At 63.8% G+C, this 57026-nt stretch carries 55 protein-coding genes and 3 riboswitches (2 of these 58 only partly in view); of the genes, 19 read left to right on the top strand and 36 right to left on the bottom strand.

What is annotated here, in order from left to right:
* The 9 genes from fdhD to PQ627_RS17215 all read right to left on the bottom strand — a co-directional run.
* Nucleotides 1–732, bottom strand: the 5' portion of a protein-coding gene (gene fdhD, locus PQ627_RS17255; protein ID WP_274262674.1) for a formate dehydrogenase accessory sulfurtransferase FdhD. It extends 132 nt beyond the left edge of the window; the window shows 732 of its 864 coding nt (coding positions 1–732); the start codon lies at nt 730–732; the stop codon falls past the left edge of the window.
* A gap of 1 nt (nt 733) precedes the next feature.
* Nucleotides 734–3040: an FdhF/YdeP family oxidoreductase gene (locus PQ627_RS17250; protein ID WP_274262673.1), complete on the bottom strand. Its 2307-nt coding sequence runs from the start codon at nt 3038–3040 to the stop codon at nt 734–736.
* A gap of 65 nt (nt 3041–3105) precedes the next feature.
* Nucleotides 3106–4449 (bottom strand): molybdopterin molybdotransferase MoeA, encoded by a 1344-nt coding sequence (locus tag PQ627_RS17245; protein ID WP_274262672.1) that lies wholly within the window; start codon nt 4447–4449, stop codon nt 3106–3108.
* Nucleotides 4446–5339 (bottom strand): NTP transferase domain-containing protein, encoded by an 894-nt coding sequence (locus PQ627_RS17240; RefSeq protein ID WP_274262671.1) that lies wholly within the window; start codon nt 5337–5339, stop codon nt 4446–4448. The genes PQ627_RS17245 and PQ627_RS17240 overlap by 4 nt, the downstream gene beginning before the upstream one ends.
* Before the next feature lie 42 nt (nt 5340–5381).
* Complete coding sequence (locus PQ627_RS17235) at nt 5382–5882, bottom strand: HNH endonuclease (RefSeq protein ID WP_144662688.1); 501 nt, start codon at nt 5880–5882, stop codon at nt 5382–5384.
* Nucleotides 5883–6099: 217 nt separating this feature from the next.
* Entirely contained in the window at nt 6100–6864 is a 765-nt protein-coding gene (locus PQ627_RS17230; protein WP_274262670.1) for an NlpC/P60 family protein, read from the bottom strand.
* Between the two features lie 93 nt (nt 6865–6957).
* Nucleotides 6958–7689, bottom strand: a complete 732-nt coding sequence (locus tag PQ627_RS17225; protein ID WP_260842510.1) for a C40 family peptidase — start codon at nt 7687–7689, stop codon at nt 6958–6960.
* Between the two features lie 4 nt (nt 7690–7693).
* Nucleotides 7694–7855, bottom strand: a riboswitch (cyclic di-AMP (ydaO/yuaA leader).
* Between the two features lie 145 nt (nt 7856–8000).
* Nucleotides 8001–8837, bottom strand: a complete 837-nt coding sequence (locus PQ627_RS17220) for a M23 family metallopeptidase (protein ID WP_274262669.1) — start codon at nt 8835–8837, stop codon at nt 8001–8003.
* 4 nt (nt 8838–8841) lie between these two features.
* Nucleotides 8842–9055, bottom strand: a riboswitch (cyclic di-AMP (ydaO/yuaA leader).
* Nucleotides 9056–9276: 221 nt separating this feature from the next.
* Nucleotides 9277–9972: a metal-dependent transcriptional regulator gene (locus tag PQ627_RS17215; protein ID WP_274262668.1), complete on the bottom strand. Its 696-nt coding sequence runs from the start codon at nt 9970–9972 to the stop codon at nt 9277–9279.
* A 314-nt stretch (nt 9973–10286) separates the two neighbouring features.
* Between PQ627_RS17215 and serC the strand changes: the two genes are divergently transcribed.
* Nucleotides 10287–11417, top strand: a complete 1131-nt coding sequence (serC, locus tag PQ627_RS17210) for a phosphoserine transaminase (RefSeq protein ID WP_274262667.1) — start codon at nt 10287–10289, stop codon at nt 11415–11417.
* 140 nt (nt 11418–11557) lie between these two features.
* On the opposite strand, the gene PQ627_RS17205 is transcribed toward serC, so the two are convergent.
* Nucleotides 11558–12181 carry a DUF3027 domain-containing protein gene (locus tag PQ627_RS17205; protein WP_274262666.1) on the bottom strand — a complete coding sequence of 208 codons (624 nt, stop codon included), beginning with the start codon at nt 12179–12181 and terminating at the stop codon, nt 11558–11560.
* A gap of 7 nt (nt 12182–12188) precedes the next feature.
* The gene (locus PQ627_RS17200; RefSeq protein ID WP_090820714.1) at nt 12189–12572 is read right to left on the bottom strand and encodes a cold-shock protein; all 384 of its coding nucleotides are present in this window, start codon (nt 12570–12572) and stop codon (nt 12189–12191) included.
* Nucleotides 12573–12796: 224 nt separating this feature from the next.
* Between PQ627_RS17200 and PQ627_RS17195 the strand changes: the two genes are divergently transcribed.
* From PQ627_RS17195 to PQ627_RS17175, 5 genes are all read left to right on the top strand, one after another.
* Nucleotides 12797–13012 carry a hypothetical protein gene (locus PQ627_RS17195; protein ID WP_144662695.1) on the top strand — a complete coding sequence of 72 codons (216 nt, stop codon included), beginning with the start codon at nt 12797–12799 and terminating at the stop codon, nt 13010–13012.
* 54 nt (nt 13013–13066) lie between these two features.
* Nucleotides 13067–15532: a helicase-associated domain-containing protein gene (locus tag PQ627_RS17190; RefSeq protein ID WP_274262665.1), complete on the top strand. Its 2466-nt coding sequence runs from the start codon at nt 13067–13069 to the stop codon at nt 15530–15532.
* A gap of 75 nt (nt 15533–15607) precedes the next feature.
* Complete coding sequence (locus PQ627_RS17185) at nt 15608–17266, top strand: DNA repair helicase XPB (protein WP_274262664.1); 1659 nt, start codon at nt 15608–15610, stop codon at nt 17264–17266.
* Between the two features lie 204 nt (nt 17267–17470).
* Nucleotides 17471–17938: a hypothetical protein gene (locus PQ627_RS17180; RefSeq protein WP_144662698.1), complete on the top strand. Its 468-nt coding sequence runs from the start codon at nt 17471–17473 to the stop codon at nt 17936–17938.
* A gap of 12 nt (nt 17939–17950) precedes the next feature.
* The gene (locus PQ627_RS17175) at nt 17951–20005 is read left to right on the top strand and encodes a multicopper oxidase family protein (RefSeq protein ID WP_274262663.1); all 2055 of its coding nucleotides are present in this window, start codon (nt 17951–17953) and stop codon (nt 20003–20005) included.
* An 8-nt stretch (nt 20006–20013) separates the two neighbouring features.
* Here the strand turns inward: PQ627_RS17175 and PQ627_RS17170 are convergent, their stop codons facing one another.
* Both PQ627_RS17170 and PQ627_RS17165 read right to left on the bottom strand, forming a co-directional pair.
* Nucleotides 20014–20235, bottom strand: coding sequence for a hypothetical protein (locus tag PQ627_RS17170; RefSeq protein WP_274262662.1), 222 nt, complete (start codon nt 20233–20235; stop codon nt 20014–20016).
* 68 nt (nt 20236–20303) lie between these two features.
* The gene (locus PQ627_RS17165; protein WP_274262661.1) at nt 20304–21227 is read right to left on the bottom strand and encodes a LysR family transcriptional regulator ArgP; all 924 of its coding nucleotides are present in this window, start codon (nt 21225–21227) and stop codon (nt 20304–20306) included.
* Nucleotides 21228–21295: 68 nt separating this feature from the next.
* Here PQ627_RS17165 and PQ627_RS17160 point away from each other — a divergent pair, with 68 nt between their 5' ends.
* From PQ627_RS17160 to PQ627_RS17145, 4 genes are all read left to right on the top strand, one after another.
* A complete protein-coding gene (locus tag PQ627_RS17160) occupies nt 21296–21928 on the top strand; it encodes a LysE/ArgO family amino acid transporter (RefSeq protein ID WP_274262660.1) in 633 nt (210 codons plus the stop codon).
* An 84-nt stretch (nt 21929–22012) separates the two neighbouring features.
* A complete protein-coding gene (locus tag PQ627_RS17155) occupies nt 22013–22723 on the top strand; it encodes a response regulator transcription factor (RefSeq protein WP_144662703.1) in 711 nt (236 codons plus the stop codon).
* A 2-nt stretch (nt 22724–22725) separates the two neighbouring features.
* Complete coding sequence (locus PQ627_RS17150; RefSeq protein ID WP_274262659.1) at nt 22726–24189, top strand: sensor histidine kinase; 1464 nt, start codon at nt 22726–22728, stop codon at nt 24187–24189.
* Nucleotides 24190–24345: 156 nt separating this feature from the next.
* Nucleotides 24346–24636 carry a WXG100 family type VII secretion target gene (locus tag PQ627_RS17145; RefSeq protein ID WP_144662705.1) on the top strand — a complete coding sequence of 97 codons (291 nt, stop codon included), beginning with the start codon at nt 24346–24348 and terminating at the stop codon, nt 24634–24636.
* A 95-nt stretch (nt 24637–24731) separates the two neighbouring features.
* On the opposite strand, the gene PQ627_RS17140 is transcribed toward PQ627_RS17145, so the two are convergent.
* From PQ627_RS17140 to PQ627_RS17120, 5 genes are all read right to left on the bottom strand, one after another.
* Nucleotides 24732–25769: a ribonuclease HI family protein gene (locus PQ627_RS17140; protein ID WP_274262658.1), complete on the bottom strand. Its 1038-nt coding sequence runs from the start codon at nt 25767–25769 to the stop codon at nt 24732–24734.
* Nucleotides 25770–25986: 217 nt separating this feature from the next.
* The gene (groL, locus tag PQ627_RS17135) at nt 25987–27612 is read right to left on the bottom strand and encodes a chaperonin GroEL (RefSeq protein ID WP_144662707.1); all 1626 of its coding nucleotides are present in this window, start codon (nt 27610–27612) and stop codon (nt 25987–25989) included.
* Nucleotides 27613–27934: 322 nt separating this feature from the next.
* Nucleotides 27935–28138 carry a cold-shock protein gene (locus PQ627_RS17130; RefSeq protein ID WP_144662708.1) on the bottom strand — a complete coding sequence of 68 codons (204 nt, stop codon included), beginning with the start codon at nt 28136–28138 and terminating at the stop codon, nt 27935–27937.
* Nucleotides 28139–28306: 168 nt separating this feature from the next.
* Nucleotides 28307–28933, bottom strand: coding sequence for a LytR C-terminal domain-containing protein (locus PQ627_RS17125; RefSeq protein WP_274262657.1), 627 nt, complete (start codon nt 28931–28933; stop codon nt 28307–28309).
* A 49-nt stretch (nt 28934–28982) separates the two neighbouring features.
* Complete coding sequence (locus PQ627_RS17120; RefSeq protein WP_144662710.1) at nt 28983–29318, bottom strand: DUF3263 domain-containing protein; 336 nt, start codon at nt 29316–29318, stop codon at nt 28983–28985.
* A gap of 109 nt (nt 29319–29427) precedes the next feature.
* Between PQ627_RS17120 and PQ627_RS17115 the strand changes: the two genes are divergently transcribed.
* Both PQ627_RS17115 and PQ627_RS17110 read left to right on the top strand, forming a co-directional pair.
* The gene (locus PQ627_RS17115; RefSeq protein WP_274262656.1) at nt 29428–30195 is read left to right on the top strand and encodes a uracil-DNA glycosylase; all 768 of its coding nucleotides are present in this window, start codon (nt 29428–29430) and stop codon (nt 30193–30195) included.
* A gap of 133 nt (nt 30196–30328) precedes the next feature.
* Nucleotides 30329–31168, top strand: coding sequence for a siderophore-interacting protein (locus PQ627_RS17110; protein WP_144662724.1), 840 nt, complete (start codon nt 30329–30331; stop codon nt 31166–31168).
* Nucleotides 31169–31184: 16 nt separating this feature from the next.
* Here PQ627_RS17110 and PQ627_RS17105 read toward each other — a convergent pair whose 3' ends face one another.
* From PQ627_RS17105 to PQ627_RS17060, 10 genes are all read right to left on the bottom strand, one after another.
* Nucleotides 31185–32672 carry a threonine/serine ThrE exporter family protein gene (locus PQ627_RS17105; RefSeq protein WP_144662726.1) on the bottom strand — a complete coding sequence of 496 codons (1488 nt, stop codon included), beginning with the start codon at nt 32670–32672 and terminating at the stop codon, nt 31185–31187.
* Between the two features lie 28 nt (nt 32673–32700).
* The gene (locus PQ627_RS17100) at nt 32701–34017 is read right to left on the bottom strand and encodes a peptidoglycan bridge formation glycyltransferase FemA/FemB family protein (RefSeq protein ID WP_274262684.1); all 1317 of its coding nucleotides are present in this window, start codon (nt 34015–34017) and stop codon (nt 32701–32703) included.
* 111 nt (nt 34018–34128) lie between these two features.
* Complete coding sequence (locus PQ627_RS17095; RefSeq protein ID WP_274262683.1) at nt 34129–35217, bottom strand: lipid II:glycine glycyltransferase FemX; 1089 nt, start codon at nt 35215–35217, stop codon at nt 34129–34131.
* 161 nt (nt 35218–35378) lie between these two features.
* A complete protein-coding gene (locus tag PQ627_RS17090; protein WP_274262655.1) occupies nt 35379–35930 on the bottom strand; it encodes an NUDIX hydrolase in 552 nt (183 codons plus the stop codon).
* Between the two features lie 48 nt (nt 35931–35978).
* Entirely contained in the window at nt 35979–36800 is an 822-nt protein-coding gene (locus PQ627_RS17085; protein WP_144662730.1) for a DNA/RNA non-specific endonuclease, read from the bottom strand.
* A gap of 38 nt (nt 36801–36838) precedes the next feature.
* Nucleotides 36839–38251, bottom strand: coding sequence for an L-serine ammonia-lyase (locus tag PQ627_RS17080; protein WP_274262654.1), 1413 nt, complete (start codon nt 38249–38251; stop codon nt 36839–36841).
* 198 nt (nt 38252–38449) lie between these two features.
* The gene (gcvH, locus tag PQ627_RS17075; protein WP_144662734.1) at nt 38450–38836 is read right to left on the bottom strand and encodes a glycine cleavage system protein GcvH; all 387 of its coding nucleotides are present in this window, start codon (nt 38834–38836) and stop codon (nt 38450–38452) included.
* Nucleotides 38837–38869: 33 nt separating this feature from the next.
* Nucleotides 38870–40003, bottom strand: coding sequence for a glycine cleavage system aminomethyltransferase GcvT (gcvT, locus tag PQ627_RS17070; RefSeq protein WP_274262653.1), 1134 nt, complete (start codon nt 40001–40003; stop codon nt 38870–38872).
* A 9-nt stretch (nt 40004–40012) separates the two neighbouring features.
* Nucleotides 40013–42859 (bottom strand): aminomethyl-transferring glycine dehydrogenase, encoded by a 2847-nt coding sequence (gene gcvP, locus PQ627_RS17065; RefSeq protein WP_274262652.1) that lies wholly within the window; start codon nt 42857–42859, stop codon nt 40013–40015.
* A gap of 169 nt (nt 42860–43028) precedes the next feature.
* A riboswitch (glycine riboswitch) is annotated at nt 43029–43126 on the bottom strand.
* Nucleotides 43127–43220: 94 nt separating this feature from the next.
* Nucleotides 43221–43760 carry a TetR/AcrR family transcriptional regulator gene (locus PQ627_RS17060; protein WP_274262651.1) on the bottom strand — a complete coding sequence of 180 codons (540 nt, stop codon included), beginning with the start codon at nt 43758–43760 and terminating at the stop codon, nt 43221–43223.
* A gap of 72 nt (nt 43761–43832) precedes the next feature.
* Between PQ627_RS17060 and PQ627_RS17055 the strand changes: the two genes are divergently transcribed.
* Complete coding sequence (locus PQ627_RS17055) at nt 43833–45383, top strand: MFS transporter (RefSeq protein ID WP_274262650.1); 1551 nt, start codon at nt 43833–43835, stop codon at nt 45381–45383.
* A gap of 3 nt (nt 45384–45386) precedes the next feature.
* Here PQ627_RS17055 and PQ627_RS17050 read toward each other — a convergent pair whose 3' ends face one another.
* Entirely contained in the window at nt 45387–46046 is a 660-nt protein-coding gene (locus PQ627_RS17050; protein ID WP_274262649.1) for a cyclodeaminase/cyclohydrolase family protein, read from the bottom strand.
* Nucleotides 46047–46165: 119 nt separating this feature from the next.
* On the opposite strand from PQ627_RS17050, the gene PQ627_RS17045 reads away from it, so the two are divergent.
* A complete protein-coding gene (locus tag PQ627_RS17045; protein ID WP_274262648.1) occupies nt 46166–47410 on the top strand; it encodes an amidohydrolase in 1245 nt (414 codons plus the stop codon).
* Between the two features lie 81 nt (nt 47411–47491).
* Here the strand turns inward: PQ627_RS17045 and PQ627_RS17040 are convergent, their stop codons facing one another.
* Together PQ627_RS17040 and PQ627_RS17035 are read right to left on the bottom strand one after the other, a co-directional pair.
* Complete coding sequence (locus PQ627_RS17040; RefSeq protein WP_274262647.1) at nt 47492–47704, bottom strand: hypothetical protein; 213 nt, start codon at nt 47702–47704, stop codon at nt 47492–47494.
* 41 nt (nt 47705–47745) lie between these two features.
* Nucleotides 47746–48747, bottom strand: coding sequence for an NAD(P)/FAD-dependent oxidoreductase (locus PQ627_RS17035; protein ID WP_274262646.1), 1002 nt, complete (start codon nt 48745–48747; stop codon nt 47746–47748).
* A 101-nt stretch (nt 48748–48848) separates the two neighbouring features.
* Here PQ627_RS17035 and PQ627_RS17030 point away from each other — a divergent pair, with 101 nt between their 5' ends.
* A complete protein-coding gene (locus tag PQ627_RS17030) occupies nt 48849–49442 on the top strand; it encodes a helix-turn-helix domain-containing protein (protein WP_274262645.1) in 594 nt (197 codons plus the stop codon).
* On the opposite strand, the gene PQ627_RS17025 is transcribed toward PQ627_RS17030, so the two are convergent.
* The gene (locus tag PQ627_RS17025; protein ID WP_144662755.1) at nt 49439–49741 is read right to left on the bottom strand and encodes a helix-turn-helix domain-containing protein; all 303 of its coding nucleotides are present in this window, start codon (nt 49739–49741) and stop codon (nt 49439–49441) included. The genes PQ627_RS17030 and PQ627_RS17025 overlap by 4 nt on opposite strands.
* 68 nt (nt 49742–49809) lie before the next feature.
* Here PQ627_RS17025 and map point away from each other — a divergent pair, with 68 nt between their 5' ends.
* From map to PQ627_RS17005, 4 genes are all read left to right on the top strand, one after another.
* Entirely contained in the window at nt 49810–50589 is a 780-nt protein-coding gene (map, locus tag PQ627_RS17020; protein WP_274262644.1) for a type I methionyl aminopeptidase, read from the top strand.
* A gap of 192 nt (nt 50590–50781) precedes the next feature.
* Nucleotides 50782–51810 carry a nitrilase-related carbon-nitrogen hydrolase gene (locus tag PQ627_RS17015; RefSeq protein ID WP_274262643.1) on the top strand — a complete coding sequence of 343 codons (1029 nt, stop codon included), beginning with the start codon at nt 50782–50784 and terminating at the stop codon, nt 51808–51810.
* Nucleotides 51807–52832, top strand: a complete 1026-nt coding sequence (locus PQ627_RS17010) for an agmatine deiminase family protein (RefSeq protein WP_274262642.1) — start codon at nt 51807–51809, stop codon at nt 52830–52832. The genes PQ627_RS17015 and PQ627_RS17010 overlap by 4 nt, the downstream gene beginning before the upstream one ends.
* Nucleotides 52833–52844: 12 nt before the next feature.
* A complete protein-coding gene (locus tag PQ627_RS17005) occupies nt 52845–54395 on the top strand; it encodes an APC family permease (protein ID WP_274262641.1) in 1551 nt (516 codons plus the stop codon).
* A 106-nt stretch (nt 54396–54501) separates the two neighbouring features.
* Here the strand turns inward: PQ627_RS17005 and PQ627_RS17000 are convergent, their stop codons facing one another.
* From PQ627_RS17000 to lhgO, 4 genes are all read right to left on the bottom strand, one after another.
* Nucleotides 54502–55047, bottom strand: a complete 546-nt coding sequence (locus PQ627_RS17000; protein ID WP_274262640.1) for an AMIN-like domain-containing (lipo)protein — start codon at nt 55045–55047, stop codon at nt 54502–54504.
* 216 nt (nt 55048–55263) lie between these two features.
* On the bottom strand, nt 55264–55566 hold the full coding sequence (locus PQ627_RS16995; protein ID WP_144662767.1) for a DUF4193 domain-containing protein: 303 nt from the start codon (nt 55564–55566) through the stop codon (nt 55264–55266).
* A 126-nt stretch (nt 55567–55692) separates the two neighbouring features.
* On the bottom strand, nt 55693–55899 hold the full coding sequence (locus tag PQ627_RS16990) for a hypothetical protein (RefSeq protein WP_274262639.1): 207 nt from the start codon (nt 55897–55899) through the stop codon (nt 55693–55695).
* A 69-nt stretch (nt 55900–55968) separates the two neighbouring features.
* A protein-coding gene (lhgO, locus tag PQ627_RS16985; RefSeq protein WP_274262638.1) for an L-2-hydroxyglutarate oxidase crosses the window boundary here: on the bottom strand, nt 55969–57026 show its 3' portion. It continues 142 nt past the right edge of the window; only the last 1058 of its 1200 coding nucleotides appear in the window; its start codon lies beyond the right edge, outside the window — the gene reads right to left on this strand; its stop codon occupies nt 55969–55971.

Genomic DNA, 57026 nt, shown 5'->3' with positions numbered 1-57026 from the left:
AGCCAGCACCGGGATACCGGCCATGGCAGCTTTCTGCACCAGCTCAAAAGATGCCCGCCCTGAAACCTGGAGTACCGTACCGCGCAGGGGCAGCTTGCCGGAGCGCAAGGCCCAGCCCACCACCTTGTCCACCGCGTTATGCCGGCCGACGTCTTCCCGGAGGCAGAGCAGTTCGGTGCTGCCGTCGTCGTGAATTCTGAAAAGTCCGGCAGCATGGACACCGCCGGTCTTGTCGAAGACGGCCTGCGCCTCACGGAGGCGGTCAGGCAGCGCGGCGAGGGCAGCCACGGGAAGGGTGAGGTCGTCTTCGTTGGGGCTGTGGTGTGAAGACTTACGGACGGCCTCGATGGAATCCGTGCCACAGATGCCGCACGAACTTGACGTGTAGACATTCCTGCCTGTGTCAGGGCGGACGACATCGGGGCGGAGCTGGGCATCCACGACGTTGAAAGTCTGTACCCCGTTCTCATCCTCCCCTGAGCAAAAACGCTCTGAAATCAGCTGGGAAGGCTCCCAGATGATGCCTTCCGAGACAAGGAACCCCGCCACCAGGTCAAAGTCGTCCCCCGGGGTCCTCATGGTCACCGAAAACGACATGTCGCCGAGCCGGATTTCCAGGGGCTCCTCCACCGCCAGGACGTCTTCCTTGAAGCGGACCGGGTGTTCCAATGCCTGGGGAGAGCCATCCAGGACAAATTTGTGCACCTTGCGGCGCTGCGTCACACGTCCCATGTCAGGAACCGACCTCCTCGTGCCTCACAAATCGAACAGTCATGGCCTTGTACCCGGGGGTGTTGGACTCCCGGGCCACGAGCTCCCGGTGCACCAACGCATTTGCCTCGGGGAAGTACGCCGCGGCGCATCCCTTGGCCGTTGGATACCCGATCAGCCGGAACTTGTTGGCCCGCCGCTCCGACCCGGAGAACGTGGAGACAACGTCCACCAGTTCGCGATCCTGGAATCCGAGCTCCATCAGGTCCTCCGGGTGGACCAGAATGACCCGACGCCCGTCCGAGACACCCCGGTACCGGTCATCCAAGCCGTAGAAGGTGGTGTTGTACTGGTCATGGCTGCGCATCGTCTGCAGGATCAGGTGACCGTCGGGAGCTTCCAGGTATTCCAGTGGCCGCACGGAGAAGCGGCCCTTGCCGATGTCCGTGGCGAATGTCCGGGTATCCCGGGGCGGGTTGGGCAGCACGAATCCGTTCTTGGTACGGATCCGTGCGTTGAAGTCCTCAAAGCCGGGGATCACGCGCGAAATGTGGTCCCGGATCACGTCATAATCCTCGGCCATGGCCCGCCAATCGACACTGTGGTTCCCGCCCAAGGTTGCTTGCGCCATGCGGGCCACGATCACCGGTTCGCTCAGAAGGTGCTCGGACACCGGCTCCAGCCGGCCCTGTGTCTTGTGGATGACGGACATGGAGTCTTCCACCGAAAGGAACTGCTTGCCCTTGGGGTGTTTGTCATCCATGTCCGTGCGGCCGAGTGTGGGCAGGATCAGCGAGGTTTTGCCATGGACAATGTGGGCGCGGTTGGGCTTGGTGGAGATGTGAACGGTCAGCCCCGCTTTTTTCAGGCCTTCTTCCAACGCCCCGGTATCCGAGCCTGCGGCTGCGAAGTTACCGCCCATGGAGACAAAGACATCCACCTCGCCCTTTTCCAAGGCATGCTGGGTTTCCACTGAGTCGTAGCCGTGGTCGCGCGGCATGGTGAAGCCGAATTCCTTGTCCAGTGCGGCAAGGAAGGATTCCTTGGGCTTTTCCCAGATCCCCATGGTCCGGTCACCCTGGACATTCGAGTGCCCACGGACCGGACAGGCGCCGGCGCCGCGCTTGCCGAAGTTGCCCTGCAGCAACAGCAGGTTGATGATCTCCCGGAGCGTGTCCACCGAGTGCGGCTGCTGGGTCAGTCCAAGCGCCCAGCAGATGATGGTGGCCTTCGAGGCCGCCATCATCGATGCCACTTTGGTGATATCGGCACGCGACAGACCCGTGGCCCGTTCCGTTTGTTCCCAGTCCAGCACAGAACGCGCCTGCCGGTAGGCGTCAAAGCCTTCGGTCTGGCTTTCGATAAAGGAATGGTCGACGACGGTACCCGGGTTGAGTTTCTCTTCCTCCAGGAGCAGGTGGCCAAGTGCCTGGAACAACGCCAGGTCGCCTCCGACCTTGATCTGCAGGAACTCGTCGGCGATGGTGGTCCCGCCACCGATCACGCCATTGAGGGACTGGGGGTCCTTGAAGTTCAGCAGTCCCGCTTCAGGGAGCGGATTGACGGCCACCACCTTGCCGCCGTTGTTTTTGCAGTCGCGAAGGGCGGACAACATGCGCGGGTGGTTGGTTCCCGGGTTCTGGCCCACCACCAGCACCAGCTGGGAGTGGTGGATGTCCTCAAGGGAAACGGTGCCCTTGCCGATTCCGATGGTGGGGTTCAGCGCGCTGCCGGAGGACTCGTGGCACATGTTGGAACAGTCCGGCAGGTTGTTGGTGCCCAGGCTGCGCGCGAACAGCTGGTACATGAAGGCGGTCTCGTTGGCTGTCCGGCCCGAGGTGTAGAACACGCACTTATCCGGGGTGGTGGCGTTGATGTGGTCTCCGATCAGCGCGAAAGCTTCCGTCCAGCTGATCGGTGAATAGTGCGTGTCCCCGGGCCTGATCACCACGGGCTCCGAGATGCGGCCCTGGCTGCCCAGCCAATATTCCGTTTTGCCTTCGAGTTCGGCGATGGAGTGGTCGGCCCAGAATTGTGAGCCCACAGTGCGCGTAGTGCTTTCTTCGGCGATGGCCTTGGCACCGTTCTCGCAGAACTCCGCAGGGCTCCGCCGTCCGGTGATGGACTCCGGCCACGCGCAGCCCGGGCAGTCGAAACCATCACGCTGGTTGACCCTCAGCATGGACCGGACAGTGCGGGCTACTCCGGCTTGGGCGTATCCGCGTTCGAGGGCCACTGTGACGGCTTTGACTCCTGCCGCGGCTCGTTTGGGCGGGTGGATCTGCAGGTCATCTTCATTGATGTCCTGTTCGGGAGCATGCCTGTTCATGAGTCCATCATTGCACCTTGCAGCCGGCGGTTTTCGCCACAAGTAACACTGCGGCCGCCTCGCGCTCAGGCGTCCAGTCCGCTCCAGTCCACAGGTCCCGACGACGGCTTCCGCTGCGGGCGCGCGGCCGTTTTCCGGGGCTTGTCCTCGGGGGATTTGGGCACGGGCAACGCCCTCCCCCAGGGCAAGGGGAAAGCCTGGACAGGTTCACCCAACTGGACTCCATGCGGCGGAACCACCATCACACCGTCCGCGCCGGCGAGCCCACGCATCATGCCCGGTCCCGTATGCTGGGCCGGCGATGCCAGGCCATACACCAGCTTGAACGGCATCAGCCGCGTCCGGCCGGGCTCCGCGTCGATGGTGGTGCCACAGGGAACCTCTCCCACCTCGCCCAGCTGCCGGTGCCCCAGCGCCGCAAGCAAAGGTGCCCCGATGGTGAACAAGGCCATCATGGCCGCCAACGGGTTGCCCGGCAGTCCCACCACGAAACGGCCGTCCGGCAACTCTGCCAACACGGCTGGGTGCCCCGGCCGCATCGCGATGCCGTCGATCAGCAGCCGGCCGCCAAGTTCGGCCACCGCCTTCCGGAAATGGTCCGTACCGGAGCGGCCGGTCCCGCCGGTGGTGATAACGACGTCGGCAGGCGGCTCCGCTTCTGCGTCCGGTTCGCCCGGCGCCGGTTCCGTGTCCTGGAGCGCGGCCAGCCACTCCTCGTAGCTGTCGCCTACCCGGAGCTGCTCCCCCGCTATGCCGCCCAGGAGTTCAACCACTGGGCCCAATTGCGGCCCGAAGGTGTCACGTACTTGCCCGGGCTGTGGAACCCCGCGCTCCACTACCTCCGATCCGGTCAAGAGAAACCGGACCAGGGGTTTGCCCACGACGTCCAGGTGGTCCAGGCCTGCGAGGGCAGCCAGGGCAATGTGCGCCGGGTTCACCACGGTTCCGGCCTTAAGCAGGACATCCCCAACTGCGGCCTCTTCCGCCGCCTTACGGATGTGTTGGCCGTTGCGCGGCTCCCCCGGCTTGGCGGTGCCGCCGAGCGCGAGAAGCGGCAGGCCGTCGTCGTCCGTGGTGATGACGCCGCTTTCGCTGCGAAGCACCGCCTTGGCGCCGGGAGGTATCAGGCCACCGGTGACGATCGGGCTCGCCTGATGGGGCGCCAGTCGCTGGCCGGGCCCGCTGAGGATCCATGGTCCGCTCCCGTTGACCGCCCAGCCGTCCATGGCAGAAGAAGCGTAATGCGGCATATCCTGAACGGCCAAGGCGTCTGCAGTCAAGGTCCGGCCAAGCGCGGCCTTCAGCGGGACGGGGCCCGCCGGTATGGGCGTGGCGACGTCGAACGCGCGCTGCCGGGCTTCCTGCCATGTGTGTGCCGCATGATGGCCCTCGCGCGGGGCCTCCGTCATTCTGCGTCAGTCCCGGTCTCCGAGTACTCCTTGGCTATTTTCCGGGCCAAGTCCAAGGCTGCGTTCATGGAGGCGTCGTCGCTGGCCTGGCCGATGCCACGGGCCATGCCGGCGGCATAGCCGGCGATGAAGGTAGTGAGCGGGGCTGCCGGGCGGACCACGGAATGCGCGGCCACTCCGGCCACTGCCAGTACCTCGTTGATGTCCACTTCCACGCCCTCGAGCTCAAAAGCCTGCAGCAACGTGCGGCACCAATCCTCGAGGGTTTCTTCCTGGCTCTTCACGTTCGCCTCCAACTCATAGTCAATACCCAGGGCCGCGGCGTCTTCCCACGTATCCACGTCATCCGTAGACCCTGCCGGGACGCCGACGTCCAGCAGGTTCAGCCTAGCAAGCAGCCTGAACACTGGTGAGTCCGTTAACCCCGGACCATGCGAGGCCGCGTCCACTTCCCGTTCCAGGGCAGCGGTACTGTAGACCCCCAACAGGGGCTGCTTTCGGCCATCAACGGATACCGCCATCACCCCTTCCACCGAGGGATTCGTCTTGAGTGCCTCGAATAGCCGGGCGATACCCGCCGAGGCTTTGGGCATGTCGCAGGCCAGAACAAGTGTCCATTCAGAGGGCGGCCCCGTTTTCAAGGCGGCCAGTCCTGCAGCAATCGCCGCCGCCGGTCCGGCAAAGGCGGGCTCCTCGCGCGCGATCAGCACCGATTCGGGCAGTGGGTCACCGTCGACGTCGGGACCCACCACAACCACGGAGGTGGCACCCTGCGCTGTCTGGAGGGCATGGGAAAGGAGGGTGCCGCCGTCGTACTTCAATGACGGCTTGGGCACGCCACCGAGGCGGGTGGCCCTGCCACCCGCCAAAATCACGGCGTTGAACTCCATCCGCCCAGAGTACCCGGACGGGTGGAGCTCAGCAGAAATCGATCAGGCAGCGGATTCCGGCAACAGGAACGGGTCCCAGTCCGGCGCAGGTTTCTCGAGTTCTTTGATCTGCCACATGGTCCCCTGGGGCACACCGGGTTTGAAACGGAGTTTCCATCCCATTTCAGCCAGTGTGTGGTCGCTCTTGGCGTTGTTGCATTTCAAGCACGCCGCAACCAGGTTTTCCCAGGAATCCGCGCCGCCCCTGGATTTGGGGTGGACGTGGTCTATGGTGTGGGCTGTTTTCCCGCAATAGGCGCAACGGTGGCCGTCGCGGCGAAGAACCCCGCGGCGGCTCACGGCAGTGATCCTGTTGTACTTGGGACGGATGTAGCGGTTAAGGAGGATCACGGAGGGGCGTCCGAGAATCTCCTGTGGCCCGACGACAGGCTCGTCGCCTTCGGCCACTACGCTAGCTTTCCCAGTGAGCACAAGGACCAGCGCCCGGCGGAAGGTAATAACCGCCAGCGGTTCATATCCAGCATTCAGAACGAGTGTGCGCATGCACGTACCTCTTCACGGCCGCACCCGTCAGGGGCACGAGGGCCGGCTGCCCTCTGCATGTACGGGCTGTGGATCGACAACACAAGGGTAAGCACTTATATGCCGTATCAACGAATTTATTTGTCGATTCGCTCACAGTGTCTGCAAAAATTCATGCGCGGTTAAAGCAGAACACCCCGCCGGCAACTGCCTGCGGGGTGTTCCTGGAAGTCGATGACTAGCCGTTGACGCGGATGAAAACCGGTCCGGAGCCGACGTTGACGCTGAACAGTGCCGTGGTGGATCCGTTCCATCCACCGTGGACTGCCATGCCGTTGCCGACGTAAACAGCGATGTGGGCCTGTCCGGCCAGACCGCCGTTGGCGTAGTAGGCGAGGTCGCCTGGCTGTGCTTCCGCTGCGCTGACGGTGCGGCCCAGGGAGAGGTAGCCGGCCGGCCAGTCGTGGAAGTGGATGCCAACAGCAGCGAGGGAGTTGGTGACCAGCATGGTGCAGTCCTGCGTCACGCCGAGCTGGGCGTAGGCGGCGGCGGCAATGGCTGCGCCAAGTCCGCTGGAGGCTGCGGGAGCGGCCGGTGCCGGGGTTGCGGCGTTGACTGCCACCGTGGCGTTGGCTGCCGTGGCCGTGGAAGCCTTGGCCTCAACCTTTGCCGGAGCCTCTTCCACTACGGGAGCGGGAGCTTCGACAGTGGTGACAACAGGGCGCTCATAGGAGATGGCGACCGTGGAGTCTGCGGCAATCGTGGCCTGGGCAGCCGACTGGACATCCAGAGCGGTGGTCGCAGTCGACTCACGGTCAACGTTGGTCTCAGCAGCGTTGGCAGCAATACCGCTGGTCAGGACCAAACCTGACGCTGCGGCGATGACAGCTGCCTGGCGGCCGACGCCACCGGCGTTGACGCTGACGGCCTTGGCGATCACGGCAAGCGAGCTGGTCTTGGGGGCCTCAGCGCGGTGCCGTGCAACTTTGTGTGCACTGGTCATTGTTTTTCTCTTTCGTATCCGCAGGCAGTTGGGGTACCTGCGGGTAGTGGGCCGGCTGGCAGGGGTACGTCAGCCAGCCCCGAATCGGTGTGTTTAGCGGAGGGTGAAGAACGAAGACGTGCCCGTGGAAGCCACGGAATGCAGCAGGGTGCCCTGGCTCGGGTTCAAAGCGCTGATCATCATGCCGTTGCCGACGTAGATGCCCACGTGGGCTCCGCCGTTCTGCATGACGAGGTCACCAGGCTGGGGGGTGCTGGTGGGCTTCATCGCCGTCCAGGCGTTCACGCGGGGGATGCTGATGCCGGCCTGCGCGTAGACCCACTGGGTGAAACCGGAGCAGTCCCAGCCGGCAGGGGTGGTGCCGCCCCATACGTAGGGGGAGCCGATTCCGGTGTAGGCGATTGCGGCGAGCCCGGATGCTGCCGCGCTTGCAGCGGAATCCTTGGTTTCGGAGGACTTGGCGGTGACTGCCGCGGCGTCGTCGGCAGTGCGCTCGGTTACCTGGGCTGCCCGCTGGACGACCTTGGGGGCCTCCTGGGTGGCCACGACCGGGCTCTCGAAGGAAACGGTGGCGGTGGGCTCTGCAGTGACCACTGCGGTGGCAGCCAGCTGCTGGGTGCTGGAGACTTCCGAAGTGGTGACGTCGGTGTCAGCGGCATTGGCCGGCAGTCCGACAGTAAGGACGAGGCCTGAGGCTGCTGCCAGCACTGCGGCCTGGCGACCCACGGTACCGGCGTTGGATGAAACAGCCTTCGAAAGAGTGTTCAACGGGTTCGAACGAACCGTTTCAGCGCGATGGCGCGCAGGGGTAGTGCGTGATGACACGTAGGTAGCCTCTCCCAATGCCTGCGAGGTGAGCTGTCGGATTCGGATGGGAGTCATCCGGCCGCTTTGCTTCCTGGGAAGCTTTGCGACTTAACCCCAAGGCCTTCATTCGAAGACCAAAAGTGGTTCCCCCGCCCCTGCCAGACGATTTTTGCGAACGGACCTCGAGTGGTGGCAGAGCTAGGCAATCCACTCAAGTGCATCGGCCCCCTAAAAAGCCGATGCGCTCTGAAGGTTATAACAATTGAAAGCGAATGTCACATTCAGGTCACGAGACGTGTCATCAATGCGAGAGAAGACCATCAAATGGCTTAGAGCCAGCCCATGGGGTCGACGACTTCGCCGTTGACCTGGACCTCGAAGTGGAGGTGGCAGCCGGTGGAGGCGCCAGTGGTGCCGCTCAGGGCGACGGTGTCGCCACGGTTGACCGTCTGGCCCACCTGGACGTTGAACGAGGACAGGTGGTTGTACGTGGTCTCCAGGCCATTGCCGTGGTCAACCACAACGCGGTTGCCTCCGCCGTACTCGTGCCATCCGGCGAAGGTCACTTTGCCTGCCGCTGCAGCATGGACGGCCGTACCGCACTGGGCCACGAAGTCCTGCCCGCGGTGGAAGTCTCCGGTTCCACCGGTCAGGGGGCTGACGCGGTAACCGAAGGGCGATGCCGTGACCAGGGAGTCAAGGGGGCTGCCCAGGGTTCCCAGGGAAGAAGACCGCTGGATGCTGCCGGCGGACTGGGCACTGAGCAGTTGCTTCAGCTTTCCATCGGGGTCGGCGGCGGTGGCAACAGCTGCACGGCTGAAGTCGATTTTGGCCGATGCTGCCGCGGAAACCTCGGGCTGGCTTCCTACGGGGCCGCCAACGGCGAGGGCGGATTCGGTCTGGCCCGATTCCGAGGTGGCCATGACGGGGCTGGTAGCCGGCAGCCCGACAGTCAGGACAAGGCCGGTGGCGGCAAGCGCAACTCCGGCCTTCTGCCCGACGCCACTTGCTGCGGCGAAGTCGGCAACCTGGCGCATCGGGCTCTTACGGCGGCGCACCTGACGTTCGGTGTCGCGCGGCCGGATCTCCGATACAACGCGGGCTGGCCGCAGCTCAGTAGCGGGGCCGGACGCGCGGCGGCGGCCCCTGACGTTCTGCGATGTCAAACTCTGTTCCTCTCTCAAAAGCCTGCGAAGTTAGCTGTCGGATTCGGGTCAGAGAGTTCAAAGACCCGGTCCGCACAAAGCACTCACGGCACACAGGTATCCCAAGGGAGACTTGCGTAAGTGGGCACTTCTGCTGCGGACTTCACCCCAAGGCTGCTTCTTTAGACAGCCGCTTGTGGTTCCCCCGCCTCTGCCAGTGGTGGTGGTTCACCCAATCCGCTGGCAGAGCTCGGCTCCGGATCAGGTAACGCTTTGGTATCAGCGCTAGTAGATAACTATAGGGGATTAAGACCCTCGGTAATAAATTCGTTATCAACAGAAAACGCGCCTGCGGCGGCGGCCCCTTATCACTCTTTCCAAAAAAGTGCAGGTCACACGCGCGCAGGCAGCGCAAAAGTGAGGTTTGACACGTGAATTTTCGACGCCGGGAGGCGGCTGGTCAGTTGAGGGAGACGAAGACGTGCGCGGCAACTTCCGGCGGAAGCTCCAAGGCGCCTTCGATGCCGGGCACACGGACCGAGATGTATTCGCCAACCCGCTCAAGGGACACCGGCGCTCCGGGACGGATCCCGCCCTCGTCCAACTGGGTCAGGAGTTCGGGCTCAACCTGGATGGGCTCGGCCAGCCTCGTGATGACCACGCGTGAATCCGAAGCGTACCCGTCCATGGCCTGGAGGAGGTTGACGTCGATCCTGGGGAACTGCTGGCCGGTCAGGCCACCCAGCGCTTCCAGTCCGGGAATCGGATTGCCGTAAGGAGACTCGGTGGGGTGTTCAAGGAGTTCGTAGAGGCGGCGTTCGACGCGTTCGCTCATCACGTGCTCCCAGCGGCACGCTTCATCGTGCACGTAGGCCCAGTCGAGACCGATGACATCGGCCAGGAGACGCTCGGCCAAGCGGTGCTTGCGCATGACTTCGGTGGCGCGTTTACGGCCAACCTCGGTCAGTTCCAGGTGGCGGTCGTTCGAGACGATCACCAGGCCATCGCGCTCCATGCGTCCGATGGTCTGCGAGACTGTGGGGCCGGAGTGCCGCAGCCGTTCGGCAATACGGGCCCTGAGCGCCACAATGTTTTCTTCTTCAAGCTCCAAAATGGTCCGAAGATACATCTCAGTGGTATCGATCAGATCCGTCATCCAGCTCAGCTCTCCTCGAACGCAGTTTTCTTGCGTAATCTCCACCGTACCGCGTCCCATGCCAGGGCAAGCGGTGCCACCGCCGCCCATGAACGCCAGCTCCCAGCTTAGCTTATTTGGAATTACTCCGGATAATTTTCCGTGGCGTCCCTGTCGCATTCCAGTCGCATCCGGTCGGTCCGCGTTCCACGTGGCGGACTATGACAACCGCAGGTTCCTGCGCGCACGCCTCGTCAGGCAGAATTGGGGAGTCGAAGGGGCAGTTGATGCCACCTGCCACCTCCCATCTTTGACCGATACACATTGGAGCCACCGTGAGCGACAACAGCATCACCATTCCCGCCGATCTGCTGCCCAAGGACGGCCGCTTCGGCGCCGGGCCGTCCAAGGTCCGCCCGGAGCAAGTCGAGGCCTTGTCTGCTGCTTCCAAGACCATCCTTGGCACCTCCCACCGCCAAGCCCCGGTCAAGAACCTGGTGGGTTCCGTGCGCGAGGGCCTGAGCCAGTTCTTCCGCGCTCCCGAGGGCTACGAAGTGGTGCTCGGCGTTGGCGGTTCCACCGCATTCTGGGATGTCGCAGCATTCGGCCTGGTGGAGAAGAAGGCCCAGCACCTCTCCTTCGGCGAGTTCGGTTCCAAGTTTGCTGCCGCCACCAACAAGGCCCCTTTCCTGGACGCATCGTCCGTCATCAAGGCAGAACCGGGCACGCGCCCCGTGGCGCAGGCTGAGGCAGGCGTGGACACCTACGCCTGGCCGCAAAACGAAACCTCCACCGGCGTCGCCGCTCCCGTAAAGCGCGTCGCGGGCGCCGATGACGGTTCGCTCGTCCTGGTGGACGCGACCTCCGCCGCCGGCGGCCTGGATGTGGATGTAGCGGAGGCGGACGTTTACTACTTCGCTCCGCAGAAGAACTTCGCGTCCGACGGCGGGCTGTGGCTTGGCCTGTTTTCCCCCGCCGCGCTGGAGCGCGCCGCCCGCATCAACGCGAGCGACCGCTGGATCCCGGACTTCCTGAACCTGCAGACCGCCATCGACAACTCCAAGCTGAACCAGACGTACAACACCCCGTCCCTGTCCACGCTGGTGACCCTGGACGCGCAGGTGCAGTGGCTGAACAGCAACGGTGGTTTGGACTTCGCCAGCAAGCGCACGGCCGATTCAGCCAGCCGCATCTACTCCTGGGCCGAAGCATCCGAGTACGCCACGCCGTTCGTCGCCAAGGCTGAGGACCGTTCCAACGTCATTGCGACCATCGACTTCGACGACTCGATCGACGCCGCCACCATCGCCAAGGTCCTGCGGGCCAACGGCGTGGTGGACACCGAGCCCTACCGCAAGCTCGGCCGCAACCAGCTGCGCATCGCCACGTTTGTGGCCATCGAGCCGGACGATGTGTCGGCCCTCCTGGCGAGCATCGACTACGTCGTGGGTGAACTGAAGAAGTAACCCGCAGAGTTGGACGGAGCCGCCCGGGTTGCTCCCGGGCGGCTCCCTCGTTTAATGCCGGCGCGATCGTTTAATGCCGGCGCGGCCAAGCCGCTTTCGACGCCGAAACTTCCGGCGGCGGCGAAGTGTTTCCGCCGTGCTTATTCAGCCCCGGCTTCGTCCTGGTCCCCGGTGGTGTCCTCTGCCCCCGCGACTTCCGCTTCGTCCTCGTCCTCGTTTTCGGAGGGGCCGATGGCCTCATCTTCGGCAGCCTGCACAGACTCCTCCGAAACGTCGCCCTCGGTTTCCTCCACCAACGGAGTCTCGTCCTCGGGACGGACGCGTTTAGCCCACGGCACCCATTCCGGTGCCAGGATGGAATCCTCGGACGGCAGCAGGCCGAGCTCACTGACCGTGACGATCTTGGAGCGCGAGTTACGGGTCACCACGGCGTACCACTGCCAGCCGCCGTAGCCTGCAAGCTTGGATTCGAACAGGTGGGTGACTACCCGGTCGCCTTCCGATTTGGCGCCCAGATGCTCCCCGACCTCCCCCGGCTTGGCGATGCCCTCCACTGCCTTGCGGGCAGTATCGACGGCGGCAGCCAGGAAAGCATCCGGCTTGCCCGTGCGCCACACGGGCACTCCGGCAGGTGGCTTGGCGGCCGCAGGCTTCCGCGAGGAAGCTTCGCCGGTGGCAGGAGTGCGGGCACCACGAGGACCAGCCCCGGTGTTACCCAGGGCATCCGTGGCCGGCGTAGTTTCCTGTGCGGATTCCGAGGTCATGGCTGTCCTAGGCTTCCAGCTCGTCGGCAACCTTGCGCAGCGCCATGCTGATGGCCTTGGCCTTGTTGCCATCGGGGTACTTGCCCGAAGACAAGGAACCGGACAGGTTGTCCAGGACAGTGACGAGGTCCTGCACCATTGGGGCAAGGTCCTTGGCGTTCATGCGCTTGGCCTTGGCGATGGACGGGGTCTTTTCCAGCACGCGAAGGCCCAGTGCCTGTGCACCGCGGCGACCATCCGCCACGCCGAACTCCACCCGGGTACCGGCCTTCAGCTCGGTTACACCCGCGGGCAGGGACGTCTTGGGCAGGAAGACTTCCTGGCCGTCTTCAGCCGCGAGGAAGCCGAAGCCCTTTTCCTTGTCATACCACTTGACCTTGCCGGTAGGCACGTAATCAACCTTCTTCGTTCTTGCGTGGGAGACACGCCGGGCCGCTACCGCATCCGCAGATAGCTGCGGGATCGAGGGTGACAACCCGGTCCGTGTTGGTCTGTTCCTTCAAGGTTATCCTGCCGGACCCCCTATTCCCGCTTTGTCCCGCCCTGCACCGGCAACGTACTGCGTCATGTGCGTGACCCGTCCACTCCCGTCAGGCTGCTGCTAGCGTTGATGCCATGACTTCCCCGGGTTACCGCCGCCCCCTCATGATGGTCGCTGCTGCCATCACCGTCCTTTCCCTGGCCGCTGTGGCCGCAGTCATCGCGGTGGCCTACAACGGCGGCGCCGCGCCCGTCTGGGTTACGTCCACTGCCCTCTACGGCTTGCCCGTGGCTTTCATGCTCGCGGTGGTCCTGGTGCTCGACGCCGTCCGTCAACGCCGCCGGCAGTAGCACCATCCTGCCGGGGACGGGCAGGAGCGGCCCGGGGGCGGTAACGTTGGATTGATGTCCCTTATTCGCGCGCTCAGCAAGGAACTGGAAGCGCGCAGCGACAACTCGCTGCGGGCTTTGTTTGCCGCGCGACCGGACCTCATCTCCCCCATGGCGCCGGACTTCGCCGCGTTGGCTGCACGGGCAAGCGCCCGGGTCAGCGTCCAGCGGGCGCTGGAACGACTGAACAAGCCGGAAATGCAGGTTCTCGAAACCCTTCACCTGTGCACGAATGCAGACACCGGGCACAGCATCTCGGCGGCCGGTTTGAAGAAGGTCATTGCCGGATCCACTCTTTCGGCCCTGGACCCGATCCTCGCCAAGCTGCAGGAGCTGGCCCTGATCCACCGGGCAGACCCGCCCCAGGGCTCGCCGCCAGCCACATCGCGACAACGCTTCTATCTCCCGGTGGGCAGCCTCAAGGACGTGATCGGTATCTACCCGGCTGGGCTGGGCAGGAGCTACACGGAACTTGTCCGCACGCAGCCGGCATTCGCCCAGCGGGTAGTCCACCTGGTGGCCGAGCTGCACCAAAGCGGCGCCGGAATCCACCCGGCCAGCACGCCCATGGATGCCGCACTGGCACTCCAACGCTGGACCTCCACTCCGGAGAACCTCCGCGCCATCCTTTCCACCGCTCCGGAGCGGACGGTTGGCCTGCTGGACAAGTTCGGCAGCTGGGCCATGGGCGCAGTACCCCAGGCCCAACGGCGGGCGTCCGTGAGCCACGAAAGCCACGACGTCGGGCCTATCGACTGGCTGTTGGCGCGCGGGCTGTTGGTTCCGCTGGATGCTGGCCACGTGGAGCTGCCCCACAGCGTCGGCCTTGCATTGCGAGGCGGTGCGATCATTGACGATTTCACTTTGGCGCCGCCCGTACCGGAACTGGGCCACACCAGCGCGGCGCTGCGCCGCAATGCCGCCATGGGCGCCATCGCCGAAACGTTGCGCCTGACCAATGAGCTGCTGTTCGCGGTTCGCGAGCAGCCCCTGTCCACGCTCAGGAGCGGCGGGGTCGGCGTGAGGGAGCTGAGGCGCCTTGCTGAGTCGATCCGCCTGGGAGTGCACGAGACCGCGGTCCTGCTGGAGCTTTGTGCTTTGTCCGGTCTCCTGCGGCTCGATGTGGACAGTTCCACCTGGATCCAGCCGCCATCCCTGGAATGGCTCACCTTGCCGCGCCAGGAGCAGTGGCTGTGGCTGGTCAATGCCTGGTTGGCCAGCGAGCGCGCCCCGTCGTTGGTGGGGCAGCCGCTGACTGGTCCGTCGTCTTCTGCTGCCCATCATGGCGCGGCCGGCACCACCATCAACGCCTTGTCCGCCGAGGCCCAGCGGCCCGATGCCCCGGTGGTCCGGCGGAGGGTCCTTGAAATTCTTAACGAGCTGACAGTCGAGGCGGCAGCTCCGGACGGCAAGGCCCCGGTACTGGATGCGAGGGCAGTCCTGCAGCGGGCTGAATGGGCCCAGCCGAGGATGTCGCGGCGCTTCAGTTCCCTGGTGCGCGGCATTCTCGAAGAGGCCGCATTGCTGGGTCTGATGGGTTCCGGTGCACTGACCCAGCTGGGCTCCGCCATCGCCGCTTCCCAGCCGGAAACGGCCATGACCATCCTTGGCGAGCACCTCCCGGCCGCTGTGAACCATATCCTGCTGCAGGCTGACCTGACAGCCGTCGCCCCGGGCTACCTCGCGCCGGAGCTGGGCGGGACGCTGCAGCTGATGGCCGACGCTGAGGGGCAGGGTCCGGCGTCGATCTACCGGTTCTCCGCCACCACCATCCGCAGGGCCCTCGACGCCGGACAGGATGCGGAATCGCTGCTGGCCTTCCTCCGTGAGCACTCGGCGACGGACGTGCCCCAACCCCTGGCGTACCTCATCCAGGACACTGCGTCCCGGCACGGCCGGATACGTGTGGGGACGAGCGCCAGCTTCATCCAAAGCGACGACGAATCTGCCATTTCCGAGCTCCTGGAGGAAGCCCGGACCTCCGCCCTGAGCTTGGTGCGGATTGCCCCTACCGTGCTCACGTCCTCGGCCAGCCCACGGGAAACGGCCCGTGTCCTGCGCGAGCTGGGACTCTCACCCGCCGTGCAGGACGCCGAGCCCGCCGTCGTGCGTTTCAAGCGGACCACAGCGGTGCCGGGGAGCGCGCGCCCCGTTTACACGGCGCCCCGGACGGCTCCGCCGGACGACGACGTCGAGGCACAGCTTGTGGTTCTTCGGCAGCATCGTGCCGTCCCGGCCGAGGCGACGGGCGAAGCATCCACGCAACTGGGCCTGGAGATTCTGCAGACGGCCATCCGGCTCAAGCAGGCAGTCACGATGAACGTGGTGGACAGCCTGGGGAATGCCAACACCGAAACGGTTGTTCCAGTATCCGTCTCCGGTGGACGCGTGCGGGTGTTCGATCCCGCAAAGGACACTGAACGGGTGTTGTCCATCCACCGGATCATCGATGTGGAACCCGCAGGGGAACTGCGTTCATGACAACAGCGTTGTCCGCTAAACCGCACCCTGATGGTGCCCGAGTGAGGATTCAACTGTGAACGTGAGGATCAGGCTGTGAACGACGGTCCGCTGATCGTACAAAGTGACAAGACCATACTGCTGGAAGTCGACCACGAGCTCGCCACCGAAGCCCGGCACGCCATTGCCGCTTTCGCCGAACTGGAACGCGCCCCGGAACACATGCACAGCTACCGGCTCACGCCGTTGGGCTTGTGGAATGCCCGCGCCGCGGGGCTGGACGCCGAGCAAGTGCTGGACACCCTGCTGAAGTACTCACGGTTCCCGGTGCCGCACGCGCTGCTGATCGACATCGAAGAGACCATGTCCCGCTATGGCCGGCTGCGGTTGGAGAAGGACCCGCAGCACGGCTTGGTGATGCGCACCGATGACTACCCCGTGCTGGAAGAGGTCATCCGCGCCAAGAAGATTGCTCCCCTGCTCGGGCCACGGATTGACGGCGAAACCGTAGTGGTGCATTCCTCGCAGCGGGGGCAACTGAAACAGCTGCTCCTGAAGCTCGGGTGGCCCGCAGAAGACCTGGCCGGGTACGTCGACGGGCAACCGCACCTGATCATGCTCGACGAAAGCGGCTGGCAATTGCGGCCGTACCAGAAGCTGGCTACGGAGAATTTCTGGGCCGGCGGGAGCGGCGTCGTCGTACTTCCTTGCGGTGCCGGAAAGACCTTGGTGGGGGCGGCGGCAATGGCGACGTCCTCCACCACCACCCTGATCCTGGTGACCAACACTGTTTCCGCGCGGCAGTGGAAGGACGAGCTCCTCAAGAGGACCTCCCTGACGGAGGATGAAATCGGCGAGTACTCCGGTTCCGTCAAGGAAGTCCGCCCGGTCACCATCGCCACCTACCAAGTCCTGACAACCAAGCGTGGCGGCCTGTATCCGCACTTGGAACTCGTGGACGGGCACGACTGGGGACTTATCATCTACGACGAAGTCCATCTGTTGCCTGCCCCGATCTTCCGCATGACAGCGGATCTGCAGGCCCGGCGCAGGCTTGGCCTCACCGCAACGCTTGTCCGTGAGGACGGCCGGGAGGGCGAGGTCTTCAGCCTCATTGGACCCAAGCGCTACGACGCTCCCTGGAAGGACATCGAGGCCCAGGGCTACATCGCGCCCGCGGACTGCGTCGAAGTCCGCGTGGACCTGCCCCGGGACGAACGCGTGGCGTACGCGATGGCCGATGACGCAGACAAGTACCGCCTTTGCGCAACGTCCGAGACCAAGACCAAGCTGGTGGAGGAGCTGGTTGCCGTCCACAAAGGCGAGCAATTGCTGGTGATCGGACAGTACATTGACCAGCTGGACGAAATTGCAGAGCGCTTGGACGCACCCCTCATCAAGGGCGAAACCAGCGTCAAGGCCCGGCAGAAGCTCTTTAACGCGTTCCGCAAGGGCGAGATCCAGACACTGGTGGTGTCCAAGGTGGCCAACTTTTCCATCGACCTTCCCGAAGCATCCGTAGCCATCCAGGTGTCAGGTTCCTTCGGCTCACGCCAGGAAGAGGCCCAGCGGCTGGGGCGTCTGCTCCGGCCAAAGCAGGACGGCCGCGCGGCCAGGTTCTACTCCCTGGTCGCCAGGGACACCCTGGACCAGGACTTTGCCGCCAAGCGCCAACGGTTCCTGGCCGAACAGGGTTACGCCTACCGCATCATGGATGCCAAGGACATCGGCAAGGACGTGGGACAGGAGCAGTAGATTGGCCGGGGGAATACACCTGCGGACCCTTGCTATTGCCCTCCAACGAATTTACGATTCCTAGTGAAGCTCTCCGCCCGATGCGGCTGCCCCTGGTCCAGGCAGTCCGGCGGCCAGCCGCCGGCAGTGGGGGAAGCCCGCAGCCAGGGCGCCGACGGTTCACAGGCCTAGAAGAATCCGAGATTATTTCCCAGAGGATTCCCCATGCGCAAAGCCCTCTTGGTTATTTCCGCAATCGTCCTGTTGTCAGCACTCGCACAGCTGTTTTTCGCAGGATATTTCCACTTCCAGAACACCATTGAAGCCCAGCGTGAAGCGGGCGTCTTCCACGTGATGAACGGCCAGTATGTCCTGCGCTATTCGGCACTGCTCGCCGCCATTGTGGCCGCCATTGCCAGGATGGGCGCCCGGACGATCTGGCTGGCCGCCGGAATTTTCCTGCTCTCCTGGGTCCAGTTGTTCATCTTCATCATTGGCGGCATGCTCACCGGCTCTTCGGAAGACTTCATCACGCCTTCTGGTTCATGGGTAGCTTCCATCCACCCCCTGACCGGGCTGTTGATCATCTTCATGTCCTATTGGCTCTTTACCCGTGCCCGCGCCGCGGCCCTCAATCCCCAGCCGCTACCGCCCAAGGCTTCGGATGCTTCTGCCACGCCCAGGACAGCCTGAACCCGGGCAGCTGTGAATACCTCGCAGCTGCTTGCGCTGGATTTGGTGTTGTCCGTCCTGGCGGCAGCAGCGTGGATCGCTGCCGCATGGATGACCGTAATTTCGAGCACTGACCGCAAACCAGGACCGCGCCGCGGAACCGATCTGGCGTTGTTGTTGGTGGGTGCCGCCGTCGCCATGACGGCGACACGCTATGCCCTGCTTCCCGCTTTGGTGGCCGGCAGTTGGTGGTTTGCCAGCGAACGCATCACCATCAACCTGCCTCTGACCGCCATCCCCGCGGCTTGGGCCGCGATGGCCGGTGTTCCGTTCTTGCTGAGGAGGCGGAACACCGGCGCCAAACTTTCCTGGGCCTCCCCATGGCCTCTTGGCCGAACCCGACGGGCGGCGGTGATGTCTCTGGTGGCCGCAGCTGCGGCAGCCGCGGCCTCACTGGCATTGGCGCTGCTCCTGGGTCCGTTCCCTGCGCCGTGGAGCGTCGCGGTGCTTCTGTTCATGGTGGCCGGAACGGTTGTGATTGCGGGGGTCGTCCTGGCACAGCCTGGAGCTTCCGGCCGCCCCCGCGCCAGGCGCCCGGCTGCTGCCGTGGCCGCGCTGATGGTGTGCACGGTAGTGGGCTCCGGAATTTTCGCCTGGCTTGGGAGCCGCTCCGGAAACGGCGCGGTGATCGCGGCCGCCGTCGGACGTCACCACGCCAACGGCAACGGCACGGTGACGGACACGACGCCGGTGACCAGCCTGGTGGGAAGCATCCCCGCGGACGCTGTGGTCCGGCACTATGAACTGACCGCCCGCGTTGAACAAGTAACGTTGCCGTCCGGCCGGACCACGGAAGCGTGGACCTTCGGGAGCCTTCCCGGGCCAACGATCGAAGCAACGCTGGGCGAAGTAGTGGAGGTGGTCCTCAAGAACCGGGACGTGGCCGCCGGCGTGACGCTGCATTGGCATGGATACGACGTTCCCAACGCCATGGACGGAGTCGCCGGGGCCACGCAGGACGCTGTGATGCCGGGGCAGTCCGTGACGTATCGCTTCACGGCGGCGCAAACTGGTACTTACTGGTACCACACGCATCAGGATTCGGCCGAGGGGGTCCGCAAGGGCCTCTACGGCGCATTCGTCGTGCACCATCCAGCTGAAGTCCGTGCAGGCACGGACCTTGTTGTGGCGGGGCACGACCTCGGCGGTCTGGGGTTGCTGGGCTCCTCAGACCGCAGCAGTGGGTACCAGGCCGCCCCAGGCAGCAGCGTGCGGGTGCGGCTGGTCAACACCGACTCTCTGCCGCAGCGCTACTTGCTGGAAGGTACCTCGTTCAAAGCTGTGGCCGTGGACGGCACGGACGTCAACGAACCTCAGGACGTCCTGGGAAAGCTCGTGCGGCTGGGAGCCGGCGGGCGGATGGACCTCGCGTTCACCATGCCGGATTCCCCCGTGACCCTGCGCTCGGACGCCGCCGCCGATGCCGTGGTGGTCATCGCGCCGCCAGGATCCGCCCCGGGGATCGGCGGCAAGGCAAGCTCCGGCGTCTTTGCCTCCATGCCTGTGCTGGACGTGCTGGACTACGGCAAACCAACGTCCGCTGGGTCCATGGGCAAGGCGCCCTCAGGGGAAAGCCTGCCGGCCACGATGCCTGTCACGAGGGAAGAGGTAGTGGTGCTGGACCGGCAGTTCCGTTTTGTGGATGGAGTGCCCCGCTACGCATTCACCGTGAACGGGGCCGCCTACCCGCTGGTTCCGTCCATCGAGGTGGCGGAGGGCGATACGGTGAAAGTGACAGTGGTGAACCGGACCGCAGAGCCCCATCCCATGCATCCACATGGCCACCACGTTCAAGTTCTCAGCAGGAACGGCGTGGCCCCGCACGGGTCACCGTTGGTCCTTGACACCGTGGAGGTGCTGCCCGGCGAAGTCTGGGAAGTGCTGCTCCACGCCGACAACCCGGGCATCTGGATGGATCATTGCCACAACCTCGATCATGCAGCCGAGGGCATGATGATGATGCTCAAATACGAAGGCGTGTCATCCCCGTTCGTTCACGGCGGCCACGCGGGGAATCGACCGGAATAGGCCTGGAATCAGGCAACCATCCGATCCGTGGACGTGGAGTTCACCTGGTCCACCACCGCCCAGGCGTCGGCGTCGCGGAGCTGGGCGCTGGCGAACCGTTCGGCCGATGCGAGGTCGTGGAAGTCTTCGCGGCGAACCCGGCCTGTGTCCGTGTCCAGATAGGTGACATGGAACTCGACCTCGGAGTTCTGGTGCTGGTACATGCTGACGGGAGCTGCTGTGTTTGCCATGGTTTAAGTGTGGAACCGGGCACTGACATTTTTGGAAGCATCGGTGGGCGTGTTCGGATTTCAGCTCGTCACGGTGTCCTCAGATACTGCGCGGACACCTCGCGGACGGTCTCACTGAGCGTGTCCAGCACCGACGATGCTGTACGCCAGCGCTGCCAATAGAGCGGCACGTCGAAAGGCTGCTCGGGGGCCAACTCGATAAGTCGTCCGTCTGCGATGTCCGGACCACACTGAACTTCCGGGATGAGGCCCCAGCCAAGTCCCAGCCGGATGGCGTCGCCAAAGTCCTGCGACGCCGGCACATAGTGGCGCGGGCCTTTCCTCTCCGGGAGGGGTTTCCCCTCGGCTTGGAGGCGGGAGCGCACGAACGCCCATTGATAGGTGTCTTTGCGGTCGAAGTCCACGGTAGGAGCAGTGTTGAGCGCCGCGCCATCGAGCCCTTCGGGGAAGTCAGGGAACCAACGGTCCACAAAGTGTGGTGCTGCCACTGGAAGATACCGCATGGTGCCAAGGCTTTCCACCCGGCAACCCTGGACAGGGTCCGGAGTTGCCGTGACGGCCGCCATGACGGTTCCGGACCGCAGCAGGGACGTGGAGTGTTGTTCGTCGTCGCGGTGGAGATCGAACGTCACGTTGAGGTTGCCGGGAACCCTCGCCAGGGCCTTGAGGAACCACACAGCCAAGGAGTCGGCGTTGACCACGATCGGCACGGCCAGCCTGGGCCTGTCCCCGTCCAAGCCCAATTCCTTTCCGGCATCGGCCTCGAGTTGGGCCACCTGCCGGGCCAGTCGGAGCACCACTTCCCCGGCTTCCGTCGCCAAGGCCGGGTTGCTCCGTTGCAGAAGTACTCGGCCCGTGGATTGTTCCAGCGCTTTGAGCCGTTGGGACACAGCCGACGGCGTGATGTGCAGCAAGCGCGCGGCGGCCTCAAGCGTGCCCTCGGAGAGGACGGTGGCGAACGTCTGCAACTGCTCGGAGGAGAACTGGGCCATTAGCTTAGCTTACGGGGCGTGAGAATCTTTAGCTGGTCTAAGGCCGCAGGGCTCCGTAACGTCGAAGAGTGACTTCCCTTGATTTCCTCCATTCAGCAGGCCTGGGCCTGGCTACAGGCTTGGCCCTCATCGTTGCCATCGGCGCCCAGAACGCGTTCGTCCTCCGTCAGGGCATCCGCGGCGAACATATTGTGCCCATTGTCGCGGTGTGCGCACTCTCCGACGCCGTCCTCATCGCTGCCGGAGTCCTTGGCAGCGGTGCCCTCATTACGGCAGCCCCTGCCGCCGTCGTCGTCCTCCGCTATGTGGGCGCCGCGTTTTTGGTGACCTATGGCCTCATGGCAGCCCGGCGCGCCATGCGCCCGCAGTCCCTGATGGCCGGAGAAGGTGAAGGGGGTCGCCGCGGCAAAGGTGGCGCCGCCGCAGCGGTCACAACCGTGCTGGCCCTCACTTGGCTCAACCCGCACGTCTACCTGGACATCGCGCTCCTCGGTTCCCTGGCCAGCGCCCAAGGCAGTCCCCTGCAGTGGTGGTTCGGAGCGGGGGCCATGGTGGGCAGCATCCTGTGGTTCTGTTCATTGGGGTTCGGCGCCCGCTTCCTCCGCGGGTTCTTCGCCCGCCCCTTGTCCTGGCGGTTTTTGGAGGGTGGCATTGCCGTCACCATGGTGGCTTTGGGCCTGGGTCTGGTCCTTGGGGCTTGAGCAGATCCGGCGTAGCGGCGGCACGCAGTAGCCTCACATGCAGCATCCAGATAACTCACAGTTTCTGGGAGCACTATGGGTGTCATGAAAAAGAACGGTCCTGAAGCCAAGCTCCTCGTGGTTGACGACGAACCCAACATCCGCGAGCTTCTGTCCACGTCGCTGCGTTTCGCCGGTTTCGAGGTGGTGGCCGCAGCCAACGGTCGCGAAGCCCTCGCAGCAGCCGACCTTCATGCTCCGGACCTGGCCGTCCTGGACGTCATGCTTCCCGACATGGACGGTTTCACCGTCACGCGACGCCTCCGTGCGGCCGGCAAGCATTTCCCCGTCCTCTTCCTGACCGCCAAGGACGATACCGAGGACAAGGTCACGGGCCTCACCGTGGGCGGCGATGACTACGTCACCAAGCCTTTCAGCCTGGACGAAGTAGTGGCACGCATCCGGGCCGTTCTTCGACGCACCCAGCCACTTGAGGACGACGACGCGGTAATCCGCGTTGACGACCTCGAACTCGACGACGACGCACACGAAGTACGCCGTGCCGGCACGGTCATCGAACTCTCCCCCACGGAGTTCAAGCTCCTCCGTTACCTCATGCTCAACCCCAACCGTGTGTTGTCCAAAGCCCAGATCCTGGACCACGTGTGGGAGTACGACTTCAACGGCGATGCCTCGATCGTGGAGTCCTACATTTCCTATCTCCGACGCAAGGTGGACATCGACCCCGATGCCGCAGCCCTCATCCAGACCAAGCGCGGCGTGGGCTACGTGCTGCGGACGGCAGAGAAGCGCTGACCTTGCTGCAACGCTGGAAGTCGGCATCACTGCGGTCGCAGCTGGTTGCCATCATCATGTGCCTGCTCCTGCTTGCCCTGGCGGCAACGGGCGCGGGCACCCTGACGCTCGTCAAGAGCTATCTGCAGGGCCAAGTCGATGACAAGCTTAAGGCCGCCGTCGCCCTGGCCCAGGACCGCCAGTCCTTCGACAGGCTGACCGAACCCAACAGCGCTGCGCCTGCGGACACCGCAGTTCCCACGGACTATTCACTGACGCTGTACGTCCCGGACCTCGCGCCGTATCCGTTTGGCGGCAGCCAGAGCGACCGGCCCGCTATCGCCAACATCACCCCGCTGGAGGCAAAGCAGCGGGCCAATGCGCCGTTCCAGGTCAAGGGCACTGCCGGGACAAACTGGCGGGTTGTCGCCGTGGGCGTTGTTGCCAACGGGCAAAACGGCGTGGTCATCATCGGGCTGCCCCTGACACCCGTGGACAAAGTCATGGAGCATGCTGTTCTGGTGGTGGTGGGCGTTGGCCTCCTGACCCTGGTCCTGGCCTTTTTCATCGCCACCTGGACGGTGGCGCGATCCTTCCGGCCCCTGGCGAAAGTGGAAAAGACCGCAGCGGCCATTGCGGCCGGTGATCTGTCCCGTCGCGTGGAAGTGGACAACCCCCACACTGAAGTCGGACGCCTCGGCGGCTCCCTCAACGCCATGCTCGCCCACATTGAAGCCTCCTTTGCTGCGCGCGCTGCGTCCGAAGGCAGGATGCGCCGCTTCGCCGCTGACGCCTCCCACGAACTCCGCACTCCCCTGGTGACGATCCGCGGCTTCTCCGAGCTCTACCGGCATGGCGCCCTTTCCACCGAAGAAGACGTCGCCATGGCCATGGGGAGGATCGAGAGCGAAGCCAAGCGGATGGGTTCCATGGTGGAAGACCTGCTCCTGCTGGCCCGGCTTGACGAACAGCGGCCGCTGCAGCTCAAGCCGGTAGACCTTCAGCTCCTGGCGCACGACGCCGTGGTGGATACCCGGGCCTCATCGGGGGACCGCACCATCACGCTCACGGGTCTCGACGGCGGTTCCCCCTCCGCTGCGCCCGTACAGGGAGACGAGGCGAAACTTCGCCAAGTCATTGGAAACCTGGTGGGAAATGCCTTGCGCTACACGCCTGAAGGATCACCGATCGAGCTCGCCGTGGGTGTCCGCGATACCCCGGCCGGCAAGGATTCCGTGATCGAGATCCGCGATCACGGGGCCGGGATTCCGGAGGCGGAAACCAACAAGATCTTTGAACGCTTCTACCGGGCTGACACGTCACGGACCCGGGAAACCGGTGGCAGCGGTCTGGGCCTTGCGATCGTTTCAGCGATTGTGGGTTCCCACGGTGGTTCCGTTCAGGTCAGGGAGACCGACGGCGGCGGGGCCACTTTGGTGGTTCGGCTGCCGTTCCACGATGAGCCGGCTGAGGTGCCCTCCCCTTAGTGGGGCAAGCCCGCGGGGCGCTGCTTGTCCACATAGCGCCGTTTGTCCACATACCGACGAAGAGCCATTTCTGGCGCCACACTGGCTGCCTAGGCTGAATGCACTGGTTACGCATCACCGCATTCAGCGGCACATCTTCGTCGAAAGGCAACACCCATGAGCGTCATTTCCGTTGATACCGAGCTGCTCCAGCTCAAGTCGGCAAGCGTCAAAGGAACTGTGGACCGCATCAGTTCGGACGTTCACGCCATGACCCGGGGCTTGGAGGAACTGCAGGCTACGTGGAAGGGTTCTGCGGCCACGAACTTTCAAGCCCTGGTAGTGGAATGGGCGCTCACGCAAAGCAAGGTCGAAGCATCGCTGGCTTCCATCACCACGGCTCTGTCCTCGGCAGCTACAAGCTACTCCGAGGTTGAGCAGGGGAACACGCAGCGCTTCATGTATTAGCTCCTGTGAACTCCTGTAGGGCCGGCTGCCTTCCCCCTGTGTGTCCGGCCCTACAGGTTAATACCTGGCGCTCCAAAGCCTCAGGGCTACGTTCCCTACTTCTCCAGCGTCCCTTGGTGGAACCGGAGCCGCCATTGGCCTCGGTCCAGCGACCACACGGAACTCCTGAGTGCTGAACCCGTGTGGCTGAGGCTGCGGTACGTCAGCAAGATGGTGTTTTCGCTGAGCCGGTCGGCACTCAGCAGTTCGAGTTCGGTGGCTTCTCCCGGGTCTTCCTCGAGTGCCATCATCATGGCGTCACGGGTCCAGTAGCGGCCCGAGCTGCCGATCTCCGCGAAGTCCGGGTGGAGCAGCACTCCGATCCTGCCGATGTCGGCCCTGACGTCCGGACGCAACAGTTCGCGTTCCAAGGCCACCACAGTGTCCTCCGCCGAGAGTTCCGGGGCCGCGGTGTCATCGCCGAGCTCGCTGAACAGATCGGCTTGGCCGAAGATGCCCGATTCACCAAAAAGTGTGGGTTCAAAGTGAGGCCGGATGCTCCGGTCCGGGCGCACAGGCGCCGGTACTGTCTCGGGGATCCGGACCGCCGCCTGGGCGGCCGGCGTACCCAGCAAGGCCTCGCTTTCGGTGGAGGCAGAGCCCTCCAAGGAGGCAGTGCCCTCCAAGGCACCCGGGAAGCCTGGGCCGGTCCGTGGGGCTACGCCCTGCTGGTAGGCCAAGGCCACCGCGCGTGCACGCTCGTCCGCAGCTTCGTTGAGGTCGTGGCCCGCGTGACCCTTGACCCACTCGAAGGTGTACTTACGCCCCACGATCGCCTGGTCGATGTCTTTGAGGATGTCAACGTTCAGGACTGGCTTTCCGTCGGCCTTGCGCCAGCCCTTGCGCTTCCAGCCCGACATCCACTTGGTAACGCAGTTGATGACGTATTGGCTGTCGCAGAGGATCAGCAGTTCTTCGTGCGGCACGTGGGCTGTGGACCGGAAGAGGTCCAGGACAGCCATCAATTCACCCTGGTTGTTGGTCCCGTGCGGCCATCCTCCCGCTCGCCAGCAGGACTCATCAACGTACCAGGCCCATCCGGCCGGTCCAGGATTACCGAGGGCGGACCCATCGGCGGCAGCAATAATCGTCATACGTTAATCCTGCCAGACCGCACCGACACTGAAGCTGTCTCCGCGCCCACCGAGAACGTGGGAACCATGCGAAATCGCCGTAATTTTCCCCACGAATTGGACGCATTCGTACTCGTTCGGCGACCCAAGCACTTCGCCGAAACGCCGACGGCGGCCCCCACCAGAAGGTGGGGACCGCCGTCGTAATTGCTATGCGTGACGCAGCAGAACGGGTGGCTTAGAAGCCGCCCATGCCGCCCATGTCGTCGCCGCCGGGAGCCGGAGCGTTCTTCTCGGGCTTGTCGGCAACTACGGCCTCGGTGGTCAGGAACAGACCAGCGATGGAAGCAGCGTTCTGGAGAGCCGAGCGGGTGACCTTTACGGGGTCGTTCACGCCGGCAGCCAGAAGGTCTTCGTAGACACCCGTGGCAGCGTTCAGGCCGTGACCCGAAGGCAGGCCGCGGACCTTGTCGACCACTACGCCGGGCTCGAGGCCGGCGTTGAAGGCGATCTGCTTCAGCGGAGCGTCGATGGCAACCTTGACGATGTTGGCGCCGGTTGCTTCGTCGTTCTCAAGGGACAGGTTGGCGAATGCCTTGGCACCGGCCTGGATGAGGGCAACGCCACCACCGGCAACGATGCCTTCTTCAACAGCAGCCTTTGCGTTGCGGACAGCGTCCTCAATGCGGTGCTTGCGTTCCTTGAGCTCAACTTCGGTTGCGGCACCGGCCTTGATGACTGCAACGCCGCCGGCCAGCTTGGCCAGGCGCTCCTGCAGCTTCTCGCGGTCGTAGTCGGAGTCGGAGTTTTCGATCTCGGCGCGGATCTGCGCGACGCGGCCTGCGATGGCGTCGGCGTCGCCGGCACCTTCAACAATGGTGGTCTCGTCCTTGGTGACAACAACCTTGCGGGCGGTGCCGAGGAGGTCCAAGCCAGCGTTCTCGAGCTTGAGGCCAACTTCTTCGGAGATGACCTGGCCACCGGTGAGGATGGCGATGTCGGCCAGCTGTGCCTTACGGCGGTCACCGAAGCCCGGAGCCTTGACGGCAACGGACTTGAAGGTGCCACGGATCTTGTTGACGATCAGGGTGGCCAGGGCCTCGCCCTCGATGTCTTCGGCGATGATCAGCAGCGGCTTGTTGGACTGCATGACCTTCTCCAGAACCGTGACGAGTTCCTTCACGTTGGAGATCTTGGAGTTGACGATCAGGATGTACGGGTCTTCGAGGACCGTTTCCTGGCGCTCTGCGTCGGTGACGAAGTAAGCGGAGATGTAGCCCTTGTCGAAGCGCATGCCTTCGGTGAGCTCGAGTTCCAGACCGAAGGTGTTGGACTCTTCAACCGTGATGACGCCTTCCTTGCCCACCTTGTCCAGGGCTTCGGCGATCAGGCTGCCGATTTCCGGGTCGCCGGCGGAGATGGAAGCCGTGGCTGCGATCTCTTCCTTGGTTTCGATTTCCTTGGCGGAGGTCAGCAGTTCGCTGATGACTGCCTCAACAGCCTTCTCGATACCGCGCTTGAGGGACAGCGGGTCGGCGCCGGCGGCAACGTTGCGCAGGCCTTCCTTTACCAGTGCCTGGGCAAGAACGGTTGCAGTGGTGGTACCGTCGCCAGCGACGTCATCCGTCTTCTTGGCAACTTCCTTGACCAGCTCAGCACCGATCTTCTCGTAAGGGTCGTCCAGCTCGATCTCCTTGGCGATGGAAACGCCATCGTTGGTGATCGTGGGAGCGCCCCACTTCTTTTCGAGGACGACGTTGCGTCCACGCGGGCCGAGGGTGACCTTGACGGCGTCAGCGAGGGTGTTCAGGCCCCGCTCGAGGCCGCGGCGTGCCTCTTCATCAAATGCAATGATCTTGGCCATAACGGCGGTAGTCCTTTCGGGACAGTCGTTAAGAAGGTACCTGTCAGGTGGGATGCCCGCGACGGACGGTCCTTTGCGTGCAGCCTCTGTATGCCCCGCGCTCCGGACCTCACCCCACCAAGGTGTTTCTTGGTCCCCCAGCGGTTCCACCATCATTCCGTTACCGGCGAGAGCCGGATCGGATTAGCAGTCGAACCGTAGGAGTGCTAAATCAATAATTAGCACTCGACTGGTGAGAGTGCAAGCAGAGGCGCCACTTTTGGCACCCGCGAAGCGGGTTTCAGCCGAGAGCTGACCGCCGTTCCGGCGAGCAGTGAAAGCCTCAGGCTACGCGCACGCCTTCGGCCTGCGGACCCTTCTGGCCCTCGCCCAATTCGAATTCAACACGCTGGCCCTCTTCGAGGGCGCGGAAGCCATCCATTTGGATAGCCGACCAATGCACGAAGACGTCGTCACCGGAGTCATCCACAGTGATGAATCCGTAGCCCTTTTCGGCGTTGAACCATTTGACGGTTCCCAATGCCATGATGCCCACACTTTCGCAGTAGCCAAGACCGGTTGCCGGGATCTCCGGACCGGAATTAATCCACTGTAACCACAGTCACTATCCCTGCGCTTCCCCCAACGGGCAGGGCGCTGGTTTTGTTATTGAGGCTTAACCGAGTTGGGGTTTTTGGGCCCTGGAGCCGCGCGGTTACTGGTAGCCGGGTCCCGCTACTACAACCAGTGGTTGCTGCACATCAGGGGTCTCCACGATCGACTGGATGCCCAGGAGCGCGCCCAAAGCCTCGGCGTTGGCTTTCTGCGTGGGAGCGTTGTAGAAGATGACGGAGGTCTGCTGGGGAAGCCCTCCCCAGTTGGCTACCGTGCTCAGGGTCCAGCCTCCGCCCTGCACCAGCCCGGCCACCCGGCCGGCCAGGCCGGCGGTGCCGGTTCCGTTGTACACAGCGACCGGAACGCTCTTGTCCACCGGGGCGGTGGAGGGCGACGGCGACGACGACGGCGTGGTCGACGGCGTCGGCTCGGTGCTGGGTTCGTTGGAGGCAGGCGGTGCACTGCTCGAAGCGGAAGGTGCAGCCGAAGGCGACGTCGAGCTTTGCTGGGGTGCCGGCGTCGTGACGCTTGATGACGCACTGGGGGCGACAATCCCAAGGTTCGGGAGGATAAGGAACGCCACCAGGCCGAGTACCAAAGCCACGGCTCCGACGGTCAGGACAGGCCACAACGTGGGGCGCGCGGCGTCCTGGCTGTCGCGGTGAACGCCCTGCCGGGAGGTGTTCTGTGGGACCTGGTCGAATTCGTCCCTGGCATATTTGGTCATGGTGAAGCGTTGTCCTTGCTGGTTGCTGCTGACGGATCGCACCTGCGAATTACGCGTCCGACCCCAAGCGCCGCGCTGTCCGCGCCCGCTGGCGGGACGTACGTAGTCTACGCAATCTCTTCACGAGCATGGGATCGTGGGCCAACGCGTCCTCGGTGTCGATCAGCGCGTTCAGGATCTGGTAGTAGTGGGTGGCGGAGAGATCGAAGAGCTCCCTGATAGCCTGCTCCTTGGCGCCGGCGTACTTCCACCACTGCCGTTCGAGCGCCAACATCTGCTGGTCCCGCTCACTCAGCGGCGAGTCGCTCCGGGTATCGGCCGCGAGGTCTTCCAAGGCCAATCCGTCAGCCTGCGGCGCCATTGGTTCCGGTGCTGGTTCTGCCACGGCACACTCCTTCGACGCTTGTTGGGGGAAAATGTCCTACCCCTATGTTACGGGCGAATAACATAGCTGTCATTCGCTCCACCCCCGCCACGCGGGAGACAATGGCCGGGTGACTGGCGAGGATGCTCTCTTTGATCTTGAACCTGCCGGCGAGGCTGATCCTGGCTTCGCCACGCTGATCGACCGCCCCCTCGAGGAGCTGATGGCTCCCGACTGGGCCGAGGCGATGCGTCCTGTGGAAGGGCAGCTCCGCGATGCCTTGGCGTACGTCGCGCGTCGGGCCGGGGACGGAAAACACGTCCTCCCCGCCTCGGAAGACGTGCTCCGCGCTTTTCGCCAACCGCTGGCCGAGGTCAAGGTGCTGCTCCTGGGCCAGGACCCCTACCCTACGCCAGGACACGCAGTGGGGCTCTCCTTCTCCGTCTCCCGCCAAACCCGCCCCATCCCCCGCAGCCTGGCCAACATCTACCGCGAGCTCCACGACGACCTCGGCCTCCCGCCCCGCGTCCACGGAGACCTCAGCGCGTGGACAGAGCAAGGCGTCCTGCTGCTGAACCGTGTGCTCACCGTGGAGGCCCGCGACGCCGGCGCCCACCGCGGCAAGGGATGGGAGGCCATTACGACGGCGGCAGTCACCGCCGTCGTCAACCGTACGGATGGTGCGGGGCGCCGGAAGCCGCTGGTCGCGATCCTGTGGGGCAAGGACGCCGAGGGGGTCGCGCCGCTGCTGGGGGACGCGCCGTCGATCGTTTCAGTGCACCCCAGCCCGTTGTCGGCATCAAGGGGCTTCTTTGGCTCCAAGCCGTTCAGCCGGACCAACGAACTGCTGGTCGAGCAGGGCGCGGAGCCCGTGGACTGGGAACTCCCGGTCCTGTAGCGACCAACCCTCGCTCACATCCCACCGGAACCTGACCGAGCGTCGCGCTCAAACCCAGGGAACGTGAGAGAGGGTGTGTAACCTTCGACGCATACCCATCAAGCACCCAGCCAATTAGCTTAGGCTTGCCTATATGACCGCTCTTCCTGTCACATCGTCCGCCACACGCAATACCCGCCCGCAGGTCAACTTGACCGTCCTGCGGAGCGAACGGCTTTCGCCGCACATGGTGCGGATCGTGGCCGGCGGACCGGGGTTCAGCGACTACGCAAACAACGACTACGTGGACCGGTACGTCAAGATCGTTTTTCCGCAGGACGGCGTGGAATACGAGCAGCCGCTTGATCTCTGGACCATCCGCGAAACCATGCCGCGCGAACAATGGCCGCACACCCGGACCTACACCATCCGGTGGGTGGACCTGGAGGCGCAGGAGTTGGCCATCGACTTCGTGGTCCATGGCGATGAAGGCCTCGCGGGACCCTGGGCTGCCGCAGCAAAGCCCGGAGATTCCCTGATCTTCACCGGACCTGGCGGCGGCTACAGCCCCTCCCCCGACGCCGACTGGTACCTTTTCGCGGGAGATGACGCTGCAATTCCCGCCATCGCCGCCTGCGTCGAAGCCCTCTCCCCCGAGGCCCGGGGACATGTCTATCTCGAAGTGGATAACGAGGCCGATGCCCTCGCGATCTCAGCCCCGGAGGGAGTCGAGATCCATTGGCTGTTGCGCAAAGGCACACCGGCCGGGTCCAGCGACCTTCTCCTCGAAGCCCTGCGTGGCACCGAGTGGCTGCCCGGGCGGGTAGATGTCTTCGCCCACGGTGAGCGCGGATACATGAAGGGTCTCCGGGAGATCTTCTTTGTCCAGCGCGGACTCGAACGTTCGCAGGTTTCGTTGTCCGGGTATTGGGCCCAGGGCCGTGTGGAGGAAGTCTTCCAGGCAGAAAAGAAACTCCCTGTCGGCCAGATCTAGACGAGTGGGAGGGGTCTTAGCGTCGGCGAACCCTCCGGCGTTCGTTGCTGGACAGGCCCTTCGTCAGTGGCCGCGCAAGGTTGTCGCCGAGCACGATTCCAGCCGCAACACCGAGCACGATCGCTCCTGCGTTGAGCATGCCGCCGGCGCCAAGCAGAATGTCTCCGCCTTCGACGGTCAAGGCATACATCGAGCGGAAAATCGTCAGCCCAGGAAGCAGGATCAACGCCGCCGGCACGGCTACCACCAGCTGGGGAGCACCCAGCTTCAGCGCAACTACCCGGGCCAACAGGCCAATGACGACGGCGGCGACGGCGGGCGACAGACGGTCGCCAAGGCCGGCTTGGCCGACCCCCCACAAAACGAAGAAGCCCACTAACCCCACTGCCGCCGTCGGAAGCAGCAACCGCATTTGGGTCTGCTCGGTGACGCCAATCGCGACCACCGCGATGGCTATCAGGATGGCTTGGCCCCACAACGGGTAGGCGTCGGGGAAAGTCTGCGTGACGTCCAGGACCGTGCTGCCCATGAGCGTTCCGACCACGACGGCGACGCCGATGCCCGCGACTATCGCGCCGAAGGTCAGCAGCGTGGAAAGGAACCGGCCTGCGGCGGTCACGGGGAAGCCGTTGATTGCATCTTGGACCGATGACACCAGGCGGCCGGTCGGAAGCAGCAGCAGGATCCCGCCCGCCACCACAATGGATGGCGCTATTTCCACCCCCGCCCAGCGCAGCATCAGGGCAACAAAGGTGACGAAGAAGGCGCAGGCCATGGTGTTGAAGAAGTCGGCCGTGCGCCATCGTGCGAGCTGACGCGAGAGCAGGCTGATGACGATGTTGGACGCAAAGGCCACCGCCGAGGCGCCAATTCCCCCACCCAGCACGCCAACGAAGACCGCGGCAAAAATACCGAATGCAATCGTGACCATCCACCGTGGGAAGGGTTTTGCACTGCGGATGATGTCGTTAAGCCTGCGGACGGCTTCGTCGCGCCCCACTCCCCCGGCAACGATGTCCGTGACCAGTTGATGGACCTGCGCCAAACCTGCGTAGTTATTGGTCCAGGAGCGCACCACACGCAGCAGCGTAATGGGGGTTTGGTCCTTGGGCGCGTAGTTGATGGCCACCGACTGGTTGGTGATGTCCACCTCCACGTTCTTCAAGCCAAGCGCCGCGGTGACAGCAATCATGCTCGTCTCGACTTCCAAGGCACCCGCACCGTACCGGAACATGACCTCGGCCAAATGCAGCGCGAAGTCGATGGTTTTCCGGGCCGAGGCATCAACGCCCACCACTTGGATGGTGGGGTTGGCGTAGGGACTTCCCGCAAGCCGGTCCACGATATTCATGGGGGCCGTGGGCGGGCTGTCACCCTGCACCAGGCGCATGAGCATGCGTTTGGCGTTGACGTTCTGCCGTACCTGCGACGGACGCAATGGTTGAGTCTTCGGCAACCCGTCGGTGTGGGGCCTGTTGCCGGCCCCATCGGGGCGTTCAGTCACGCGGTGCTCCTCCTGTGCCTTGTTGTGATCAGCGGTTCCCCCGGAGTTTTCCAACTACCGGCAATTTCCCAAGTGGCAATCGTCCCAGTACTGTCTGGGCGGCCCCTGCGAGCTTCCTGGCCACGCGGTACGCCGTGTACTTCACAGGGCTGACAGGAGCAACGAAGTCACCCAGCAACTGAACTACCTCGCCGCCGAAGCCCTTCTTGAATTCGTATCCGCCGTGACCGGTCTCGTCCTGGCCCTGGATTCCGAAGGTTCCGTAGAAGTTGTAGCGGGAGTAGCCGTTGTTCAGCGCGTGCAGCATCATGCCCCAGTAGAGGGACGTTGCGCCGTTGAAGTAGATGTAGTCCTGGACCGTGCCGCCGATTACGCAGGTGAGTTCGTCGCCGGAGCAGGCAAAGTGGATGGCAGCGACTGTTGCCACGCCAACGGAGTCCGGGAAGCGCTCAATATCCTTGAGGCTGCGCTCATAGCTGTCCACAAGGTCCTGCACCACTTTGACGCGGTTGGCCTTCTTCTTGCTGCCGGTTTCCTCGACCTCACGCTTGAGGTCGGCCAGTGTCTTGGACTCCGCTTCGAGGCGCTCGGTGATCGATGCCCGGTACTCGGGGATGTTGATCTTGGCCATCATGAGTTTGGTGAACTCATCGGAGGTGTTGCGGAGCAGTTGCTCGTAGTACCCGCGTTCGCGGTAGGTGAAGCCCTTTTCGTCACCGGCCGTCTTGAGCGCGTTGTAGAAATCGTCCAGCGTTTCCAGCGTGGCCTGCTCCAGGTAGACGCCGTTCTTCTCCGCTTTTCGGATGGCCTTGCGGGTGCGGTAGTTCATGCCCATGATGAGCTCTTCGGCATCCGCGACCCCGTCCAGGGTCTTGATGAACATCCAGTTGATGTTCGCGAAGTTCATATCGAAACCCTGGTGCTGGAAGCCGAGTCCTTCGAGTTCCTTCAACAGCGGTCGGTTGTCTTCGATCTCCGGGTGCTCGGCACCGTCCTCGTCACGGGCGATGTACTTCACGTTGGGCGAGATGCGCAGCTCCGCCGCCTTTTTCGTTGCGGCGTGCTTCTTCAACTGCTCGACGACGAAGCGAACCACCGCGGGGTCGCTGTAGTCCATCAGTGGTCCCTTGGCACAGTCGGCGGTTTTGTAGCCGACGCGGTTGGACGTGTAAGTCAGCTTGCCCGCTGCAATGAGGCTCCCCCCGCGGGTCACGCCAAAGAGCTCGACCTCCTGCCCGCGGGCTCGCTGGAAACGCGTCAGGTCCATGGACTGGATGAAGCTGCCCTGCGGGTGTCCCTTGGCGAACGTCTCGAAATCAGCGTCGCTGAGAATCACGAATTCCATGTCGGTTCCAGCCTCGATCGGAGTCAAAGAAATTACCTCACCTAGATTAGATTTGCGCCCGTTGGTGGCCGGGGCGGGCCTGTTCGTTGGCTTGCTGGCTCGGGCTGCCTGTCAGTAGAACTGGCCCCCGGTACGCATGGTTTCGAGCCTCCTGAACACTTTCTCCGCGCCCTTGAGCCACAGCTTGTACCGCACCGGGCCCAGCACGAGGTCATAGCAGCCCACAAAATCAGTGACGGTCTTGGTGAAACTGGTCTTGAACGATCCCAGTCCGTACAACGGATGGGACTTGTCCTTGATGCTTGCAGAAGGCGGTGTGCCGCAGAAGTCGTACTCCACACACCCCAGCTCCTGCATGCGCTGGATCGCTGCCCATTGGACCAAATGCGAGTCACCATATTGCTTACGGTTCTGGGTGGAGCCGCCGTCTTTGTAGGTGGCCTTGGCCCCGTAGTTGATCACGAACGCACCGACGCTCGGTTGGCCGTCCTCGTAAACGAAAAAGAACTGCCCTTGGCCCCTGCTGCTGAATTCGCCCCAGAACGTGGCGTAGTACTCGTAGCTCCGCAGAGGCATGGCGCCTTTGGCATTGACCGTGTTCTGCATGAGGGCGTAGAGCTTGCGGTAAGTGTCCTCGCCTGCTTCTTCCTGGATGACCTCGCAGCCCTCACGCTCCGCCCGGCGGACTGCGTTGCGCGCGCGGGATGAGATGCTCCGCAGGACCTCGTTGGCGGGGGCCGAGATGTCGAGTATGGCGGTGAAGTCGTTCGACTGGATATTCGGGGCCTTGACCAGGCCAGCCGCCCTCAGTTGCCCAGTCACCTCAGGTGACTCCACGACGTCGGGCTCTATCTTGATGGTGAAGACGTTCAGCTTCTGCTCGCTCGCCAAAGTGGCGACGGCGTCCAGCATCGGCTTGATGTCGTCGACGGACTCGGCGTCGGGGCCCTTGATCAGGTACCAGAGCCGGCCGAGGACAGGGAACTTCTTTTCCAGCAAAAGGTTGTAGCTGGCGTAGTCGGCGGTCTCGACGACGAGGCGGCGGACCAGCCAGCCGTTGCCGTCCTTGACTGCTGCGTAGGCATCCGACTGCAGCATGTTGCCACCGTTCGGGTTGGCAGTGACGTGCTTGTCCCAGTTATCGATTTCCTCGGCAGTGGCAAAGCGGGCGGTAAATTCTCGCAAGGTGGCCGTGTCCAATCTCAGGGTTTTGGTGCAGTGTTCAAAGCAGGTGCGCATGCGGACATGCAGCCCCAAGTCTATCGGTCATGGGAGGACGCGGCTCAGTGGCGCCGCGTGGACCAGCTCATGGAACGCCGTGATCTTCATTCCACAGGCGGGTCACGGGCCCGCTGCGCACCTCAGGACGTTGGCCGGGAACCCAACTGTTCATCAGCCATGTACGCGTTCAGCCGGTGATAGCCCTGGCCCAACATTCCCGGGTGAAATTCGCCCACCGGCAGAAGAGAGATGGCGATGTCTTCTGCTTCATCCGGGCTGGGATCCGCAGTGGGCTCACAGTCCAGGGCCAGGTAGAAGTGGACCCGGTTGCTTTGACTGTTCCAGTTGGCCCAGGAGTATCCGAGGCTGTGCAGCTCTCCGGCTTCGTATCCCGTTTCCTCGCGGAGTTCACGCCTCACAGCGTCATCGAAAGAACTGTCTTTCGGCTCCACAGCGCCTCCTGGCAACCCAAGCGCGACTATTCCTGCACCGTGGTGATACTCACGGATCAGCACCACATTCCGGGCCCGATCCAGGGCAAAAACGGAAACCCATTCCGGGTTTTCCTGAACGTAATACGGTGCCACGACGACGCCGGATGGCGTCACACAGTCGTCGGCCCGCAAAGAAATCCATTTGTCCCTGACGATGACGCGACTATCGCTGACATTCCACGCGGTTTCGTCCCCCACGGCCCCTCCCCATCCTGACCCAAAGTCCCGGCTGATTCCTCGAGCATCCTACAACCGGATCTGCTCCATACTCTCCAGCCGAATCGCCTTCGGGGCCTTACCCAGCTCGCGCTGGCCGCTGGCAAGCCGGTCGGCGTTCGTGAGGCGGTTGAGGCTCAGCCCAGTGAGGTCTGCGATTTCTCCGATGGGAACCTGGAACGTCCGGAAGGGACCGAGCGGGGGTGGTTCGCCGTCGAGCAACCGCTCGGTGATGGCTTTTTTGAGCTCTACTTTGCCGAGCAACGGCGACTGGTCAAGGATGAAGCCGGCAGCTCCCAGTTTCGCGTCGTTGGTCCACACGGCGATCTTCCAGAACTTCCTCGGCACCTGGACGCCACGGTAGGGAGGGTCGTCATCCAGGAGGACCGGCCCGGTGAAGACACTGAGCTTGGCATCGAAGGTGTCGGCGTGCTCCAGGACGTGGTCCTCCAACCCGACCCAGAGTTCCTTGCCTTGGTTGAAGTCATCAACCTGTGGGGCCGCGTTCGTGAAGACAAAGGTGTCCTGGTTGGCCTTCTTTGCCGTCGCTTGATCCCCCCAGACCGGATCCAGACGCCGAACCAGATGCCCACGATCGAAGGCGTTGTTCTTGTAAACGTCGGGGCCTGCCTGCTGCTCCTTGGGAACCCGATCGTCAAAGTGCCAGGTTCCCTCGCGTGCCAGGGGGTTCAGTTCGCTGCCGCTGATGTTGACGCCCACGATCGCTGCAAGCTTCCGGGCTGCCCGAAAACGTACGGAGAAGTGGGTGTAATCCAACAGAATCGTCGTTGCCGACGGACTGGGCAGCTCGACGCGTGCCCGCAAGAAATCCCTGTCATATCCCCCGCTCATGGATACAGCATGGCACTAGGGACTGACAGCGAACAGAGTCAGCATTCGACGACGTTGACGGCGAGGCCGCCCATCGCTGTTTCCTTGTACTTATGGGACATGTCCTTGCCCGTTTCCCGCATGGTCACGATCACCTCATCCAACGACACCCGGTGCGTCCCATCACCCCACAACGCCATCTTCGCCGCGTTGATCGCCTTCGCCGCAGCAATCGCGTTCCGCTCAATACACGGAATCTGCACCAACCCACCGATCGGATCACACGTCAACCCCAGGTTATGCTCCATCGCGATCTCCGCCGCGTTCTCCACCTGCGCCGGAGAACCACCCATCACCTCAGCCAACCCCGCAGCAGCCATCGACGACGCCGAACCAACCTCACCCTGACACCCCACCTCAGCCCCCGAAATCGAAGCCTGCTCCTTATACAAAACCCCCACCGCACCCGCAGCGAGCAAGAACCGCACCACCACATCATCCCTATCAGCCTGGGTCGCCTGATCCATGCCCGGAGCGTAATTCAACGCATAGTACAGAACCGCCGGGATGATGCCCGCCGCACCATTGGTCGGAGCCGTCACCACCCGCCCACCGGACGCGTTCTCCTCATTGACCGCCAACGCGATCAGGTTCACCCACTCCTGCCAATACTTCGGATCGTTCCGGTCCTTGTCCTCCTTCAACAACCGCTCCAACCAATCAGGAGCACGACGACGGACCCGCAAGCCCCCGGGCAGCACACCCTCACGCTTCAGGGACGTTTCAACACAGGCCTCCATCACCGACCAAATATGCAGCAGACCCTCCCGGATCTCCTCCTCCGACCGGGACGCCCGCTCATTGATCAACATGATGTCGCTGATGCCCAAGCCTTTGGACGCGCACCGGCCCAACAACTCCGCCGCCGTCCGGAACGGCAACGGCAACTCCGCCTTGGACTCCTCCAACTCCACCCGGGCCGTGCTCTCCTCACCCTCACGGACAATGAACCCGCCACCAACCGAGAAAAACGTCGCCTCCCTCAGCACGTTCCCCTCAGCATCAGAGACCACGAACTTCATCCCATTCGTATGCCGCGGCAACACCGTCAACGGATGCAACACCATATCCTCCACCGCATACGGCAGCTCCACGCCCTCGCCCGAGGCACCGGCAAGGTTCAACACACCCGTTTCGGCGATGGCGGCCAGGCGTTCCTCCACTTCTTCGGGGAGGATCAGCTCGGGGTGGTAGCCCTCAAGGCCCAGCAGCGTAGCAGTCATCGTCCCGTGGCCCCGCCCAGTCGCGGCCAAGGAACCATACAAATCCACCCGCAATGACGCCACCGAGCCCAGGACATCACTGTCCTTCAACTCTTCGGCAAACACCGCGGCGGCACGCATCGGCCCCACAGTGTGCGAGCTTGACGGGCCAATGCCCACAGAGAACAGATCGAAAACACCAACAGCCATAGCCGGGATCCCTTTTATACAGCTTGAATCGGTCCGGCAGATCGTCCTGCCGGATGGCCTCCCCCGCTTGTGGCGAAAGACGACCGAAGCGCGACGCCGGATGGCCCCCAAAGGCGGCAACCCGGCGTCGCAAATTATTCAGTTACTACAAACCACGCTACGCCCGTATGTCCAGTGCCGGACCCGGGCCGCTGGCAACTAGGCCAGGTCGCCACCATTCTTGGAGGCGTATTCCTGGGCCGAGAGCAGCGGGCCGTCGGACTCGGCAGCCACCTTGAAGAGCCAGCCGGCGCCGTAGGGGTCGTTGTTGATGAGGGCGGGATCGGAAACAACGGCGTCGTTGATCTCGGTGACCTCACCTGTGACGGGCGAGTACAGGTCGGAGACGGACTTGGTGGACTCCACCTCGCCGCAGGTCTCGCCGGCGGTCACGGTGGAGCCGACCTCGGGCAGGTCGACGTACACGATGTCGCCCAGTGCGTCGGTGGCAACCTCGGAAATGCCAACGGACACCGAGTTCCCTTCGCCGCGGGAGACCCACTCGTGTTCGTCGGAGTACTGAAGTTCGGGCGCTACTTTGGGCATTCTGTTTCCTTTACGTTGTATGGACAAAACTGCTTAGCGGGACCGCTTGTAGAACGGCAGGGCGACGACTTCGAAGGGCTCGGACTTGCCGCGGAGGTCCACGTCCAGGGCAGTTCCCGGCTCGGCATAAGCTACGTCGACGTACGCCATCACCACGGGGTACCCCAAGGTCGGGCTCGGCTGGCCGGAGGTCACTTCACCAACAACGGCTCCGTCCTTCGTCACCGGGTAGTGCGAGCGGCCGGCGCGGCGTCCAAGGCCCTTGAGGCCAACGAGCTTGCGGCCAGTGGAGATCCCCGCACCGGAGGCCTTCAAAGCAGCGAGTGCATCCTTGCCAACAAAGTCGCCTTCCTTGGACAGTGCCACAACGGGCCCAAGTCCGGCAGCGAAGGGATTGCCTTCGCGGGAAAGCTCGTTGCCGTACAGGGGCATGCCCGCTTCCAGGCGCAGGGAGTCGCGTGAGGCCAGGCCCGCCGGAACCAGCTCGCCCTCTTCGGCGACGGCGGTGATCGCCTGCCACAGCGCGGCGGCGGACTCGTTGGGGACGAAGATCTCAAAGCCGTCTTCGCCGGTATAACCGGTGCGTGCAAGGAGCAGGTCCTGGCCACTGCCGGCCACGAGAAAGGTGACCTCGACGGCGGCGTAGTACTTCAGTTCCGTGACCAGCTGGTGCTGGTCAGCCGGAACCAGGCGCAACAGGATGGCTTCAGCAAGAGGGCCCTGGACCGCGATGAGCGAGGTCTCGGAGGAGGCATCCTCAACCACGACGTCGAACCCGGCTGCACGCACCAGGAGTTCCGCAGCAACAACTGCCGCGTTGCCGGCGTTCGGCACCACCAGGAACTTCTCCGCACCCCGGCGGTAGACGATCAGGTCATCGATGATGCCGCCGTCTTCCTGGCAGATCAACGAATACTTGGCCTTGCCTTCGGCCATGGCGGAAATCTTGCCCACCAAGGCGTAGTCGAGGAACCCGGCGGCCTGCGGGCCGGTGACCCAGACTTCGCCCATGTGGGAGAGGTCGAAGAGGCCTGCGGACTTCCGGACGGCGTGGTGTTCGGCTAGCTCGGAGGTGTACTTCAGCGGCATCTGCCAGCCACCAAAATCGGTGAACGACGCGCCAAGCTTCTTGTGCTCTTCGTAGAGGGCGGTGTATTTCCCTGTCATGACCAGTCCTTAGTTCTCGAAGTCTTCGATCGGCGGGCAGGAGCAGACCAGGTTGCGGTCTCCGGCTGCGCCGTCGATGCGGCCGACGGGCGGGAAGTATTTGTCCTGCTTGAGGTGGTGGACCGGGAAGGCGGCCTGCTCACGCGGGTACGCGCGGTCCCAGTCGGAGCTCACGACGGCGGCTGCCGTGTGGGGCGCGCGGCGAAGCGGGGAGTCCTGCACGGAGAAGTCGCCGGCAGCAACCTGGTCGATCTCCTTGCGGATGGTGATCATGGCCTCGATGAAGCGGTCGATCTCCACGAGGTCCTCGGACTCCGTGGGCTCCACCATGAGGGTGCCGGCAACCGGGAACGCCAGGGTCGGAGCGTGGAAGCCGAAGTCGATCAGTCGCTTGGCAACATCCTCAGCGGTAACGCCGGTCTTCGCGGTCAGCTCACGGAGGTCCAGGATGCATTCGTGGGCCACGAGTCCGCCTTCGCCCGTGTAGAGGACCGGGAAGTGGTCGTTGAGGCGGGATGCGATGTAGTTCGCAGCCAGCAACGCGGACTTGGTGGCTTCCGTGAGCCCCTGGCCTCCCATGAGCTTCACGTAGGCCCAGGAGATCGGGAGGACACCGGCCGAACCGAAGCGGGACGCCGAAATCGGAACGTCATTGCCTTCGGTCCAGGACGCTGCGTCACCGGGCATGAACGGCGCCAGGTGTGCCTTGGCTGCAACGGGACCAACACCGGGTCCGCCGCCGCCGTGCGGGATGCAGAAGGTCTTGTGCAGGTTCAGGTGGGACACGTCGCCGCCGAACTTGCCGGGCTGGGCAAGGCCAACGAGCGCGTTGAGGTTGGCACCGTCGATGTACACCTGGCCACCGGCTTCGTGGATGGCGTCGCAGACTTCGCGGACATCGGCGTCGTAGACACCGTGCGTGGACGGGTAGGTGATCATGATCGCCGAGAGGGCGTCGCGGTTGGCTTCGATCTTGGCCTTCAGGTCGACGTGGTCGATCGTGCCATCGGGAGCGGTGGCCACGACCACGACCTTCATGCCGGCCAGCACTGCCGAGGCGGCGTTGGTGCCATGGGCGGAGGCCGGGATGAGGCAGACGTTGCGCTGGTCATCGCCGTTGGAGAGGTGGTAGCCGCGGATGGCCAGCAGGCCCGCGAGCTCACCCTGGGAACCGGCGTTCGGCTGGATGGAGACCTGGTCGTAGCCGGTGATCTCGGTCAGTTGGGATTCCAGGTCAGCGATGAGTTCACGCCAGCCAGCCGTCTGGGAATCCGGAGCGAACGGGTGGATCGAGGCGAACTCTGGCCAGGAGATGGCTTCCATCTCGGCCGTCGCGTTGAGCTTCATGGTGCACGAACCCAGGGGAATCATGGTGCGGTCAAGCGCAAGGTCGCGGTCCGAGAGCTTGCGGATGTAGCGCAGGAGCTGGGTTTCGGAGCGGTGGGTGTTGAACACCGGGTGCTGCATGAACTCACTGGTGCGCTCAACCGAACCGACAAGGGCGAAGCCCTCCACGGCCTCAACCACGGAAGCGCCGAACACGTCGAGGACACGGCCGACAACGTCAGTTGTCGTGGTTTCGTCCACGGAAATACCAACGGTGTCCGCGTCGATGCCGCGCAGGTTGATCCCGCGGGCCTCGGCCGCTGCCACGATCTCTGCGGCGCGGCCGGGAATGCGAACCGTGACGGTGTCGAAGAAGGAGCCATGCAGGACCTCGACGCCGGCAGCCTTCAGGGAGGCGGCCAGGGTGCGGGCGTGGTTGTGGGCGGTCTCAGCGATCGCCTTCAGGCCCTCCGGGCCGTGATAGACGGCGTACATCGAGGCAACGATGGCCAGCAGGGCCTGAGCCGTACAAATGTTGGACGTGGCCTTCTCGCGGCGGATGTGCTGCTCACGGGTCTGCAGCGCCAAGCGGTAGGCGGGGACACCGGCGTCGTCCTTCGAAACGCCCACCAGGCGGCCCGGCATGGAACGCTCGAGGCCCTTCTGGACTGCCATGTAGGCGGCGTGCGGGCCACCGAAGAACAGCGGAACACCCAGGCGCTGGGCAGAACCGACGGCGATGTCGGCGCCCTGCTCGCCCGGAGGGGTGATGAGGGTCAAGGACAGCAGGTCCGCAGCGACGGTGACCAGCGCGCCGCGCTCTTTCGCCTCGGCAATGACGGCTGAGTGGTCGAAAACACGACCGGAAACGCCGGGCTGCTGGAGGACGACGCCGTTGATGGCACCTTCCGGCAGGCCGAGGGAAAGGTCCGCGACCTCAACCTCGAAGCCGAGTGCCTCGGCGCGGCCCTTCACGATGGCGATGGTCTGGGGCAGGCAGTCGGCGTCGAGGACGGTCTTGCCATCCTGGGCAGCCTTGTTCTTGTTGGCCCTGCGCATCATGAGAACGGCTTCAGCGACTGCCGTTGCTTCGTCCAGCAGGGAGGCATTGGCGATGGGCAAGCCAACGAGGTCCTGGACCATGGTCTGGAAGTTCAGGAGCGCTTCGAGGCGGCCCTGGGAAATCTCGGGCTGGTACGGCGTGTAGGCGGTGTACCAGGCCGGGGATTCGAGGATGTTACGGCGGATCACCGGGGGCGTGATGGTGTCGTAGTAGCCCTGGCCGATCATCTGCACGGCGGTCTTGTTCTTGGCGGCCAGCTTGCGCAGTTCTGCCAGGACCTCGACCTCTGACAGGGCGTCCTGCAGGGTCAGGGCAATGTCCTGGCGGATGTCGTTGGGAACCGCGGTGTCCACGAGGGCATCCACGGAGTCGTAACCGACGGTCTTGAGCATGGTCTCAATGTCGGCCTGGCGGCGGGCGCCGATATGCCGATCGACGAAGGGGGTGGAGGCAGAACTAACCGTCACGAAGGAACTCCAATACTTGGGTGGCGTTTGGGTACGCCACAGCGGCTCGGGTTCCTCCCCGCTCTGTATTGGACCTGAGAGTTTCCGCGACTTGTCCGAACAACGAATCGCTTGCACCGTCGGTGAGCACAACAACCTGGGACGGTCGCCTGCTGCTTTCCAGAGTTGCCTCGCCGCGGCGGTGCGTGGGCCTGAGAGATTCCTGGGGAGGGTTTGCTCCTACGGCGCCTGCATCACGTGCTTGCAGGACTCTCCCGCCGCAGATCAAAGGCTTGTTCAATTGTGCATGGGCGCCCACACAGGACACACCACAAGAGTTAATTGTCCTATGTGCAGGTCGCTGCGGCAAATGGAAGAAGCGTCACTTCCGCAGACGGTCCAGCACGCCCAACAGGATTTCGACGTCGGCCTCCCGGCCCGCATTCCCGCCCTCCTGTCCGCCTTCGAACATGGCGTTGAAATACAGCCCGTCACCCATGTAGCTGACGGCTTTGGCGACCTCCGGCCCCACGTCCTCGGCCAGGACATCCAGCCATTGCTGCTGGATGCCGGCAAACCGCCGCCGCGTTTCCTCGTGGGCCACTTCGGCGAGCCTGGTGGCGGCAACGAAAGCCCTGTCCATGGGCGTGCCGCCCCACAGCGAGGTCCGGATGAAGTACGAGGCGGCTCCGTCCGGCGCTGCCTTCATCCGCACAATGTCCTCTTCCGCCAGTTCATCCAGGCGTTCGAGCAGAGCGCTGATCAGGGCTTCCTTGTTGGGGAAGTGGTACAGCAGGCCACCTTTGGAGACGCCTGCCCGCTTGGCGACGGCGTCAAGAGTGGCTGCCCGCTCCCCTACCTCTATGAGGAGGGCTTCGAAGGCATCCAGGACGGCGTCCCGGGCAACTGGTTTTCGTGGCATGTGTACATCATTCCCTAAAGCTGTGCAGTCCTTGCATTTGTAACTGTACCGTCTGGACGGTATAGTTAGGGCATGTTCTCGCCGTCCTCAACCCACGCACCCCGTTCCGTCAACCCCGTCAAGGGGCAGGCTGCACCGTGGCGCGATTGGACGGCCCTGGCACTGCTGATGTTCCCTGTGCTGCTGGTGGCCGTCGACAACACCGCGCTCACCTTTGCCCTGCCCGAAATCGCCCGATCCTTGGATGTCGGCGGCATCCAGCTCCTGTGGATCGTTGACGCGTATCCGCTGGTGTTGGCGGCACTTCTGGTATCCATGGGCAACTTGGGCGACAGGATCGGACGACGCCGGTTGCTCCTGATCGGCAGCACGGGCTTCGCTGCGGTTTCGGCTGCTACAGCATTCGCGCCATCCGCTGAGTGGCTGATTGCCGGACGCGCCGCACTTGGTGTCTTTGGCGCCATGCTGATGCCCTCAACGTTGTCCTTGATCCGGAACATCTTTACCGATCCCAACCGGCGCAGGCTCGCGATCGCTGTGTGGGCTGCCGGCTTCTCCGGCGGCGCCGCCCTGGGCCCCATCTTCGGCGGTTGGCTTGTGGAACACTTCTGGTGGGGCGCCGTCTTCCTGGTGGCAGCATTCCTGCTCCTGCCTTTGCTGGCATTTGGCCGGGTACTGATTCCTGAATCCAAGGACGCCAACCCAGGCCGCGTCGACGTACCCAGCATCGTCCTGTCCGTGGTCACCATGGCGCCGTTCGTTTACGGCATCAAGGAATTCGCGGTCCACGGCTTCGGGGCCCCGGCCGCTGCTTTCATGGGCTTCGGACTGGTGATGGGCATTGTGTTCGTTCGTCGCCAACAGAGCATCGACAGCCCCATGCTGGATGTGGCCCTGTTCAAGAACAAGGTGTTCAGCACGGCCATCGTGGCCAACGTACTATCCCTGTTCTCCATGACGGGCTTCATCTACTTCTTTGCCCAGCACCTGCAGCTGGTCGAAGGGCAGTCCCCCATGGAAGCCGGCATCGCGATGATCCCCGCCCTCCTCGCCACCGTGATCGCCGGGCTGCTGGTGGTGCCGTTGGTCAAGCGCGTGCGGCCCGGCTTCGTCGTGGCCGGCGGACTGACGCTCAGCGCCATCGGGTACCTGGTGGCCGTCACAGGCAACCATGGCAGCGGACCGGTGTTCCTCCTGTCCGCCCTGACTGTGCTCGCTATCGGGGTCGGCGCGGCGGAGACCATCTCCAATGATCTGATCCTGTCATCGGTTCCGGCGGACAAGTCCGGAGCGGCCTCGGCCATCTCCGAGACCGGCTACGAATTGGGATCGCTGTTGGGGACTGCCGTGCTCGGCTCCATCCTCACAGCGTCCTACCAGCACAACCTCGTCGTTCCCGACGGTGTCTCCGCAGAAGCCGCAAGGAAGTCCGGGGAAACACTGGCCGGTGCCGTCGACGCAGCCTCCGGCCTTCCCGCCGAGCTCTCCGAGGCATTGACCACAGCCGCCCGGACAGCATTCGACTCCGGCGTCCACATCACTGCGGCGATTGGGCTGGTACTGATGGCCGGAGCGGCAGTGATGGCCGCCGTCGTACTCCGCAAGGTGCCCAAGGCGAAATAGGGACTACACCGCTTCGGTAGGTGCGGCCTTTTTGTCGACGCCGGCAGCCAGTTGGTCGATCCGCTCCAGCGCGTCGCTGAGCAGGCTGACCGTCGTCCACAGGTCCGGATGCTGCTCCCTGACCTCCTCAAGCGGAGTCCCTGCGGAGGTCAGGGACGCGAGGTCGAAGCTCACGTTGGTCCGCGCACCCGTTATCGCCGCCCGCAGCGCACCGAAGCCAACCACGACATCGGCGATGAGGGCCGGGTTTCCATGGGAAGCGAGCCAGCCAAGGTCTTCGATGGCGTCGATGGCCCGCTCCCCCAGGACGGCCGAAGCCTTGGCCGCCTCAACCGACGCCTGATGAATCGCCTCTTCCCGTTCCGGGCCGGGGTCCAGTCGGAACGCAGCCCCAAAAGCATTGGAGGCAGAGGAGTCGTCGTCCGCGAGCTGCAGGGCAGTTTTCCGCAGCTCGTGGGCGCGGGCATGAATGCCGGAAAGTTCGTCGCGCTGGTGGTCTTCAGGCTCCGTATACCCGGCAACCATGGACGTCAAAGCGGCCGCGATCGAGAGCATGACACCCGTACCGGCACCACCCCCGGGCGAACCCTTCGACTCCGCCAGGGCCTTGGTCCAGTCCTCGACGGTGGACTGCTGGGTCGTGGCGGCTGCGGTATTCGTCATGCCATCCAGTGTGCCGTGAGTGTTCGGTCTTCGCACACAGGCCTCGCACACTCAGGTTTCGCACACCGCCGGTGGATACACTGGCCGGACCAAAGGCGTCGAACGAAGAGGGTAGACCCATGACCATTGACCTCGAAGAGCTTTACAAAGACCTGCACGCCAACCCGGAGCTATCCTTCCAGGAGACCAGGACAGCGGGAATCGCCGCCGGACACCTGGAAAACCTTGGCTTCACGGTCCACCGCAACATCGGCCAGACCGGTGTGGTGGGTGTGCTTCACAACGGACCAGGGCCGGTGGTCATGCTCCGGGCCGACATGGACGCCCTGCCCGTCAAAGAATCCACCGGACTGGACTACGCAAGCACCGCCGTCGGCGTCGACCACACGGGCAACGACGTTCCCGTCATGCATGCATGCGGCCACGATGTCCACGTCAGTTGCCTGGTGGGTGCTGTGGAGTCGCTTGCCGGGCAACGCGACCAGTGGCAAGGCACGTTGATCGCCGTTTTCCAGCCCGCAGAGGAATGGGGCGGCGGAGCGAACGCGATGGTGGCGGACGGCCTGTACGACGTCGTCCCGAAGCCCGACGTCGTACTCGGCCAGCATGTCGCCCCATTCCCCGCCGGCTGGTTCGGCATCCGCTCCGGCGTCACCATGGCCTCCGCCGACTCCCTCAACATCACCCTGCACGGACGCGGCGGACACGGCTCCCGCCCTGAAACCACCGTTGACCCTGTCCTCATGGCAGCAGCTGCCACGGTCCGCTTGCAGGGCATTGTCTCGCGTGAGCTCGCGGCGAGTGACTCGGCGGTGGTAACCGTTGGGCAGATCCATTCCGGGACAAAAAACAACATCATTCCCGAGACCGCCACCCTGGGCCTTAGTGTCCGCACCTTCAGCGATTCCATCAGGGACAAGATCCTCGGATCCATTGAGCGCATCGTCCAGGGGGAATCAACAGCCTCCGGTGCTCCGAAGGATCCGGAGATCCACTTCGAGGAGCACTTTCCCCTCACCGTCAATGACGAATCGGCTGCAGGCAGAATCACGGCAGCATTCAAGGCCAAATTCGGCACGGCACAGGTGATCGACCCCGGCCCGGTCTCGGGCAGCGAAGATGTCGGAGCCTTGGCAAAAGGCGCCGATGCACCTTTGGTGTTCTGGTTCCTTGGAGGCGCCGACCCTGCACTGTTCAGGGAGTGGGCCACCACAGGGCGGCTCCCAGAGGACATTCCATCCAACCACTCCCCCTACTTCGCTCCATTGATCCAGCCCACGCTGGCCAAGGGAACAGAAGCATTGGTTACGGCCGCCCTGGAGTACCTGGGCACAACCGAACGGGACCAGCCCGGGGAGAACTGACCTGGGAGCCCATGGAAAAGGCGCCGGGGTCCCGGCGCCTTTTGCGTGGATTCGGTGCTCGTTCCAGTCCGGGAGTGATCCCTAGACTTTCTCGTGGATGCGGTCCACCTTCGGTTCGTAAACCTCAGGCTCCCTGCGACGACGTGCCAGGAAAGTCCACAGCGTGCCTTCCGTCCCTGGGCGGGTGTCCGCCGGGGCAGCAGGCTCTTTTGCCTCTGTGGTGCGGGTCTCGGGCTTGCGCGCGGAGTCCTTCTTCGTGCGCCGCTCGAAGTCGTCATAGTACGCGTAGCACATGCCAACCTCCTTTAGTGGCGATCCTTTAATGATCCCCGCACTTAAGCCGAACGTCGACCACTATTTTTCCGGGCCGCTTCCACTGCGAGCCGTGTTTCCTCGGCCACGAGGTGGGCATTGATCGCCGCTCCAGCCATGACGCCCGAAGCGGCGGATGCCATGACCTGCCCCATGAGGTCGGCGACGTTCCCTGCCGCCCACACGCCCGGCACCGAGGTGGCGCCTCCCAGGGGATTCACTTCGACATGCCGCCCTACGCCCATGGGGTGCTCCACCAGCTGGACACCCAGGGACTCCAGCACCCCGGGCCGGGCCTCCATCCTGGTGCCCGTCACCACGGCCTCCACCGGAAGGACCTTGCCAGAGGCCAGGACCACCCCGCTCACGGCGTCATCCGTGATTTCAAGTGAGCGCACTTTGCCCTCCACAACGTTGATGGAGCGTGCGGCAAGCTGTTCCCACTCTTCATCCGTCGGTTCCACAACGTCGTTGAGGAACAAGGTGATATCCGGGCTCCACTGCCGGAAAAGCATGGTCTGGTGCAGGGCCATCGGAACGGTCCCCAATATCCCGATCGCCTTGTTCCTTACTTCCCAACCGTGGCAGTAAGGGCAGTGCAGGACATCCCGACCCCAGCGTTCACCGATGCCTTCAATGTCAGGCAGCACATCAGTGAGCCCGGTAGTCACCAGGAGACGCCGCGCTGTGACTGTGCGCCCGTTCCCCAGCTCCACCTCAAAGGCGGGTTGGGCGCCATCCCCTGCTGCCGCCGTCGAACGTGCCGCAACGGCGACGCCCGGGATGACTTCCACTCCGTAGCTACGCGCTTCGTCGCGCCCGAACTCCAGGAGTTCCTTGGGGCTGATGCCGTCCCGGGACAGGAAGCCATGGACCCCGGCCGCAGGAGCATTCCGGGGTTCACCGGCGTCGATTACCAGCACCGACCTCAGAGCCCTGCCTAGCGTGACGGCGGCACTTAAGCCAGCTGCGCCACCTCCGATGACCACGACGTCGTACCCCTTGATGTGGTGTTCTTTACTCACTTCGCCTCCAGAATCCCTCGCAGCCCTGTGCCGCTCCCTCCATGGTTGGACAGCATTCGGGAAATCAGCAAAGAATTTTGCTGCTATGGCAAACTTGGTCCATGAGCCAAGACTTCAGTTCCATGCTCGACGCCGTCGGACCTCGCCTTCGTGCGCTGCGGACCCAGCGCAACCTGACCCTTGCGGAAGCTTCGGAGGGGACCGGCATTTCGGTCAGTACGTTGTCGCGGCTTGAGTCCGGGCAACGAAAGCCCACCCTTGAACTTTTACTCCCGATAGCGCGGCTTCACCAGGTGCCCCTCGAGGAACTCATCGATGCCCCCGAAACCGGCGATCCCCGCATCCACCTCAAGCCCCATGTCCACGATTGGGGAACCGCACTCCCCCTCACGCGCCGGCCCGGCGGGATCCAAGCGTTCAAGATGGTGCTGAAAAGCGGCACTGGCAAAGAGATCCCCCAGCCGCAGTCCCACGAGGGCTACGACTGGATGTACATTCTCAACGGGAAGCTGCGGCTGGTCCTGGGCGGGAACGACTTCATCCTCAAACCCGGCGAAGTAGCGGAGTTCGACACCCGGACCCCGCACTGGTTCGCCAGCGCCACGTCAGAGCCAGTGGAGCTTCTGACCCTTTTCGGCCAGCAAGGCGAGCGCATGCACGTACGGGCACGGCCAAAACGCCCGGACCAAACTTAGGAAGCCAGGAACTCGCGCGCGCTGCGGCGCGGCGCGCTTGGGTCCGTGCCGGCGTCGGGCTGATTGATCTCCGCCCAGACTTCATCCAGGGACAGGCCCAGGACATCGGCAATCGCAGCCACGGTGGGGAAGGCGGGGGTGGCTACCCTTCCGGACTCGATCTTGCGGAGCGTCTCCGGGGAAACACGGGCATCAAGGGCGATCTCCAACATGGAGCGCGTGCCCCGTGCGCGGCGCAACAATGAGCCGAGACGTTGTCCACGCTCGGCCTCTGCGGGTGTAAGAGGCAACCTGACCATGGCTCCAATTGTAATACCGGGATAATATGGCCGGGATAGTTATTGGACTCACAACAGAAAGGCTGCTCATGATCGAGATCCTCAGCGCCAACGAACTGCTCAGGGCAAAGGCTTCGGGCGCCCTCGTGGCCAATATCCTGCACACCCTCAAGGGCCGCTGCACCGTGGGCACCAATCTCCTGGACATCGATTCATGGACCAAGGACATGATCCTGGAGGCCGGAGCCGTGTCCTGTTACGTCGACTATGCCCCGTCCTTCGGGCGCGGACCATTCGGCCACTACATCTGCACCGGCGTCAACGACGCCGTCCTCCACGGACTGCCGCGGGACTACGCACTTGCCGACGGTGACCTGCTGACACTCGACCTGGCCGTCTCCCTGGAGGGAATCGCCGCGGACTCCGCCATCAGTTTCATCGTTGGCGACGCCAAGCCCGCCGATAGCGTGGCCATGATCGAAGCGACCGAACGCGCCTTGAATGCCGGCATCGCAGCAGCCCGGCCGGGGGCCCGCATCGGTGATCTCTCCTACGCGATGGGGTCAGTCCTCAGCGAGGCCGGCTACCCGGTAAATACGGAATTCGGTGGCCACGGCATCGGATCGACCATGCACCAGGAGCCGCACGTCCCCAACATGGGGCGGCCCGGACGCGGCTACAAGCTGCGCCCCGGATTGCTCCTGGCACTGGAACCGTGGGTTATGGCGGATACCGCGCAGCTCGTCACGGATGCCGACGGCTGGACGCTCCGCAGCGCCACCGGGTGCAGGACAGCCCACAGCGAGCACACCATCGCCATCACCAACGATGGGGCGGAGATCCTCACCAGGCCGACCCTGGCTGGTTAGCGCCCGGATGGGGTAACCAAGGCGTCCGGGTCGCGGTCCGGCTAGGCGTCCGGCTCGCGGTCCGGCGAGACACCCCACGGCCGTCATAAATGAGCGGCATTCATTTGCCTCTTGCGCTCCAGCGTGACACGCGCCATACTAAATGAACGCTATTCATTTAGTGACTGTCGTCTCACCGGAGTACATGCCCCCATGATTGAAATTACCTGCCTCGAAGCCCCCACTTCCCTGGCCCGCACAGAGCCCTCCACGCGGACGCCGCTGCGCGTCGGCGTCGTCCAGCACCGCTGGCATGCCGACGAAGCCGCACTCCGCGCTGAACTCTCCGAAGGCATCGAACGCGCGGCCAACCTGGGAGCCACTGTTGTTTTCCTGCCTGAGCTGACGCTCTCCCGCTACCCCGCCGACACCAAGCCGGAGAACAACCCGGCGGCAGGTATCCGCCCCTCGGACATTACCGAGGACCTCCTGACCGGCCCCACGTTCACCTTCGCCGCAGAGGCAGCCCGCAAGTTCGGCGTCTCGGTCCACGCCTCTCTGTACCAGCGTGCGGAGAACCCGGATGGCACCGACGACGGCCTCGGCCTGAACACGGCCATCCTGGTCTCCCCCGCCGGAGAGCTGGTTGCCCGTACTCACAAGCTGCACATCCCCGTGACAGCCGGCTACTACGAAGACAAGTTCTTCCGTAAGGGACCGGACGCCGAGGACGCCTACGCAGTGCACGCCCCGGCCGAACTGGGCGGCGCACGCCTTGGCATGCCCACCTGCTGGGACGAGTGGTTCCCGGAGCTTGCCCGCCTGTACTCGCTGGGCGGCGCGGAAATCCTGGTCTACCCCACGGCCATCGGCTCCGAGCCGGACCACCCCGACTTCGACACCCAGCCGCTGTGGCAGCAGGTCATTGTAGGCAACGGCATCGCCAACGGCCTGTTCATGATCGCGCCCAACCGCTACGGCAACGAGGGCACCCTGAACTTCTACGGATCCTCCTTCATCTCCGACCCGTACGGCCGCATCCTCGTCCAGGCGCCGCGCGATGAGTCCGCCGTCCTGGTGGCAGACCTGGACCTCGACCAGCGAAAGGACTGGCTGACGCTCTTCCCGTTCCTGGCGACCCGCCGTCCGGAAACTTACGGCCGCCTCACGGAACCGGTCAACCCGGACGCTCCGCTCGGCGCGAGCTCTGCAAGCCAACAGCCCCAGGCAGTTTCCGCGTGAGCGCCTGGCGCATGCCGTCGGAGACGGCACCCCAGGACCGTGTCTGGATGGCCTTCCCGACAGGCGGCTACACGCTGGGCGACACCGAGGAAGAGGCCCACGCGGCCCGCTCCACGTGGGCCGCCGTCGCGAACGCCATCCTGGAGTTCGAGCCGGTCACCATGGTTGTAGCGCCCGACGACGTCGAAACGGCCGCCCGCTACCTCGACCCTCGCGTTGAGGTACTTACCGCTGAGCTCAACGATGCCTGGATGCGGGACATCGGTCCGTCCTTCGTACTGGATGCCAACAAGCAGCTCGGCGCCGTGGATTGGATCTTCAACGGCTGGGGTGCCCAGGACTGGGCTGCCTGGGACAAAGACTCCCTCATCGCCGCCAACGTCACGGGACACGCCGGCGCCCAACACCTTCCCTCGGGGATCGTGAACGAGGGCGGTGGCATCCAAGTGGACGGCGAAGGCACTGTCCTGGTGACCGAAACCGTCCAGCTGGACGAGGGCCGCAATCCCGGTCTCACCAAGGCCGACATCGAAGAGGAACTGGCCCGCACCATCGGCGCCACCCATGTGGTGTGGCTCCCGAGGGGCCTGACGCGTGACTCGGAGAAGTTCGGCACCCGCGGCCATGTGGACATCGTGGCTGCCATTCCATCGCCCGGAACCTTGCTGGTCCACACCCAGCAGAACCCCGAACACCCGGATTACAAAGTCTCCCGGGAAATCATCGACTTCCTGCGCACCACCCATGACGCAGCAGGCCGGGAATGGAACATCATCGAAGTTCCGGCCCCGGAAACCCTCACCGACGAGGAAGGGTTCGTGGACTACAGCTACATCAACCACCTCGTCGTCAATGGCGGGGTCATCGCCTGCAGTTTCAATGACCCCATGGACGAGAAAGCGCTCCGTATTCTCGCCGATGCCTACCCCGGACGCCGCGTGGTCAGTGTTGACGCGCGCGAACTCTTCGCCCGGGGCGGGGGCATCCACTGCATTACGCAGCAGCAGCCTTCGGCCATCTAGAAAGGGCCCTTCATGAGCCAGACAATCCGCAACGGTGCTTCCACAAGCACCAACGCCGCTGCAGACTCGCACGACATCAGCGGCAAGGGACTGAAGACGGGGCAGTTGGGGCTCCTCGCCGTCGTCGTTCTTGGCATTTCAACCATCGCCCCGGCGTATACCCTCACCGGTGCGCTCGGCCCAACCGTGAATGAAGTCGGGCTGCAGTTGCCCGTGATCTTCCTGATCGGGTTCATTCCGATGATCCTGGTTTCGCTGGCCTACAGGGAGCTCAACGCGGACTCCCCGGACAGTGGCACTACGTTCACCTGGGTCACCAAGGCCTTCGGCCCGTGGGTGGGCTGGATGGGCGGCTGGGGGTTGCTCGCCGCCAACATCATCGTCCTGTCCAACCTGGCCGGCGTCGCCGTGGACTTCTTCTACCTGTTCCTGGCGCAGGCCACCGGCTCCCCCGAGCTGGCCGACCTCGCTTCGAACAAGCTCCTGAACGTCGCCACCTGTTTCGTCTTTGTGGCCCTCGCCGTCTGGATCAGCTACCGCGGCCTGCACACCACCAAGATCGTGCAGTACGGGCTGGTAGGTTTCCAGTTGCTGGTTCTGGGACTCTTTGTTGCCATGGCGTTCGCCAACTGGTCCACATCCGAAACTGCTGTTCCGTTCAGTTGGGACTGGTTCGATGTCACCAAGGTTGAGACGTTCGGCCAGATCGCGGCCGGAATCTCGTTGTCGATCTTCGTCTACTGGGGCTGGGATGTCTGCCTCACCGTGAACGAGGAAACCGCCAACGGCAAGAAGACCGCGGGTGCTGCCGGTACTCTTACCGCCGTCATCGTCCTCGGCATCTACCTGCTGGTGACCATCGCCACCATGATGTTTGCCGGCGTCGGCGATACCGGAATCGGCCTGAACAACCCCGAGAACCACGCCAACGTCTTCACGGCGCTTGCATCGCCGGTCATGGGACCGTTCGCGATCCTCATGTCCTTGGCCGTACTCTCCAGCTCGGCAGCTTCCCTGCAGTCCACGTTCACCTCGCCCTCGCGGAGCCTGCTCGCCATGGCGCACTACGGCGCCCTGCCGGAGCGCTTCAGCCACATGAGCAAGAAGTTCTCGACGCCGGGCTTCGCCACCATCGCGGCTGGCGTCCTGTCCGCGGGCTTCTACGCGGTGATGCACGTGATCAGCGAGAACGTCCTCAACGACACCATCCTGGCTCTTGGCCTGATGATCTGCTTCTACTACGGGCTCACGGCCATCGCTTGTGCCTGGTACTTCCGCAACAGCGTGTTCAACAGCGCACGCAACTTCTTCCTGCGGCTGGTCTGCCCGGTACTGGGCGGTGTGGGACTGTTCGTCGTGTTCCTCCAGACCGCAATGGACAGCTGGGATCCGGAGTTCGGCAGTGGATCGGAGATCTTCGGGGTGGGACTCGTGTTCATCCTGGGCATCGGGATCCTGGCCCTGGGTGCCGTGGTCATGCTGATCCAGGCCCGCATGCGGCCCGGCTTCTTCCGCGGTGAGACCATCCGGAAGGACACTCCGGCGTTGGTGGTTCCCGAGTAGCCCCGCCTGTGTAACGCCGAAAACGCTGGAAAGCTGCCAGTTCGCCGGAAACTTCCGTGCGAGCTGGCAGCTTTCCCGCTATCTGGGCGTTCTACGAGGTGTGGGCTTACCAGTGATGGGCGACGTCCACCACAAGCCGCGAACCGCCGTCGGGTCCGTCCAAGGCGAAGACCCGGAACGGAAGCCTGGCCCGGACACCCAGCCCGATGCTCGTCGTGCCCTCGAAGCTGCCCGCATAGACCACTTGGCGGAACGTCTGATAGCCGGAGACGTTGGAAAGCTCCGCCTTGGCTGCCGGCAGATACGTGGGGTTCCCCTGCTGATCATAGGAAGGTGCAGTGACCATCACTTGGAGGTCCGCATCGCCAAGGACCGGGATAGGGAAGCCGGAGGGATCCTGTGTCACCACCGGAACGTACTGCACGGAGTATCCGGCCACTTTGCCGCTCACATCGATCACCAGACGGTCAAAGCACGGCTGCTGTCCAGTACGCACAGCTGTGACATTGCCTGAACTCATATCCGGATCAGCCTTGGCCAGCGAGCCCCAGGTGATGCCGCAATACGGTGCGGCCGAGGCTGGCCCCGGCACTGCCAGACCGAGCCCGGCAGCTGTCAGCACAGCCGCCAAACCCGCTCCAATTTTCCTCATTTTTTGTGCCCCCTTCAGGCGAAGTTGATACTTCAACTGTAGGAGCGGATTCAGACCATTGGACCGGTTGTGGCCGCTTCGGCGCATAACCGTTAAGGGAACGGCCAGCTGGTCACAGGAGGATTATCAAAGACTCCGTCGGGCACCCAATGCGGGCCCAATCACTTGCCATCTGCCACGTTTTCGTGATCGAAGATAACGTGATCAGCGCGTTATTCAGCCTTCACAGTCCTTGCAGAACTTGAGGCCGTTCTTTTCCAGGGCAATCTGGGAGCGGTGCCGGACCAGGAAACAGGAGCCACATGTGAATTCATCGGACTGTTCCGGAACCACGACGACGGTCAGTTCCTCGCCCGAAAGATCGGCGCCGGGAAGGTCGATTCCTTCGGCAGTATCGACATCCTCAACATCGATGACAGCGGTCTGGGCAGCGCCGCCGCGTGACGCCTGCAAAGCCTCAAGCGATTCAGCGGGAGACTCTTCTTCGGTCTTGCGCGGAGCGTCGTAATCAGTAGCCATTGAGGGTTCGCTTTCGTTGCTGCATAGTGCCCATTCCGGCACCTCAGTGAAGGAGTTTAGGGCATACTACCCGGCAATAACGAATAGTGTGCTCAACGCAACACAACGCAGCTTCCGATGCGGTTCCTACAAGGCTTTTGGCGGCCTTCCTGCGTGGGATTGGATGGCCTGGGCACCTGCCACGGTGACGCCACTCAGGGCGGGCAACCAGGTCCAATCCGGGGCCGTGCCAGGCGATTCTTCCTCTTCAGGCGCCCGACAGTCCAAGACATAGGCTGCCTCAATCCAGCGCCCGAAGGCTTGGCCGATGCGGGTTGCCAGTGAAGTGATCATGGGCCAAAGCTACCCACGCGGGATGTGGACCCCGTTTCCGGGTGGTCACAGGTTTGTTAATTGGGTCCCTCAGCCGACAAGCGCCTGTTCCACGATGTACTCCGCGATCGCCATGGACGAAGTAGCCCCGGGCGACGGTGCGTTCCGCACCAAGACGGTGTCCCGGCGTCGTGCGATCACAAAGTCGTCCACCAACGATCCGTCACCATTCATCGCCTGGGCGCGCACGCCCCGGGTTCCGGGGAGAACGGTGGCGCCCTCCAGCGACGGCACAAAGCGCATGGCCTCACGGATGAACTTCCTTTTGCTCACGACGGTCTGGAATTCCCGCACAGCCGAGGGCACGTTCCGCCGGGCGAAATTCCAAAAGCCGGGGAACAGCGCGTAATCCAGCACGTCGCGGAACCGGACGTCCTTCCAACAGTAGGATTCACGGCCGAAGGAGATGAAAGCATTCGGGCCCAGCATCATTTCGCCGTCGATGCGTTTAGTGAGGTGGACTCCGAGGAAGGGATGCCTGGGGTCCGGTACCGGATAGATCAGGCCCTTCACCTGTTGGCGGGCTTCGTGGCCCAGGAGAAAGTACTGCCCAAAGAAGGGCACGATTTTCGGGGTAGCCGGCTCACCAGTCGCTTCGGCCAGGCGGTCCGATTGCAGGCCGGCGCAGGCCACCACCAGGTCAAAATGTTCGCTGCCGTCTTGCGTGCGAACCACCACCCCCTCCGCTTGCTGTTCCAGCGCCGTGACTTCCTGCCCGAGCCGGATGGTCCCGCCCGAGGCGCGCACGTCGTCTGCGAGCGCTTTGGTGATGGCCGGGTAATCCACGATCGCCGTTTCCGGCGAGTGCAAGGCAGAAAGCCCGACGGCGTTCGGCTCCACCTCGCGTATTTGGTCACCGTTCAACATCCGCACTCCCGGGACCCCATTGGCCGTGGCACGAGCGAAGATGGCGTTCAGGCGCTGCTGCTCCCCGGCTGTCTGCGCGATGACCAGCTTCCCGCAGGCCTCGTACGGCAGGGCCTTTTCGGCGCAAAATTCGTGCAGCAGCTCCACTCCCCTGCGGCACAACCGTGCCTTCAGCCCACCGGGTTCGTAGTACAGGCCAGCGTGGACCACCCCTGAATTGT

The sequence above is a fragment of the Paenarthrobacter sp. AB444 genome, from assembly GCF_028736865.1.
GTDB classification, from domain to species: Bacteria; Actinomycetota; Actinomycetes; order Actinomycetales; family Micrococcaceae; genus Arthrobacter; species Arthrobacter nicotinovorans_B.
The sequence above is the reverse complement of the archived record's forward strand: the minus strand, read 5'-3'. Positions and strand labels throughout refer to the sequence as shown.

Coding starts and splice junctions, on each gene's coding strand:
- PQ627_RS17250 (WP_274262673.1), bottom strand. CDS start 3,040: ATGAACAGGCATGCTCCCGAACAGGACATCAATGAAGATGACCTGCAG.
- PQ627_RS17245 (WP_274262672.1), bottom strand. CDS start 4,449: ATGACGGAGGCCCCGCGCGAGGGCCATCATGCGGCACACACATGGCAG.
- PQ627_RS17240 (WP_274262671.1), bottom strand. CDS start 5,339: ATGGAGTTCAACGCCGTGATTTTGGCGGGTGGCAGGGCCACCCGCCTC.
- PQ627_RS17235 (WP_144662688.1), bottom strand. CDS start 5,882: ATGCGCACACTCGTTCTGAATGCTGGATATGAACCGCTGGCGGTTATT.
- PQ627_RS17230 (WP_274262670.1), bottom strand. CDS start 6,864: ATGACCAGTGCACACAAAGTTGCACGGCACCGCGCTGAGGCCCCCAAG.
- PQ627_RS17215 (WP_274262668.1), bottom strand. CDS start 9,972: ATGACGGATCTGATCGATACCACTGAGATGTATCTTCGGACCATTTTG.
- PQ627_RS17205 (WP_274262666.1), bottom strand. CDS start 12,181: ATGACCTCGGAATCCGCACAGGAAACTACGCCGGCCACGGATGCCCTG.
- PQ627_RS17195 (WP_144662695.1), top strand. CDS start 12,797: ATGACTTCCCCGGGTTACCGCCGCCCCCTCATGATGGTCGCTGCTGCC.
- PQ627_RS17190 (WP_274262665.1), top strand. CDS start 13,067: ATGTCCCTTATTCGCGCGCTCAGCAAGGAACTGGAAGCGCGCAGCGAC.
- PQ627_RS17180 (WP_144662698.1), top strand. CDS start 17,471: ATGCGCAAAGCCCTCTTGGTTATTTCCGCAATCGTCCTGTTGTCAGCA.
- PQ627_RS17170 (WP_274262662.1), bottom strand. CDS start 20,235: ATGGCAAACACAGCAGCTCCCGTCAGCATGTACCAGCACCAGAACTCC.
- PQ627_RS17165 (WP_274262661.1), bottom strand. CDS start 21,227: ATGGCCCAGTTCTCCTCCGAGCAGTTGCAGACGTTCGCCACCGTCCTC.
- PQ627_RS17155 (WP_144662703.1), top strand. CDS start 22,013: ATGAAAAAGAACGGTCCTGAAGCCAAGCTCCTCGTGGTTGACGACGAA.
- PQ627_RS17145 (WP_144662705.1), top strand. CDS start 24,346: ATGAGCGTCATTTCCGTTGATACCGAGCTGCTCCAGCTCAAGTCGGCA.
- PQ627_RS17140 (WP_274262658.1), bottom strand. CDS start 25,769: ATGACGATTATTGCTGCCGCCGATGGGTCCGCCCTCGGTAATCCTGGA.
- groL (WP_144662707.1), bottom strand. CDS start 27,612: ATGGCCAAGATCATTGCATTTGATGAAGAGGCACGCCGCGGCCTCGAG.
- PQ627_RS17130 (WP_144662708.1), bottom strand. CDS start 28,138: ATGGCATTGGGAACCGTCAAATGGTTCAACGCCGAAAAGGGCTACGGA.
- PQ627_RS17125 (WP_274262657.1), bottom strand. CDS start 28,933: ATGACCAAATATGCCAGGGACGAATTCGACCAGGTCCCACAGAACACC.
- PQ627_RS17110 (WP_144662724.1), top strand. CDS start 30,329: ATGACCGCTCTTCCTGTCACATCGTCCGCCACACGCAATACCCGCCCG.
- PQ627_RS17100 (WP_274262684.1), bottom strand. CDS start 34,017: ATGGAATTCGTGATTCTCAGCGACGCTGATTTCGAGACGTTCGCCAAG.
- PQ627_RS17085 (WP_144662730.1), bottom strand. CDS start 36,800: ATGAGCGGGGGATATGACAGGGATTTCTTGCGGGCACGCGTCGAGCTG.
- PQ627_RS17080 (WP_274262654.1), bottom strand. CDS start 38,251: ATGGCTGTTGGTGTTTTCGATCTGTTCTCTGTGGGCATTGGCCCGTCA.
- gcvH (WP_144662734.1), bottom strand. CDS start 38,836: ATGCCCAAAGTAGCGCCCGAACTTCAGTACTCCGACGAACACGAGTGG.
- gcvT (WP_274262653.1), bottom strand. CDS start 40,003: ATGACAGGGAAATACACCGCCCTCTACGAAGAGCACAAGAAGCTTGGC.
- PQ627_RS17060 (WP_274262651.1), bottom strand. CDS start 43,760: ATGCCACGAAAACCAGTTGCCCGGGACGCCGTCCTGGATGCCTTCGAA.
- PQ627_RS17055 (WP_274262650.1), top strand. CDS start 43,833: ATGTTCTCGCCGTCCTCAACCCACGCACCCCGTTCCGTCAACCCCGTC.
- PQ627_RS17050 (WP_274262649.1), bottom strand. CDS start 46,046: ATGACGAATACCGCAGCCGCCACGACCCAGCAGTCCACCGTCGAGGAC.
- PQ627_RS17045 (WP_274262648.1), top strand. CDS start 46,166: ATGACCATTGACCTCGAAGAGCTTTACAAAGACCTGCACGCCAACCCG.
- PQ627_RS17040 (WP_274262647.1), bottom strand. CDS start 47,704: ATGTGCTACGCGTACTATGACGACTTCGAGCGGCGCACGAAGAAGGAC.
- PQ627_RS17030 (WP_274262645.1), top strand. CDS start 48,849: ATGAGCCAAGACTTCAGTTCCATGCTCGACGCCGTCGGACCTCGCCTT.
- PQ627_RS17025 (WP_144662755.1), bottom strand. CDS start 49,741: ATGGTCAGGTTGCCTCTTACACCCGCAGAGGCCGAGCGTGGACAACGT.
- map (WP_274262644.1), top strand. CDS start 49,810: ATGATCGAGATCCTCAGCGCCAACGAACTGCTCAGGGCAAAGGCTTCG.
- PQ627_RS17015 (WP_274262643.1), top strand. CDS start 50,782: ATGATTGAAATTACCTGCCTCGAAGCCCCCACTTCCCTGGCCCGCACA.
- PQ627_RS17005 (WP_274262641.1), top strand. CDS start 52,845: ATGAGCCAGACAATCCGCAACGGTGCTTCCACAAGCACCAACGCCGCT.
- PQ627_RS17000 (WP_274262640.1), bottom strand. CDS start 55,047: ATGAGGAAAATTGGAGCGGGTTTGGCGGCTGTGCTGACAGCTGCCGGG.
- PQ627_RS16995 (WP_144662767.1), bottom strand. CDS start 55,566: ATGGCTACTGATTACGACGCTCCGCGCAAGACCGAAGAAGAGTCTCCC.
- PQ627_RS16990 (WP_274262639.1), bottom strand. CDS start 55,899: ATGATCACTTCACTGGCAACCCGCATCGGCCAAGCCTTCGGGCGCTGG.